The sequence below is a fragment of the Streptomyces sichuanensis genome, assembly GCF_020328095.1.
Classification (GTDB): domain Bacteria; phylum Actinomycetota; class Actinomycetes; order Streptomycetales; family Streptomycetaceae; genus Streptomyces; species Streptomyces cinnamoneus.
In genome coordinates this window covers 1-51683 of the sequence record NZ_JAIXMK010000007.1, presented here as the reverse complement: position 1 = coordinate 51683, position 51683 = coordinate 1, and the positions used below count along the sequence as shown (strand labels likewise).

The window sequence follows — 51683 nt, the reverse complement described above, 5'->3', positions numbered from 1 at the left end:
GCAGACAGTTCACACCCACCGCGTTCAGCTCCCCGTTCTGCCCGTCCGTGAGGACGGTCGGGACGGTGAGGACGCCGCGGAGGTTCTGGTTCGCGGGGGCCTTGAACACGCCGCGTTCGGCGTCGGTACGGGCCCACACGCCGGCGATGTGGCCGCACGGCGGCACGGTGCGGGCCGCTCCGTCGAGCCCGGGGACGGTGAGCCAGGGGTAGTACACGGTCGTGAACTCGGCGTCCTCGGTGTCGGGGGACGCCAGCGACTCTGCGAAGGCGGTGGCCTCGGAGGGCTTCTTGCCGGGCGGTGGTTCCACGATCGCCAGCCGGTTGCGCATCGTCGTGCAGTGCGCCACGACGGATTCGATGACCGGCCGGACGACCGTCGCGTCCTGGCTCTTCGTCCAGAGGTCCGGGACGGCGACCATGTGGACGTCCGGGACGGTCTTCAGCCCGGTCAGTCCGTCGCCGATCTCCGCCCCGAGGTCGCTCCCGGGGTCGAGCGGAACGACATAGCACTTGGTGCCGCCGTTGGCGAAGAAACCGTACACGGCCTCGGCGAGCGCGTACTTCCGCCCGTCCGTCAGCTTGCCCGTGAGGTCGGTGAGTTCGCGGTGGCGCGTGGCGACGGGCCACCACGGCTTGCCGGCCGTCTCCCAGGCCGCGTAGCCCCCGAGGTCCTTCACCCTCGTCTTGATTCCGTCGGCGAAGGTCTTGTCCTCGCCGGACACGTCACGGCCGGCCCCCAGGGCCTCCATCACCGTGCCGAAGCGCTGGTAGTCGTCTTCGGTGACTCCTGCTGCGACGGCCTCTCCCTTGAGGGTGCCGTCCGCGGTCGTGAACGTGGACCGGAGCTGCTCCAGGGGCTCCAACGCCTTCGCCGCCTGCTCCAGCGTGAGGGCGGAGCGGAAGTGGAAGGTGTCCACGAACTCGTTCCAGCTCCGCACGGGGTGCGGCGCTCCGGCGTCGGGCCGGGTGACCGGGTAGCCGAGGAACGCGGGCGTGGACGTGCCCGCTCCGGTGATGATCCGTAATCCGCTGGGGACTTCCTTGACGTAGACCCCTGGAGCTGAGCTTTCTAAGGCCATGCGGCTCCGCCCTTCGTGAGGTGTCGGATACACCTCCGAACAGCGATACCCAAACATGCGCACCACGCCACACAGTCATCCGAAGAAGACGGTAAACCACTCCTCAGCATGAAATCGTGACATGTTGATGCAGACTGTCTGCAGGGAGCCGGCCGAAGGCGGTCCGCCCCGGTTCACCCCGGTCGGCTCGCCGCCTCGGTCCGGTCAGCGGGCCTACAGCCCGTTCTGGGCCAGGCTGCCGCAGTTTGTCTTGTAACGGGCCACGACATAGCCGTCGATCTCGCCGCCCCAGTCGACGCACTTGCCCTTGGCGTCCAGGTAGACCGGCCCCGCGTACGAGGTGAAGAAGCCGTACTGCTCCTGCTTCGACTTCAGGTCCTTGTCGCGCTGGAGCCAGGAGCCCACCCACAGCCGCGAGCCGGTCGAGCTGTTCCGCTTGGTGACCACGCAGTTCTTGCCGGTGGCGGCGCTGTAGGCCAGATAGACCGTCCCACGGCCCGGGATCGGGATCTGGTTGACCTGCGCGTATCCGGCGCCGCACTCCTGGTTGTACGCGGCGGCGGCCGGAGCGGCGACGGACGTCCCGGCGCCCGCCACCAGCACCGTGGCGGTCGTGGCGGCGGCGAGCAGCGCAGCTCCCGCGACGCGGGTACGTACAGCACGCTTCACTGTGTCCTCCGTGGAAGTCGGATGGTGCCGGTTGATGAACGTACGCGGGACGGCCGTCTCCGTGCCCACAAAGACACACCACGCCCAAAGGAGGTTGCACGCCCCCTCACCCCCACGATGCAGAACCGGCCACACTGCTGCCGCTGCACGGCCCGGACGCGCCCGGACTATGTGTGGTCGGGCCAGGGGACGTCGGTGGCCACTGCGGCGGTGTAGTCGACGCCCGGCACGGAGAATCCGTACAGGCGTTGGACCTCGGCGCGGAACCAGTCGAGGTCGGCGAGGCCGGCGATGGTGTCGGTCGTGGCGGTCTCCCAGCGTTCGGCGACGGCCGCCTGGACCTCGTCGGTGAGTTCCCACGTGTCCAGGCGAATCCGGCCCTCGTCGTCCAGAGCGAGCGGGGCGGCACCGGTGAGCTGGTCCCACAGAGCGGCGAGCTGGTGGATCGGCGGGACCATCCCCTCTCCGAGGACGCCGCGCAGCAAGCCGGTGTACAGGGCGATGCCGGGGATGGCGGTGGAGGACTGGGTGACGGCGGCACCGTTGACGGAGGTCACGGCCCGCCCGCCCACCGTCTCGGCGAGCCGCTCGTTCAGGCTGCGGGCGGTGGCCTCCAGGTGGGCCTTGGCCGCGCCGATGGTGCCCTGCCGGTAGATCGCCGCCGTCATCGACGAGCCGATGTAGGACAGCGCGGCGGTGGCGAACCCGTCGGCGAGCAGCCCCCGCCCGGCGAGGTGGTCGATCCAGCGTTCCCAGTCCGCGCCGCCCATCACGGCCACGGTCTGCTCCACGTCGTCGCCCTCGGCCGGCCCGGTCTCGACCTCGCGGACCTCCGGAGCACCCTCGTCGTCGAAGACGAGGGTCCTGGTGCGGTTGGCCCGGCCGATCGGCTTGAGGACCGAGGCGTAGGTGGCGCCAGTGAGGGGGTCGGTACGCCGGGGTGCGGCCACCGAGTAGACGAGGTAGTCCAGCCGGCCGCCGAAACGCTGCTCGACGAGGTCGGCGACCTGGTCCTTCATCGAGTCGGAGAACGCGTCGCCGTTGAGGAAGACCAGGTCCCGCCCGGCGGTGCGGGCGATGTCGGCGGTGGCGGCGGTGCGGTACCAGCCCGCCGTAGCGGTGCGCCGTTCGGTGGGAGCCTTCTCGAAGGACACCGCGACACCGCGGATGCCGGCGCGCTTGAGTCCGGCGAGGGTGGCCGCGAGGCCGTATCCGGCGGAGGAGCCGATGATCAGCGCCACCGGCCCGTCGCCCTCCGGCACGCCGGCAGGAGCGGGGCAGGTCTGCCACATGTCGGCCACCAGCTGCCGACAGCCCGCCGGGTGGGAGTCGAGGAAGAGGAAGCCTCGGTTGCGGGGAGTGAGAACGCGCCGGTTCACGATGACAGTCCTTGGGTCGGCTGGGACAGGACACGGAGGCCAGCCGGGCCTCCGTGTGCTGCAAGTCTGCGACAGCACCGACACGGCCAGGGGCCACGTCGGGGCACAACGATCACAAGCCGATCTTGGAGTGTTCCGCCACTCCCGGCCCGGCAACGATCGACCCGGACGCGAGCTGAAGGCCATTCCGGAGCAGGTGCCGTGGCATGCGGTGTCGGTCATCTGTCGGGGCTGTCGGTCCGATGCCGTCGGCTTGTCGGTGGGGTCTGACACCTTCCCAGGGACGGCCGGCCGGAGCTCACCGGGCGGCCCCTATCCCGAGGAGCCACCATGCGTACCCCCGTCACGATCATCGGAGCCGGACTCGGCGGCCTGACGCTGGCCCGCGTTCTGCACGTCCACGGAATCCCGGTCACGGTCTACGAGGCCGAGTCCTCCCCCGCCGCGCGCACGCAGGGCGGAATGCTCGACATCCACGACTACAACGGGCAGCTCGCCCTCAAGGCCGCCGGCCTGATGGACGAGTTCCACGCCATCGTCCTGGAGGGCCGTCAGGCGATGCGGGTCCTCGGCACCGATGGGACCGTCCTGCTCGACAAGGCCGACGACGGTACGGGCGGACGCCCCGAGGTGCTGCGCGGCGAGCTGCGGCAGATACTGCTCGACTCGCTCCCGGCCGGCGCCGTCCGGTGGGGGCACAAGGTCAGCAGCAGCCGTACCCTCGGCGAGGGCCGCCACGAGGTGACGTTCGCCGACGGCAGCACCGTCGTCACGAGCCTGCTGGTCGGCGCGGACGGCGCGTGGTCACGGGTCCGGCCGCTGCTCTCCACCGCCACACCCGAGTACGCCGGCACGTCGTTCGTCGAGACCTACCTGTTCGATGCCGACACCCGGCACCCGGCCGCCGCGAAAGCGGTCGGCGGCGGGATGCTCATCGCGCCCTCCCCGGGCAAGGACATCTTCGCCCACCGGGAAAGGGGCGACACCCTGCACGCCTACGTGGGGCTGACCAAGCCGCAGGAGTGGTTCGCCGCCATCGACTTCACCGATGCCGCCGCGGCCACAGCGCGGATCGCGCAGGAGTTCGACGGCTGGGCGCCGGAGCTCACCGCGCTGATCACCGACGGCGACACGGCACCGGTCCTGCGCTCCACCTACGGTCTGCCGACCGGGCACCGGTGGGACCGGGTGCCCGGAGTGACCCTGCTCGGCGACGCCGCCCACCTCGCGCCCCCGAACGGCGAAGGCGCCAACCTGGCCATGCTCGACGGCGCCGAACTCGGCCAGGCCCTCGCCGCGCACCCCGACGACATCGAGGCCGCGCTCACCGAGTACGAACAGGCCATGTTCCCCCGCAGCACCGAAGTCACCGCTTTCGAAGGTGTCGAGGTCCAGGGGATCGACTCCGAGGACAACACGGCCCACGGCCTGATCAAGGTGATCGAGAAGGGCCGATGAGCCACTCGGGCCCCGAAAGAAGCGTCAGCTGCTGGGGCGCCCGCGTGGCCGGGCGGGCGCCGCGTCAGGCTTGGGCGTCTCCGGTGGCCGTGCGTCGGGTGCCGAGCCATGCCCTGATGGCCTCCGCCGTCGTGTGCGCGTGTTCCTCGGCCATGCTCCAGTGGTTGCCGGGGACGTCCACGGTGGTGTGGGGCAGCGGCCAGGACGCCCGCTGCTCCCCCGACCGCGTCGCGGGCCCGCCGTGGGCCGGTGGCTTCGGCAGCGGTTCGGTGGCGCGCACCAGCAGCGTGGGAACGTCTGCCGGTTCCGGCTGCCAGCCGCGGGCGATACGGGTGTAGGCGCCGAGGGCGGCCATGGACATGTCGTCCACGGCGGTGTCGAAACGCTCGCCCAGCTGCCAGGGGATACGGGCGGGCAGGGCGAGCAGCCACGGATCGTTCTCCCTGTCCGGGGTGACGTGGTAGGTGTCGACGAGGACGAGACCGAGCGGTGGTGTGCCGGTGGCCGCGAGGCGTGCGGCCACCGCATGTGCGGGACAACCGCCCATCGAGGAGCCGAGGACGGCGTACGGGCGGTCGCCGAGGTGGTTGCGTACGGTGTCGGCGTGCAGGTCCACGAGGGTCTGCCAGTCCTGGGGCACGGCGTGCCCGTGGTGGACACCGGGGTGCTGGATCTCCAGGACGTCCCGTTCGCCGCCGAAGGCGGAGGCCAGGGTGGCATGCCAGGGTCTGCCGAGAGCGGGGAAGAAGCCGGGAAAGCACACGAGCGCGGGACGCGCAGTGCCTTCGGCCAGGTGGAGGGGCGCGAGCGCGTGCCGGGCGCTGTCGGAGGGGGCGAAGGCGGGCAGGGCGAGCGAGGCGGTCACCAGCATGTGCATCGCCGACACGACGTCGCCGGTCTCGCACACGCGCCGGTAGAGGGAGGCCAGGGTCTGCGACGGCCGTGCCGTTCCGGGCGGGGCGGCGGGGCCGGTGGCGGGGACGTCTTCGTGCGGGCCGTCGCCCAACTCCTGGTGCAGATAGCCGGCCAGCTCTGCGGCGCTGGGCCGGTCGAACACCACGGTGGCGGGCAGCTGCAGGCCGGTGAGTGCGCCGAGGCGGTTGCGCAGCAGGACCCCGGTCAGGGAGTCGAAGCCCAGCTCGGTGAAGGGGCGGCCCGGGGCCACGGCGTCCGCGCCGGCATGGCCGAGCACGGTCGCGACTTCCTCGCGGACGAGGTCGAGCAGGGCCGGTGCCCGGTCGGGTACGGCCAGCGCGGCGAGGCGGTCGCGCCAGGCCCCGGCCGCGGGCCCGGGGTCGTCGGACGCCCCGGCCGTGGCTCCGGCCGACGGGCGGGCCGTGCGCAGCAGTCCGCGCAGCGGCGGTGGCACCGGCTGCCCGTTGGTGCCCGCCCGCCGGGAGCGGTCCAGCAGCAGCGGGGCGAGCACCGGTTCGCCGCTGCCCAGTGCGGCGTCGAACATCGCCAGGCCCTGCGCGGGAGAGACGGCGCGTAACACGTCGTCCATGGCGCGGTCGGAGGCGGCGGTACGTGCCGCCATTCCCTCTCCGCCCGCCCAGGGGCCCCAGGCGAGCGAGAGGGCCGGCAGGCCGAGAGCGGCGCGGTGGTGCGCGAGCGCGTCCAGGAAGGTGTTCGCGGCGGCGTAGTTGGCCTGCCCGGCCGTGCCCAGCACTCCGGCCGCCGAGGAGAACAGGACGAAGTGCGAGAGGGGCAGATCCTTCGTCAGCTCGTGCAGATTCCAGGCCGCGTCCACCTTCGGTCGCAGCACCGCGGCCAGCCGCCCGGGTGTCAGGGCCTCCAGCACGCCGTCGTCCAGGACCCCCGCGGCATGCACGACAGCGCTCAGCTCGTGCGCGTACCGCTGCACGACGGCGGCCAACCGGGTGCGGTCGGCGGCATCGCACGCGATCACGTCCACGCCGGCGCCGGACTCCTGGAGCTCTGCTCGCAGCCGCCGCGCGGCAGGTGACCGGAGGCCGTGGCGGCTGACGAGGACGAGGTGGCGGACCTTGTGCCGGGTGACCAGGTGCCGGGCCAGCAGGCCGCCGAGGGCTCCGGTGCCGCCCGTCACCAGTGCCGTGCCCTCGACCGGAGAACCGCCCCGCGGGGTGTCGGTGCCGGCCAGCCGGGGGACGCGCACGGCGCCTTCGACGAGCGCGAGCTGGGGTTCGCCGGTGGCGACGGCGGCCGGCAGCAGGCGCAGGGACTCGGGCCGGCCGTCGGTGTCCACGAGCGTGAGACGCCCGGGGTACTCCGCCTGTGCGGAACGCACCAGGCCCCACACTGCGGCGGCCGGCAGGTCCGGCACGGCGGCGGTGGCGCCGCGGGTCACCACGACGAGCCGCGCACCCGGGGCGGCCGTGGCGGACACGTGGGTCTGCAGCACGGCCAGGGCACGCGCGGCCAGGGAATGGGCGTCCTCGGCCGGGGCGGCGCCGGAGGAGGAGGACAGGGAGACCACCGCCGCCCCGGGGCCGTCGTTTCCTCTTCCGCCCGACGGCCCTGAGAGCGCGGGGCGCAGGCCGAGGTCGTCGGGTTCCGCGACGGACAGGAGCAGCCCGTCGCCGTCGACCGGAACGCCGGTCCACCGCAGTCCGTACAGGCCCCCGGCAGCGCTCACTTCGGTGGCCGCGGCACCGAGGGATTCCGGTACGGGCCGGGTGGTCAAGGAATCCACCCGGGCCACCGGCCTGCCCGCGGGGTCGGTGAGGTCCACGGCGACCGTGTCGGGGCCGGTGGTGCGTATGCGTACGCGCAGGGCCGTGGCACCGGCGGCGTACAGGCGCATGCCGCGCCAGGCGAAGGGCATGCGGACGCAGCCGGCGGTCGGGGCGGCGAGCAGTGACGCGTGCAGCGCGGCGTCCAGCAGAGCGGGGTGAAGGCCGTACCGGCCGGCGTCGGCGCTTGTCGCCCCGGGCAGGCGCACTTCGGCGAACACCTCCTCGTCCCGCCCTCGCCAGGCGGCCGTGACCCCCCGGAAGGCAGGACCGTATGCGTGACCGGCGTCGGCCAGGCGCTCGTAGGCGCCCGCGAGGTCCACGGGCTGAGCACCCGGAGGCGGCCACGCGGAGGTGACGCAGTCCTGGCCTCCGTGTCCGGTGGCCGGGCCGAGCCGTCCGGTCGCGTGGTGCGTCCAGGTGCCCAGCGGGCCCGACTCCCGCGGGCGGGAGTGGACGTCGACGGTGCGGCGGCCGGCGGTGTCCGCCTCACCGAGGACCACCTGCACCTGGACCCCGTCGCCGGAGCCGGAGGGCGCCGACGGCAGTGGCAGCGGGGCCAGCTGCACCAGGTCCTCGACGACCTCCAGCCCGCACGCGTCGCCCGCGTGGACCACCATCTCGGCGAACGCGGCGGCAGCTACGAGCACCTCCCCGGCGATGACGTGGTCGCGCAGCCAGGGCTGGGCGGCGGTGGAGAGGTGGCCGGTGCACAGCAGGCGTTCCGTGCCGGGCACCGTGGTCGTCGTGCCGGTCAGCAGAGGATGGTCGTTGCCGGCCGGTGCGGGGGCTCCGGTGTCCTCCAGCCAGTAGCGCTGCCGCTGGAAGGGGTAGGTCGGCAGGTCCACCCGCCGGGCGCCGCTGCCCGCGTACACCCGGCGCCAGTCCACCGGCAGGCCGTGCACGTGCAGCCGGCCGAGCGCGGCCAGGACCGTCTGCGCTTCCCGCGCCCCGGCCCGTGCGGTGGCCGTGCACATCAGCCCCTCGCGCTCCCCCGCGACGCCGGCGAGGGCGGCCGCCGTGAGGTGTGCGTCCGGTCCCACCTCCGCACAGGCCGTCACCCGCTCGTCGTTCACGAGACGTTGCACCGCGTCCCCGAACCGTACGGTTGCGCGGGCGTGGCGCACCCAGTACGCCGCGGAGCGCAGATCGTCTTCGCCGGCCCGGCGCCCGGTCACCGTCGACATCACCGTGATGCGCGGTCTTCCGTACGTCATGCCCGAGGCGATGCGGCCGAACTCGGCGAGCATCGGCTCCACCAGCGGTGAGTGGAAGGCATGGCCGGCCCGCAGCCGCGTGGTGCGGCGTCCGCGCACGGTGAACCGGGCGGCGACGGTGCGTACGGCTTGCTCCTCGCCGGAGACGACGACCGACCGCGGACCGTTGACCGCTGCGATCGCCACGCGCTGCGCCAGGCCCGCCCGGTCCGCCGCATCCGCCAGCTCGTGCGCCGCCTCGTCCTCGGTGGCCTCCAGGACCACCATGGCGCCGCGCCCGGGCAGTTGCCGCATCAGTCGCCCGCGGGCCGCGACCAGCTCCACCGCTTCCGGCTCCGACAGGATGCCCGCGACGTGAGCGGCTGCCAGCTCGCCGACGGAGTGCCCGGCCACGGCGTCCGGCCGCACTCCCCAGGACTCCAGCTGCCGGAACAGCGCCACTTCGTGGACGAACAGGCCCGCCTGAGCGAAGTCGGCCCTGTCGAGCAGAGCGGCGTCGCCGGTGTTCCCGTCCGCCCACAGCACGGTGCGCAGGGGCCGCTCCAGACAGCCCGTGCCGTCAAAGCGTGCGCACAGGGCGTCGAAGGCGGCCGCGAAGGCGGGGAACGTGGCGTGCAGTTCACGACCCATGCCCGGCCGTTGCGCGCCCTGGCCGGAGAACAGCAGCGCCAGCCGCCCGGCGGGCGCGCCCGGCCTCACCCCGGTGCCTCCGGTTCCGTCACCGGTCGCCGCCAGCGCGTCGAGAGCGTGCAGCAGCGCCTCGCGGTCCCCCGCCGTCACGGCCGCCCGGTGGGCGAGTGCCGCCCGGGTCGTGGCCAGGGAGAACGCGACGTCCAGCGGGGACAGCCGGGGCTGCTCCCGCAGCAGGGTCGCCACCTGCCCGGCCTGCGCGCGCAGAGCCTGCGGGTCCGCGGCCGACAGCAGCAGCGGTGGCCCCGTCCTCCACGCATCGGGGGCCGTCGCCCTTGCCGGGACGGTCTCCGCAGCGGGCTCCTCAAGCGCCTCTTCCAGAATGACGTGGGCGTTGGTCCCGCCGATGCCGAACGCGGACACCCCGGCCCGGCGCGGACCGCCGGGCCGGGCCGGTCGCCACTCCTCCTCCCGCGCCGGGAGCCGTACGGTGCCCGCCGACCAGTCCACGCGCGGTGACGGCTCTGCGCAGTGCAGGATGCGCGGCAGCCGTCCGTGGCGCATCGCCAGGACCGTCTTGATGACACCGCCGACGCCGGCCGCGGCCTGGGTGTGCCCGATGTTCGACTTGAGCGCCCCGAGCCACAGCGGCCGGTCGCGGGGCCGTTCCCGCCCGTAGGCGGCCTGCAGCGCCCGGGCCTCGACGGGGTCGCCGAGCGCGGTACCGGTGCCGTGCGCCTCGACCATGTCGATGTCGGCCGGGGACAGCCCGGCGGCGGCCAGGGCCTGACGGATCACTTCCTGCTGGGCCGGGCCGCTCGGCGCGGTCAGGCCGTTGGACGCGCCGTCGGACCCGACGGCCGAGCCCCGGAGCACGGCCAGCACCGGGTGGCCGTTGTGCCGGGCGTCGGACAGCCGCTCCAGCAGGACCACTCCGGCGCCCTCGGCCCAGCCCGTGCCGTCGGACGCTGCCGAGAACGGTTTGCACCGGCCGTCCGGCGCCAGGCCGCGCAACCTGCTGAACGCGACGAACGGCGCCGCCGTGGCCATCACCGTGACGCCACCGGCCACGGCCAGCGAGCACTCTCCGGAGCGCAGCGCCTGGGCCGCCGCATGCATCGCCACCAGCGACGACGAGCAGGCGGTGTCCACGGTCACGGCGGGCCCGCGCAGGTCCAGGGCGTACGCGAGGCGGCCCGAGGCCACGCTGCCCGCCGAGCCCAGGGCGAGATGGGCCTCCAGCTCGTGCGGGCCGCGGTGCAGGAGACGGCCGGCGTAGTCGTCGTGCATCACGCCGACGAAGACACCGGTGCCGCTGCCGCGCAGCGCCGTCGGGTCCAGGCCGGCCCGCTCCAGGACCTCCCAGGTGGTCTCCAGCAGGATCCGCTGCTGCGGGTCGGTGGCGAGTGCCTCCCGCGGGGACATTCCGAAGAAGGCCGCGTCGAAGTCGGCCGCTCCGCGCAGGAAGCCGCCGCGGCGGGTGACGGACGAGCCGAGCCGGTCGGGGTCGGAGTCGAAGAGACCGGGCAGGTCCCAGCCACGGTCGTCGGGGGCGTCGGAGGTCGCGTCGGTCCCGTTCGCGACCAGCTGCCACAGGTCCTCCGGCGAGGCAACGCCGCCCGGATAGCGGCAGGCCATCGCGACGATGGCCACCGGCTCGGCCACGGGCCTTCCCGCCCCGCCGCTGCCCGGACGGCCGTCGGGGGCCGGGCCACCGAGGAGCTCGGCCTGCAGGAAATCCGCCACGGCGGCGGGCGTCGGGTGGTCGAACACCAAGGTGGCGGGCAGCGCCAGGCCGGTGACCGTGCCGAGCCGGTCACGCAGCAGTACGCCCCCCAGTGACGTGAGCCCGAAGGCGGTGAAGGGGCGGCCCGGTTCCAGATCCCGCTCCGGCACGCCGCTCGCGTGCGCCGTCGCGGCGAGGACGAGACGCAGCATGTCGTCGTACCGTCCGGAGGGGGTCAGTGCCGCCAGGCGTCGTCGCCGGGCGGACGCGGTGGTCTCGCGCGCCGGCCCGAGCCGCTCGGCCAGGTGCCGGGCCAGCGCGGGACGGTCGGTCTTGCCGGAGGGGGTACGGGGCACGGAGTCGGTCTCGTACACCTCGTCGGGCACCTTGAAGCCCGACAGCCGCTCCCGGCACCGGGCGCGTACCCGGTCGGTGTCGACGCCGACCTGCGGGTCGGCGACCACGAACGCGACCGGCACCTCGCCCAGCACGTCGTGCGGCCTGCCGACGACGGCCGCATCCGCGACGCCGGGGCAGGCGAGCAACACGTGTTCGACCTCCACCGGGTTGACGTTCTCACCGCCCCGGATGATGAGTTCCTTGACGCGGCCGGTGACGCGCAGACCGCCGTGCGGAAGGCGGCGGCCGAGATCCCCCGTGCGGTACCAGCCGTCCTGGAGTGCCCGTGCGGTGTCGTCCGGACGGTCGTGATATCCGAGCATCAGGTTCGGACCGCGGACGCGGATCTCCCCCTCGTCCCCGTCGGCGACGTCGTCGCCACCGGACGGATCGGTCAGCCGCACCTCGACGCCCGGCACCGGCATTCCGCCGGGGCCGGCGCTCCCGGAGCCGTCGAGCCGGTCGACCGTGATCTTCCCGCATGTCTCGGTGCTGCCGTAGCCGTCGAGCAGCGGTGCACCGAGCAGCTCTTCGACGTCGGCCCGCAGCTCCGGGGGGCACGGCGCGCCCGCGGTGACGCACAGACGGATGCCGGCCGGTGGCCGGGAGGCTTCGCGGACCGCGCTCGTGAGCAGGCGGTAGGTGGCGGGCACGCCGGCGACGATGGTGAACCTCTGCTCGGTGAGGGCCTGCGCGACGCTCGCCCCCCGGTCGAGGAGGTACGCGCTCGCGCCCACGGCCACCACACCCAGCAGGCACAACGAGTGGGCGTAGGCGTGGAACATGGGCAGCGGCCACAGCAGCCGGTCCCGCGGTTCCAGGCCCCACAACGGGACGTAGGCCGCCGCCACGGACCACAGTGCGGTGCGCTGGCTGGAGACCACGCCCTTGCTGCGCCCGGTGGTGCCGGAGGTGTAGAGGATCCAGGCCGCCTCGTCCAGGCCGAGGTCGTCCCGGGGTGCGCATCCCGGGTCCGTCGTGACGAGCCGTTCGACGACGTGCGTGCCCGGGGCCGCTCCGTCCGGCACGGCGTCCCTGCCCGTGCCCGTGCCCGTCACCAGGATCCGCGACCGTAATCGTGGCCGTACGGCCGCCAACCGCGAGACCCGTGGCAGCAGCGTGTCCTCGGTGACCACCGCGACCGCCCCGCTGTCGTCGAGGAAGTAGGCGAGCTCGGCGTCCGCGGCTCCGGGATCGAGCGGAACACCCACTGCCCCGGCCCGCAGCACCGCGAGGAAACTCTCCACCGCCTCCACCCGGTTGCCCAGCAGGAGCGCCACCCGGTCGCCCCTGCATATCCCCAGCCGCACCAGATGGCCCGCCAGACGACAGGTCCGCTCCTCCAGCTCCCGGTACGTGACGCCCCGGCGCGCGTCCTGGAAGGCGGTCTTTCCTCCCGCCCGTGCCGCGTGAGCCTTCAGCACACCCGGCACCGCACGGATCAACTCATCGCGAATCTCCGCCATCCCCACCCCTTCGGTGACGCCACTCCCCACCGCCGCACTACTAGTGGATAACGCCGCTCTTGTCGACGGTGAACTTCCCGCTCGACGCCCCGTTGACCGTGCCGCGTTGCCCACCGGGAGCTCGCGGATCACCTCTACGCCGCATCCTTCGCCGGGCGCGCGGTCCTCGCCACGCGGGTTGGGCTGGACGAGGACCCCGAAAACCCTTCGCGCCTGCCCGCCTCGCCCGGTACGGTCTCGCGCGTGTTCCCACTGCGGGGAGCCCGAAGGGCTCCGCGCGCGACCAGCCCCGGCAGTTCCCACGCTGAGAGTAGGTTTCCTCCATGGCATGTCGTATCAGTGAGCTCGTGCTCGGTTGCCGCGAGCCCGAAGTGCTGGCGCGGTTCTGGTGCGAGGTCCTGGACTTCGTCGTGCTCGATCGCGAAGAGGACGGCACCCTTGAGATCGGGCCGCGCGAAGGGTTCGGCGGCCCGCAGCCGACGATCATCCTCAGCCGCAGGGACGACCCGGAGCAGGGGAAGCCCCGCCTGCACATCGACGTCAACGCCACCGACCGCGATCAGGACGCCGAGCTCGAACGCCTCCTGAAGCTCGGGGCGCGCCCGGCCGACATCGGCCAGACCGGCGAGGAGCCCTGGCACGTTCTCGCCGACCCCGAGGGCAATGAGTTCTGCCTGCTCAAGGCCCGCATCAAGCCGCTCTGACGACTCTGTGTCCTGGGTGCGGCCCCAGGGCGCGTCGCCGGTTCGGGCCCGACGTGAGAGAAGTCGGGATCGGTGTGAGACTGGGTACGGAAGGGGTGATCCCGTGCCGGACCCACCGCATGCGGCCGCCGGCCCCGACACCGCCGTCGACGAGAACCGGTTGGAAGAGCTGATCGTCGAGGCGCAGACAACCCTGCCGTTCGAACTGCCCGGCCTGGCGAGCCGGTGCGCCTCGGCCCTTGGTCTGGGCACCGCGCTGATCTACCTCGTCGACCTGCAACAAGAGCTGCTCGTCCCGCTCGACGAGACGATGGAGCCGCTGCTGGTGGAACGCTCGCTGGCCGGCTGGGCGTACCGCACGGTCACTCCGCGAGTGGCCGACGTCGGCGACGACGTGATCGTCTGGATGCCGCTGGTCGACGGTGCGGAGCGGCTGGGCGTGCTGGCGGTGCGCACCGCCTCGCTCGACGGGGTGCGCATGCGCCGCAGCCGCATGCTGGCCTATCTGTTCGCCATGCTGATCACTTCCAAGCGCGCGTACAGCGACTGGCTCGCCGCCCGCGCCCGCACCTCGACCATGCGGCTGCCCACGGAGATGCTGCGGGCCTTCCTGCCGTCCCACAACATCGGCAGCAGCAGGTGCGTATCGACGGCGGTCCTGGAACCGGCGTACGACGTCGCCGGTGACGCCTTCGACCACTCGGTCGTCAAGGACATACTGCACACCATGATCCTCGACTCCATGGGTCACGATCTGAACTCCGGCCTGACCACGTCGGTCGCCATGGCGGCGGCGCGGAACGCCCGCCGCGGCGGTGGCGACCTGGCCGACGTCGTCGGCTCCGTCGACCAGGCGCTCGCCGAGTGGCTGCCCGACCACTTCTGCACCGGCGTCCTGTGCCGGCTCGACGCGGTCACCGGGGTGCTGCGCTGGGTCAACTGCGGTCACCCGCCGCCGCTGCTGATCCGTGCCGAGCGGGTGCTCGACGGGGTGCTGGACAGTCCCCCGCAGCCGCCGATCGGCCTGGCGGGCCAACTCACCCCGGCGGCCCGCAAGGTCCACGAGACGGCGCTGGAACCGGGCGACTGCGTCCTGCTCTACACCGACGGTGTCGTGGAAGCGCGCGACGCGGACGGGGCGGAGTTCGGCCTCGACCGGTTCACCGACTTCATCATCCGCTCCTCCGCTGCCGGCCAGCGCCCGGCCGAGGTCCTGCGGCTGCTCATCCACGCCATCCTCGACTACCAGCGCAACCAACTGCGGGACGACGCGACCATCCTGCTCTTCGAATGGCGCCCGCAGTACCAGTGACGCGGCAGGGCGCCGAGCCCCACCGAGCGTCCGCCGTCTTGAAGTCGATCAGCCTTTCAGGCTGTAGAAGTGGATCGGTGTGTTCGGCTTGAACCCGATGCGCGGGTACACGGGGGCTCCGGCGGCGGTGGCGTGCAGCGTGGCGCGGGTCAGCCCGGTGGCCCGCGCACCTTCGTACAGCGCCTTGCGCGTGACCGCCTCGCCATAGCCCTTGCGCTGCCACTGCGGGTCCGTGGCGACGAATGCGACGAACAGGCGGCCTTGTGCCTCGATCGTGGCGGCGCAGGCCACCGGTTCGTCTCCCCGCACGGCGAGGTAGGCGTGGATCTCGTTCTTCCAGAGCGCGGATCCGACCAGGCCGTCGCGGCCCTCCTCCAAGGGGAACCCGTAGGCGCGCGATTGGATATCGGCGTAGGCGCGCAACTGCTCGTCGGTGCTCACGCGGGCGAACGTCAGGTCGGGGTGGACCGGCTCGGGGACGGGGAGCACGTCTCCGGCCATGCCCGTACCGGGGAAGGCGTACTGGAGGCCGGCCTGCTCGGCTGTCGTCTCCAGCGCGGAGCGGGCCTCGTTGTCGAGAAGGTCTTCGAAGAGCCACACGAAGCCTGGGTGCTTCTTTGTCCGCATGATGTCCGCGGCCTGGTTCAGACGGTGCCTGAGGAGCTCTGCTCCCGCTCCGGCCTCGGTCAAGGTGATGCAGTTCCAGAACCCGAACCGGCTGTCGGCCCAGCGAACAGTGAGGCCCGGAAGCTCGCGCACGTCCGCGTCTGCGTCGCGGTCGAGCACCATGGTCCGCCAGACCATGGTGAGCTGCTGTAGCGATTCGATGGACTCGGCGGAAACGGTCACGGTGCCTCCATGATGTGGTGTGCCTGGTCGTGGGCGTTCGCCGTACTGGAGCGGGGCACGCCGTAGGAACGGTGTCCGACGCGCCACCAGAGGGCGGCCATGACGAGGGCCACCAGCAAGGCGACGGGCGTGTAGTTGAAGGTCGCGGCGGTGACCGGTCCGGACTGCGGCAGCAGGAACAGCACGGTTGCCCCGGCTGCCCAGAGCACTGCCACCCAGCCGATCGGCCGGCTCCAGCGGCCCAGGTGCCAGGGCCCGGGGGTGAACCGGTCCCGGTGGCGCAGGCGCAGCAGTACCGGGATGGCGTAGGCCGGGGTGAAGCCCACGACGGAGATCGCGGTCACCGCCGAGAACGCCGTGGCGGAATACAGGGACGGCAGGGCAAGCACGAAGGCGACACCGGCCGCGAGCCAGACGGCGTTGGCCGGGATGGCCGTCCGGCGACCGACCTTCCGCCAGCGCGCCGAGCCGGGCAGGGCGCCGTCCCGGGCGAAGGCGTAGATCATGCGGCTGGTGGCGGCGGTTACGGTGTAGCCGCACAGGAACTGCGCAACAATGATCACCAGCAGGAGCGTCTTCGCCGTCGCCACGCCGAGAGCGTCCAGGAAGATCTGCGCCACCGGCACCCCGGTCCGGCTGCCCAGTGTCGTGGCGTAGTCCTGGACGGCGAACAGCAAGGCGCCCAACAGGATTCCGCCGGCGATCCAGGACACCGCCACCGAGCGGACGATCCCGCGCGCCGCGGCCACGGAGGCGCCACTGGTCTCCTCGCTCAGGTGGGCCGAGGTGTCGTAGCCGGCCAGGGCGAAGCACGGCAGCAGCGTGCCCAGCAGGACGACGTACACGGGGCTCGACCAGCCGGTGTTGTTGGTGAACTCGGAGAACACGAAGCCGGCCGGCTGGTGGTGGGAGGGGACGAGGGTCAGGGCGCCGGTGATGACGACGGCCCCGGCCAGGTGCCACCACGCGCTCAGGGAGGTCAGGACGTTCATCAGCCGGGTGCCGAGGAGATTCAAGGCCGCGTGCAGCGCGAGGACGACCGCGTACAGGATCAGCAGGGATCCTGGCGTCGGCACGTGGCCGAACTGGAGGTTCGCCCAGGCGGCGGTGAAGGTCGCGATGCCGTAGCCCTGGGCCGCGATCCCGCCGAGCAGACCGAGAAGGTTGAGCCAGCCGGTGTACCAGCTCCACCGCTCACCGCCGAGCTGGCGGGCCATGTAGTACAGGCCACCGCTGGTGGGGTAGCGGGAGGTGATCTCGGCCAGCGCCGCGGCCAGGCACAGCACCGGCGGCCCCACGGCCAGCCACCCCCACACCACCACTGCGGGTCCACCGCTGTTCAGGCCGTAGCCGAGAAGGAGCAGTGTCCCGGACATGATGGAGATGGCCGACAGGGACGCGGAGAAGGTGCCGAACGCTCCCATGCGCCGGTGCAGTTGCTGGGTGTAGCCGAGCTCTTCGAGTGTGCGTTCGTCGTCGTCCAGCGGCTCGGACCGCTGCCGTCGTGCACGCGCTGATCCAGGCATCGGGATCCTCCGCACAGAGGAGAGCGGAAACGGACAGGGCCAGGGGGAACGGGGACACGGGTGCCGTGACGCGGCTGCCGCGCGGCAGCCGCTGACGACGTGGGGCACCGTAGCAGTGCAGCACACGGTCAAAGAAGCGAATCACCTTGCTCTCCACGCAGTTGGGAGCGTCCACGGGGCGGTGATCGCCGGGTCCGGGCCACCACCCGGGAAAAGACTGGGCAATGAACTACCGGCGAGTATTGTTACCAGGCGGTACTAGTGGTATTAGCAGTCTCCTCGCTTCTTCCTTGAGGGACCTCCGCGGACCTGGTTATACAGAGAGCTCCCCTCTGGAAATGGATGACGTGAGCTCCGTGCCTGAAACAAGCCGATCACCCGTGTCCCTGTCCGCCTTGCTCGCTCGCCGCAGCCGCGAGACGCCGGACGCCCTCGCCTACGTTTACCTGCGCAATGGAGAAGACCCCGCAGAACGGGTGACCTATCGCGAACTGCACCGGCAATCCTTGGTCCGGGCTGCCCACCTCCAGGAGCGGGGAGCACGGGGACGCAGTGCCGTTCTTCTGTATCCGACCGGAATCGAATTCGTGCGCACGTGGCTGGGCTGCGCGGCAGCCGGGGTCATGGGGGCTCCCGTGCAGGTGCCGCGGAACAGCCAGGGACTGCGCAGGCTGCACTCCGTCGCCCGGGACTCGGGCACCGGCCTGGTGCTCACCACCGCAGAGGTCCGCGACCGTCTCCTCGCCGACTTCCCGTCGGCTCCCGAACTGCGCGGCCTTGAGTTCCTGGCCACCGACGAGCTGCCGGAGCTTCCGGATCTGCCGGATCTGCCGGATGCCGGGGGCCGAGCCCCTGAGCCCGGCCTCGATGACGTCGCTCTGCTCCAGTACACGTCGGGTTCCACCGGAACGCCCAAGGGCGTCATGGTGACCCATCGCAATTTCTGGCACAACGCCGCCGAAACCGACGCGCTGTGGCCCTGTGAGGGCGGCACCGCGGTCTCCTGGCTGCCGCTCTTCCACGACATGGGACTTCTCTTCGGTGTCGCGTTGCCGCTGTGGGCCGGAATTCCCTCCTATTTGATGGGCCCGGAGGCATTCATACGCCGCCCGGCCCGCTGGCTGGAGGCCATCTCACGGTTTCGCGGCACGCATGCCGCCGCCCCCAATTTCGCCTACGACCTCTGCGTCCGCGAAGCGCGGCCGGCCGCGGGCACCGACCTCTCTTCTTGGCGGGCCGCCGTCAACGGGGCCGAACCCGTCCGGCTGCACACCGTCCGTACGTTCACCCGCGAGTTCGCGGAGTACGGCCTCGACCCCCGGGCCGTCTCCCCCGGCTACGGCCTGGCCGAACACACGCTGAAGATCTGCGGCAGCCCGCCGGACCGGGAGCCCTCCGCCCTGACGCTTTCGGCACAGGCGCTGGGGGCGGGCCGGGTGACCGTGACCGCGGAGTCCGGAGCCCTGCCCGTGGTCAGCTGCGGCCGCACGGTGGGTGAGACCCGGGTGCGCATCGTGGATCCGCTGACCCTGCAGGCAGTCGGGCCGGACCGGGTCGGCGAGATCTGGGCCTCCGGACCGTGCGTGGCCCGCGGCTACATCGGTCGCGAGCAGGAAAGCACCGAGACGTTCCAGGCCCGCATCAAGGGCGAGGAGGAAGCCGGGGAGTTCCTCCGGACGGGAGACGTCGGTTTCATGCGCGACGGCGAGGTGTACATCACCGGCCGGCTGAAGGATCTGCTCGTCGTCAAGGGACGCAATCACTACCCCCAGGACCTCGAGTACTCGGCGGAGCGCAGTCATCCCGCGCTGCGCCCGGCTTCCGCCGCGGCCTTCTCCGTGGACACGGGGGACAAGGAAGCCCTCGTGGTGGTGATCGAGGCCGACGGCCGTGCGCTGCGCACGGCGGGCAGCGAGGCCCTGGCCACGGCCGTCCGCCGGCGCATCCGGGAGGACCACCGCCTGGATGCCGAGGACGTCGTCGTCATCAGACGGGGCACACTTCCCCGGACCACGAGCGGCAAGGTCCGTCGCAGCACCTGCCGTCAGCAGTACGCCGAGGGGAACCTCGCCCGGGTGGAGGGAGCATGACCATGGCGAGCGCAGGAGGCCGGGCCGCGACGGGCCCGGGTGCGAGGATCATGAGCGTCGGCGCGTACCGCCCGTCACGCGTCGTGCACAACGACGAGCTGTGCGAGCGGCTGGACTCCTCGGACGACTGGATCCGCAGACGCTCCGGCATCGTCAGCCGCCGGTGGGCCGGCGACGAGGAAACCGTGATCGCCATGGCCGCGGCGGCCGCCGGCAAGGCCCTGGCCCATGCGGGCGTCACCCCCGCGGAGGTGGACGTCGTCCTGCTCGCCTCGATGTCCTATCTGCAGCAGAGTCCCGCCGCGGCCCCACAGGTGGCCGCGGCCGTCGGCGCCCGTGCAGCGGCGGCGTTCGACATCCACGCGGCCTGCGCCGGCTTCTGCTACGGGCTTGCCGTGGCCGACGGGCTGGTACGCGCCGGTACCGCCCGCCACGTGCTGGTGGTCGGGGCGGAGCGCATGACCGACATCGTCGATCCCGACGACCGGGGCACGGCCTTCCTGTTCGCCGACGGTGCGGGTGCCGTGCTCGTCGGCCCGTCGGAGACTCCCGGCATCCTTTCGGTGAGCTGGGGATCCGACGGTGATCAGCACGGACTGATCTCCCATCAGGCTCCGTGGACGTCGACCCGGGGGGCAGCCGCCGAGTGGCCCTACATGCGGATGTCCGGTTCCGAGGTCTTCCGCTGGGCGATCAAAGAGGTCCCGCGCACGGCACGCCGAGCGCTCTGGGCCGCGGGTGTACGGCCGGAAGACCTGTCGGCGTTCATCCCGCACCAGGCCAACGCACGGATCACCGAGGCGGTGGTGAAGGCGTTGGGGCTTCCGGCGGACGTGGTCGTCGCGGATGACATCGAGACGGCGGGCAACACCTCCGCCGCCTCCGTCCCCCTCGCCATGGAGGCGCTGTCGGCACAGGGGAGGCTGATGCCGGGTGGTCTGGCCCTGCTCGCCGGCTTCGGCGCCGGACTGACACATGCCGCCCTCGTGGTCACCCTGCCGTGACGCCTCGCGTACTGTGGTCCGCCCACGGCACTGACGTCGGCAGCACACAGTCATTGATCACTTTGGTATCGCTCATACACCAACCTGTGAATCACCTGTCACAAACAGGCAGCAAGATGACACCCTGTGATCGATCCCCAGCAGCACCAGGCTCCGCAGCAGCCGTATGCTCCGCAGCACCCGTACCAGCACCCGTATCAGCAGCCTCACCAACAGGCGCAGCCGTATCAGCAAGGGCACCCGTACCAGCAGACGCAGGCATACCAGCATCCGTCCTCGCAGCCGCCTGCGTACTACCAGCGCCCCCCTCAGCCTCCCGCCGTTCCCCGGGAGGTCGGCGATCTGCGCCGCATCACCTTCGCCGGGATCGACGGGGCGATCACGTTCTTCGGCGGTTTCGGCCTCGCCGTGCGACTGTCGGAGGGCAAGGGCACGGGTGCCTACTGGACCTACGCCGTCATCTGCTTCTTCGCCATTTCCTTCGTCCACCATGTGCTCGGGGCCGTGCTGTTCCGTACCACGGTGGGCAAGTTCCTGCTCATGACGCGCGTGGTGCGCGCGGACGACGCGGGACGTCCGCGCTTCTGGCAGGCCGTGCGCCGCTGGCTCCTCGGTCTGACCTGGCTCCCGATGCAACCGATATGGTCGATCTTCGGAGACGACGGCGAGCCGTACGAGGATGGTTGCGGGCTGCGGTACGTGTGCAGCAAGGACCTGCGCCGCTAGTCAGTGGTGGAGTTCGGCCGCGCCGACGGCGGAGTCGGGCCCTAAGCCGTCGGCATGGCGGACTCCCGGGTCGCATAGATGTCCCGGAGCCGGGCGGACAAGGCTTCATACGCGGCGTTGGCCCGCGCGCCCAGGGCACCGGAGTCGACCGGCTCGTCGAGCAGGACGCCCGCCGCGGCCAACGTCAGGGCCTTCTCCGCGGCGTCGGCCAGCGCCCGGACGTCGTCGGCCAGGATGAAGCCGATCTGTGACCGCAAGGCGTCCAGAGCGGCGTCCGCCGCGTCGGACGCGTCCTGCATCGGCTGCCGGTGGGACTCCGGCGGCGCGGCGGGGTCCTCCCGCAGACGCGACCGGTAGTGCCGCCGGGCGGAACCGAAGGCGTGGAGCGACGTCATGGCGTTCCGCAGCAGGGTGTTCACCTCGACGAGCTGGGCCAGCTCGAACGTCTCACGGCGTTCCGCGGCCACCTTGTACCGCTCGGCCGCCCTGGCATGCGCTTCCCGCCTGGTCTGGGAGCGGTTGTTGAGGAAACCCATCGTCAGAACCGTGGCCTGGCCGATCAGGATCGACGCGACCGTCGTGAACCATCCCCAGCCCCCCGAAACCATGCCGGCAGTCTAGATATCCGGCGTGGGTCGGGAAAAGCACCGACCGCGCCCCTCCGGGGCATCACGGCCCGGAGGAGCGCCTGCCACGGCCCGCCGCGCGCCTCGGCCGCGCCACTGCCCCCGCCGGTCCGGCGGCATGCGCGGCGCCGGCCGGCCAGGGTCCGTCTTCAAAGATTGTTGAACAGACTCGATCGGTGGAGGGCCACACCCCGAGTTTGCTGGCCTTCCTGATGGTTGCCGGGTGTGATCAGATAGTCCGATCGGCCGCGCTCGCACGACCGTGAAAGTGCTCGATCCCGTACCAGGGCGGCGGTCCGCCGAGCTGCCAGTCAAAGTCGCCGTGGGAAGGGTCGAGCGAGCGGCGCGCGGCATTGACGAAGTTCATCTGTGCTTCCACAAGTCCGCTGTGCACCTTCTTGAGCTCTTCCAGACTCTTGGGTCGCCCGTCGAGAATGAGGGTGAACCGCTCGATGAGTTCGGCGATGCGTGCGGCGGCCGACCCTACGTCCCTGTCTGCGAGGAGGCTGACTGACACCAGGGCCCCGTTGAACTGTTCCCAGCGGGGGTTGGGTGTGCGGTCGTCCAAATATGCTTGCCGTAGTTCGATCTCGACTGCTGTGAACTCTCGCAGAAAAGTCTCGTACGCGACTGTTTTCTTGTCGCGTATCCACTGGCGGTCCTGGTTGCGTCGGCCGACGGCGGCCCCCATGTAGACGCCCAGGACGGTAGTACCGGCACCGATGGCGGTGGGTACGAGGGCTTCCCAGAAGGGTGCCATGTTTCTCCCTGCTCAGCGATACGGGTGAGGGGTTACGTCGACGCACCCGAACATGATCCCGCACTTCAGCGATCTTTGAAGACGGACCCTAGTACTTCAAGTACAGCAGCCACCTGTGGGGATTCGGCCCGTGCGGAGGCGTTGCGGCTGCTTCGCACTTCCACTGCTGGCCGGAGGCTCTTCCATCTGCAGCGCACCGGTCGGGAGTTTTGTAGAGACCGGCGAAATACCAGCCTTGCCTGGCGCTCGGATGGGTGTCTGAAAGAGGTTCTGCAGCAGCTGAACCTGCCGTGGCGATGCCGGCTCCGGACAACAGTGTGGCGGCTATTCCCGCAGCCAGAAGATGGTGCTTGATTCGTGACACCTTCATCCCTCAATCGATCGGTTCAGGGCATGACGCCCCTGCGTAGCGGTTCGGTCGGAACCGGATTTCAACGGCCCTTCAGGCCGCCTCCTGAATTCCATGGTGAAGGGAGACGATGACCTTCACAAGGATTCATTGATGCGGGTGAGCAAGCGATTGATACCGTTACCTGCATCGTCGACGAAGCAGCTGTCACGGGGTGTTCCACCAGCTCTTGTCGCTGGTGGGGTGGCGCACCTCGCCCGCGGTGCGCAGGTGCGATCGGAGCGCACCCAGAAGTGAGGTCAGGGCCTGGGAGGCAGGGCGGGAGGCCGGCCAGGCGAACAGCGCCGTGCACGGGGGCAGGTCGGTGACTGCGATGAATCGGACGCCGGGGCGGGGCATGAGGTCCCGGCCGCTTTCGGAGATGAAACGGATGCCGTGCCCCAGGCCGACGAGGGAGATGCAGGCTTCCAAGGTGGCGCCGGTCTGTTCTGTGTAGCGCACCGGAGTACCGTCGGGGCGTGGGTCGACGGCCCAGAAGTCGCGCCATTCCGTGCTCGCTTGAGGCGGGAAGCCGACGACGGGAAGGCCGGCCAGCTCCGCGAGGGTCACTGCCTCGCGGTCCGCCAGCGGATGGTTGTCGGGCAGGCAGACCAAGCGTGGTTCGGTCCCCAGCGGAAGCGTCCGGATGCCTTCGGGCATGGGTCCGTAGCAGATGACTGCGTCGGCATCGCCGTTCAGCAGTGCGCTCACCTGATCGACGGGTCCCACGGCGCGTAACTCGACCTCGGGGCACGAATGTTCTCTACGCAACCGGTCGAGAAGTATCCGCAGGGCGGGGAGGCCGGAGACGTAGGAACCGAGCACCACCCGGTCCTGACCCGGGCGCGCCTGCGCCTTCACGGCACCATGCAGGCCGTCGACGGCGTCCACGACGGCCCGCACGTGTGGCAGCAGAGCCTCCCCGGCCGGTGTGAGCTCCACCCGGCGCGTGGACCGCTTCAAGAGGGCCACTCCCAGGCGCTCCTCAAGGGTGCGGATCTGCCGGCTGAAGGCGGGCTGACTGATGAACAGCCTCTTGGCCGCACGTCCGAAGTGAAGTTCCTCCGCCAGCACCAGGAGCAGTCGCAACTGATGGGTGCTCGGATCCGCGGTCATGGGCCCTCCCCCTGGGGGCGGTCGGACGCCGGCCCCCGACTCAAGCAGATGATCAGGTATGCGGAGCGCACGGCCCGGTAGGCTCGCCCGCTATGGATCAGCAGCACGTGTACCCGGCACCACCAGCCACCGCACCGCCCACGGACGTCCCCGCAGCGACGGACGGAAGGGCCGGCCTGCGCCGGCCCCGGCGTCGCATACCCAAGCCGCAGCTCAGCAGGGTCTTCGACGACAAGGGTCTGCTGGTCGGCCTCCTGCTGCTCCCCTTGCTGGCGGTCGTAGCGTTCTTCGCCCAGTTCCTGGAGCTGCTCTACTACCTCTGCCTGCTGGTCTACGGGATCGTCATGAGCCCTTACTGGTGCATCCGCGCGCTGTGGCGGGCCTTCGGGCCGGCCGTGACGCCGGAGGAGCTGGGCCGCCGGGCGGAAGCACGAGAGACGGTGAAGACGACCGCCGGCTGCCTGGCCTGGATTGCGGGCCTTGTCATCGTGGTGCTCGGCGCGATGGTGGCGATCGGGCTGAACATGGACAGGTAAGACCCCGGAACGGATTCCTCCCGGTGTCAGTGCACGTTTCTCATCTCCCTTCGGGGATCTTTGTGAGTGGCTAGCCTGGGGGTGTGTCCGGGGTCGTCGGGCGAGCGTGTCAGCGGTTCTGTCCGGTGTGCGGATCGCTGCTGGAGGCGGGGCCGCGCCGGGGGGCGGTGTACTGCTCGGCGGCTTGTCGGGCCAGGCACGCCGCTGTCCGCCGCCTGATCCGCATGGCCGAGCACTACACCCACATCGCCAACACCGACCCCCGGCTCAACGACGCCCTCAACGCCGTCTGGGTCACCGGTCCGGGTTCCGCAGAACCCGGCTTCGTCCTCTCCGGCGGCGAACCGATGTCCCGAGAACGGGCCATGGCTCTGTCCATCGACCCCACCCGCCGCTCGACGCCAGCCGAGGGCGGCTTCTGCACCTTCCAGCCCGTCGTCAGCGGCGACTCCCGCCCCTGAAACCTGGACTGTCACAACTGCGACAAGCTTGCACTTTCCGGCGCCGACCTCGTCTACTGGCACCGCAAACGCGAGCAGTGGCGCATGCTCGCCGAACGAGCCCCCGACGACGCCACCCGCGACTACCTGCACGATGTCTTCGAACCCACCGCTCGCGCGATCGCCGGCCTGGAGAAAGCGCTCGCCGCCGTCGGCCTCCTCGACGAGGCCCTGGCCCTCGATCTGCGTCGGCCGCAGGACTACTTCGGCCGCATCTGGGCCACCGCCTTCCGGGCCCAGGAACTTGCCCGCCACGAGATCAGCGAAGACGTCGCATGAGGCCCGAGAACACTGCAGCCGCTATTGCCGCCCGTCGTCAGCAGTCCGAACAGAACGTCGCGGCGGTCGAGAAGGCCATCGGCCATCTCCGGCGAGAACGCAGCCGGCTGACCGTCCGCGCGATCGCTGAGCGGGCGGGTGTCTCGACCACGTTCCTCTACGAGAACACCGACGCCCGGGCCCTGGTGAAGAACGCGGTCGCCGACTGCCGCGGCCGCCACGACCGCCAGGGCCAGAGAACCTCGACATCACCATCAAGACGGTGCGGCGGCCGCGGACGCCAAGGGCTTCGTCGTTCTCCCGCGACGCTGGGTGGTCGAGCGCTCATGGTCGTGGATCATGCGAGCCCGTCGGCACTGCCGCGACCACGAACGCCTCCCGCAGCTGCCGGAGTCGCTGATCACCTGGGCCGCCATCACGTTGATGACGCGACGGCTCACCCGCCGCAAGGCATGTCCCGCCGAACGCCGCGACCTCGCCCACGGCTATGTGATGCCACAAGCCGCGTGATTAGCCCCCCGGCACCACCGACGCCTGGCCCGCAGGCCCGCCAGCACTGTAAAGCGTGCTTGACACCCGCCGAGGGGTGACAAGTAAGCTTTACATGTGCGAAACAGCGTCAGGGAACTGCGGTCATCACGAGGGCTCTCCCAGGGTCAGCTAGGCACGGCCCTCGGGGTCTCACGGCAAACGATCAACGCCATCGAAACCGAGCGGTACACGCCTTCCCTGCCGCTCGCCATGTCTATGGCCAAGTTCTTCAAGGTCAGCGTTGAGGAGATGTTTCATGTCGATGAGAGCCCAGCAGATGACCAGTAACACAGCCGGGTGGTCCGTCCCCGGCTTCTTCCTCGCCGTCGGATTAGGCTGCCTCGTAGCCGCGACTTTCGGCGGCCGCCTCGCTATCGGCCTGGTGACGTTCGGGATCCTGGCGGCCTGCAGCCTTGCCTTGGTGCTGCTGGGACGCCGGAGCGAGACCTATCAGGGCCTCACCGAGAAGGTTCCCGACGAGCGCTTCGCCCGGATCGGAGGGCGAGCCTGGGCCGGCACGGGCGTGGTGCTTACCGTAGGGAATCTCTGCGCCTTCATCGGTGAACTGGCATCCGGACGAAGCGGCGATCCTTACTTCTGGTTCGTGGCCACCGCCGCCATCGCCTACATCGCGTTCGTCGCCTTCTGGTCTCGGAACACCTGAGAAGCCATCGCCTCCAACGGCTCGCCACCGTATGCCCGACCAGGCAACGCGATCAACCTGCAACGACCGCTCCCCGAACGGCCAGTGGCGACAACCCGGCAATCTTCAGCCCTGCCATCGCCACTTACCGTGCCATTTACTTGTTCCTGGCTCAGCCACAGAGTCGCTTCTGGCGTGTGCGCATCACCAACAGCCTCTCACTGAGCGTTTGCGCCTGTTTCAGGGCAATGTGCGGTGGTTTTCCGGTCTCGATGTTCGGATGCCCGAGGGGATGGCGGGCCGTTGAGCCTGTGCTGTGGCAGGAGAGGGCTGTTTCGTTCCGGCATCTCCTGTGTCATCCCAAGGCGCCCCGGTCGGCGGTTGTTCGCCTGCTGGCCAGGTCGTCCACTGCGCAGTACATCGGGAACATGACTGTGCACCGTGGCTACCCCGGCGATCTGTCTGATGCCCGCTGGGCACTGATCGAGCCGGTGCTGACCGCCTGGCGGGCCGAGCGCCGCGGCCGCGGCCTGGACGTCGGCCGCCCACCCGAGCACGACCTGCGCTCCCTGATGAACGCCGTGCTCTACGTGGACCGCACCGGCATCCCCTGGCGCTACCTGCCGCACGACTTCCCGCACTGGCGGACCACCTACGGCTACTTCGCCGCCTGGCAGGAAGACGGCGTGTTCGAGCACCTCAGCAAGTTTCTGCGGCGTCTGGTCCGCGAGCGCGAGGGCCGCAGCACCGAACCGTCCGCCTGCGTCCTGGACTCCCAGACGGTCAAGAGACCTCCGCCAACGTGTACCTCGCAAGCCAGGGCACCGACGCCGGGAAACGGATTATCGGCCGCAAACGCCACCTGGGCACGGACACGGGCCTGCTGCTGACCGTCATGGTCACCGCCGCAAGTGTCTCCGACACCGCCGCCATCGACCACGGCGCCCGCCTGGGCATCGACGTCCACCCCGTCCAGCGACCCCGGGCACCCGCGGGTTCAAAGTCGCCAAGGCGCTGGACCATCGAGCACACCTTCGGCTGGTTCATGCACCACCGCCGCCTCGCCCGCGACTACGCAACCCACCCACACTGAGCCTCCGCCAACTTGAAGTCGCTGGTCAAAGGGGCTGGTGTGACCGGTTCTCGGAGTACTCGCGCTGGTCGTGGGCGGTTGTCTGAGGCGTAGATCATCCGTCAGCGGTCGGATTGCCAGTTGCTGAGGTATGTGTTGCCATCCCAACCAGGCACAGGGAAACGTGCTGGGGCGGCGAGGTACGGGGCCGCGTCATGCCGGCCCTCGCGGGAGGGCGGGTCCGCTCCTGGGATCATGAGCGCATGTCCGAGGAGTCGAACCTGATGTCAAGCCTGTGGCCGCTCGTGCCGTCCGGGGCCACCGACTGGCTGCTGGAGCTGTGCGGCGACGGCATCACCGGGTTCATGCCTCCGGCGCTGCCTGACGCGGTGTGGGTGCTCAACGCCATGTACGAGCACGAGCAGGGGCCGGCCGATGTGTCGTACCACGAGTACCACCAGGCACGTCTGGCAGACGGGAGCATCCCACCCCACATCGTCGCGGGCATGGACCTCGATGCCGTGAGCGTCGCCACGGGAGGAGGGCTGGGCCGCGCCCAGCACCCGGGCCCCGGCTGGCGACGGCTGCGCTGGGCCGAGCTCGCCCGGCGGACCGGCGACCCGGCCGTGCCCGACGGACTGATGCCCTCCTACCGCTGCTTTCCCTCGGCCAAGAAGGAAGGCAGCTGGCCGCTCGGCGTGATCCCGCCGACCGAGGGAAGCCTGGACCGTGAGACCTGGAACCGGCTGATCGCCATCCTCACCCAGTACAGTCCCGCGGGCCCGGACACCCGCTGCCTGGCCTACTACAACCCGCTCGTGCTCGGAGCCAACGACTTCGACAACCTCCACGTGCGTGCGGGCCGACTAGGCGACGCCGAGATCCTCTACGACCGGTCCGAGGCTGACTTCAGCCCGTCCAACCTCTGGGCGGATGACCGCTCATGGGTCCTGTGCACCGACTACGACCTGTGGGCCACCAAGGTGGCCGGGCCTCCAGCCCTCATCACCGCGCTGCTGAACGACTTTGAGATCGAGGCGGTGCGGCTTCCCTGGGCGCACTGACGACGAACTGCTCGGGACCCTTCCTCAAGCCCTGAAGCGCGAGCGCGTCCGTATATACGCCGGTACCGGTTCCTGCTCGCTGGGGCCGCGCGGCCTTCTACGATCCTGTGCATGCTGGATCCCGAGCTGCTGGAACGGATCACCGCGCGGCGTGCGGAACTGGACGAATTCGAAGAACAGCTGGCCAGGCAGTTGGCGGAGGTACGGGCCGAGCGGGACGAGCTCGCCGTCGCCGAACGCGTCCTCGAGCGGATGAGCGAACAGATCGCTGACGAGCGCGCCTCAGCCGCGCCGGTGCCTGGTCAGGTGGCGGCCAAGCCGTGATGCTGATCCCGCACCGCACGCCGGACGTGGAGGAGACCGCACTGCCGCCGGATTACCAGCGCATCCTCGCCGTCGTGCGGCAGGCGGCCGGGCCGGTCATGGCCCGGCAGGTCGGCGAAGTGCTGGGAGTGGATGTCAGCGTGCGGGGCAAGCTGGAGCCGCTGCGCGGGAAGCTGGTCAGACTGACCGACCGCGGCTGGCTGCGGAAACTTCCCGACGGCCGCTTCACCACCCGCCTGTGACCAGGGGCACTGCCACCCGGAGCGGTGCGGCACGAGCGTAACCGGGGTGCCCCCGGAGGCCGTTGGCGCGGTGTGACGAGAACCAAAGAGCACGCCGAGGACCCCTGCCCACCTGTCTACCAGTGCCGTCTGCCGCTGTCCACGCGCACCGTCAACCACCTCGCCGATCTGCTGCGACGCCATCTGAAGGCCATACGGTCCAGGTGGCGGATCCTGCCGCCCGGGAAGATCGCGGTGATCGTCCTGGCCGTGCTCCGTCACGACCAGCGCCTGGCCGACATGGCCGGCGGCAACAACGTGTCCGAGTCCACCGTCCGCCGCTGGCGCGACGAGCTGATCGCCCTGCTCACCGCGCAGGCACCGCGCCTGGACCGCGCCCTGAAGAAGGTCGCCAAACAGGGCGGAGAGGTGGTCCTGATCGACGGGACCCTCATCCGCACCCAACGCCGCACCGGAAGGGCTGACCGGCGGAACTACTCCGGCAAACATCACCATCACGGCCTGCACTTCCTCGCCCTGACCGACGAGAGGGGCCGGTTGATCTGGATATCCGCCGCCCGTCCCGGCCGCATCCACGACATCACCGCCGCCCGCCACGACCACGTCCTGGCCCACCTGCGCGCCGCCGGTCTCGGGGCGCTGGCGGACCTCGGCTTCCGCGGCCTGGACAACGACGTACGCGACCCCGTGATCGTCACCGGCTTCCACGCCAGCCGCACCCACAAGCTCACGCCCGGCCAAAAGACCGCCAACCGCGTCCTCGCCGTCGGACGGGCACCGGTCGAGCACGGCTTCGCCCACCTCAAGAACTGGCGGACACTCACCAAACTCCGCACCGATCCCGCCCGCGCCACCCCGCTCCTGCCCGCCCTGCTCGTCCTAACGAACCTTCGAAGTCAACCGCTGACGGTGGGCGGGCTCCTGGCTCGGTGCATCCGCGCATTGCGGCAGGCATCTGTCAAGAATCTAGCCACATCACTCAGATGGATGGGTTATGCGAAAAGCGACTCTGGGTCGTTAATGTCCCTGCTGTCCTGGATGTGCACGTCCATGGCTCCCCTACAGAGGGAAGGAGACCTCGTCATGCGTACACCGAGGCATATGAGCAGGATCGCGGCGACCGCCGGAGCAGCAGTGCTGATGCTGGTGGCCGGCATGGCCACCCCGTCGCAGGCCGCCGAAGGCACCTTCTTCTATACACGCGCCGATACCGGAGCGGAGACCTTCGTCGGCTCCACGCCCACCGGCCCGTGCATTGCCATCCCCGGCGGGGCACGTCTGGCGCACAATGACACCGACACCGACGCCCGGCTGTACACCAACAGCAGCTGCACCTCGTCCAGCAGGTTCCTCGGCTCCCGCCAGCAGGACGAGTACGCCGCGCCGTACCCGACGTACGTGAAGTTCGGATAGCGGCAGCACGAGCAACGCCCATTGCTGCGGCCCCGTGACCGGCAGAAGTCCGTCGAGATCGGGGCCGCAGCCCTCCCCGCCTGGGATGCCGCCCGGCAGGGCGGTGCAGCCAGCTTTGTCGGACGCGTTCACCAATCGATCCAAAATGCCGTGCGTAGTCCTCTCTGACAGATGCTGCTGCAAGCAGGTTCCATGCGTTCCTGGTGCACGTTCGGAAAACGGATGACGCATTATGATCACGGCCGCTGTCATGGCGGACGATCTACTCCTCAGACAGCCGCCCACCACCAGCGTGAGCACCACGGCAAACGGTCACACCAGCCCTTTGACCTGCGACTTCAAGTTGGCGGAGGCTCACTGATCCGAAGCCATGATCCACCTTGCGATGATCGACCTCATGACCCGTCGCCTCACCGACGAAACCACACCGAACTGGCCCGGAACCTAAGCCCGGGACCAAACACGAATCAGCGGACCAAACGCTCAGCCAGAGGGCCGGCCTACAGGTCGAGCTGGTACTCGTGGGCCGTGTGCGTCGGCAGGTAGCCGAGCTCATCGTTGACGCGCCGCATGTGCGGGTTGTTGTCGGCGGTGTCGGTCAGCAGGCCGTCGAGGTGGGGGTGGCGCGCGCGGGCCTGGACGATCGAGGCGGCCTTCATCCAGAGGGCGAGGCCGCGGCCGCGGTGCTCGGGCAGCACCGCCGTGCCGTAGTGCTGGGCATCGCCCGTCCCGCTGCCGGGGACGACGAGTTCGGTGAAGCCGGCGATGGAGCCGTCCGACCGGTCGACGGCCGCCACGGCGTGGAGGACGTCCCCGCGCGCGGCGACGGCCGAGGCCGCTGCCCGTACGCGGTCGAGGTCCCAGACGACCGTGCCGTAGTCGACGGCGCCCATCGGCATGTCGTCCATCGCGCGCCGCGATGCCACGAAGGTGTCGGCGAGCTCGTCGGGCACCGTCCCCTCCCACGCGGCCAGTCGGTAACCGGCGTGCGGCGTTTCAGCCGCGGCGGTGAGGGCGGGGTGATCCGCCGCGGCCAGGGACAGCCGGGCGTAGGTCAGGGCCAGTGCCGCGCGGAAGCCCGTCGCGATGAGGAAGGCGGCGCCGGGGGAACCACTCTCGGCCTGGGCGATGACGCTGCACCGGCCGTCCTGGCGGGCGGCGGCGACGGCCGCATCGAGCAGGAGGGAGCCCGCCCGCCGACGCCGTTCGGCCGGGTGGACCTGGATGTCCATTTCGGCGAGGTGGCGCTGGCCGTCCTTGGTGAACAGGCGCAGGAAGGCGTGCCCGACAGGGGTGCCGTCAGGGCCGGAGGCCAGCCAGGCCAGTCGACGACCGGCGGACGACTCTTCGGGGGCGGTCAGGGCGGTGAGGCGTATGGACAAGTTGTCTCCGTCAGGGGAAGGATCGCGAGGGCCGGAAAGGCCACCCGGCGGCGTCGGGATGCCCGCCGTGCTCCGGCGTCAGGACGGGTTGATCGCCTGCATGACGGCGTGCCAGGAGGTGGCGTCGAAGATCAGGCGAATGGTGTCGATCCGGCCGTTGGTGAGGTGGAAGTGTTCGGCGGTGCGCTGGCTTCCGATGGCCGGGAGCGAGGTGTGGACGTCGTAGACGAGGGTGGCTTCGCTCTCGCCGTACAGTTCGCTGATCAGGTCGACGCCGGTCACGACGGCCAGGAACGCGTCCAGGTCGCCGAGGTGATCGTGGGGGCTGTCGGAGGTCTGCAGGGGGCTTTGGAAGTGGAAGGGCTCGGCGAGAGTCCGGGCGGCGGCGGGGATGTCACCGCTGAACCGGGCCTGGTGGTAGGCACGGACGGTGGCGCGCGTCGGTGATGGTCGTGGCTGTGGTCATGCGGAGGTCGCCCCTTCGGTGGCAGCGAGGTGGGCGGCGATGCTCTGCTGGTTCTGCACCAGGCGGAGGCACAGGTGGCGGAGCTGGTGGAGCTCGGCATCGGTGAAGCCGTGGAACAGCGCCGCCATCGCCCGCTGCGCCGGAATCCGGAATTCGTCCAGCCACGCCAGTCCGGCGGGTGTGATGCGGGCGAGGACGGACCGGCGGTCGCTGGGGTCGGGATCGCGCCGGACCAGCCCTTCGCGTTCGAGTGTGTCGACCAGGCCGGTGGCGTTGCGGGCAGACATGCCCGCGGAGCGGGCGAGATCGCCCGGATTCGCACCGGCCTCGCCGACGGTGCGCAGCCGGATCAGGACGTCGAGGGCTCCCGCGCTGAGGCCGCGGCCTTCCGAGCCCTGAGCGCGCAGGCGCTCGACGGACTTGTGCGCGGCGCGCGCGGCGGCCGCCGCCTCCAGGCGGAGCGTGTCGCCCTCAGCCGCGAACTCGGCCATTGATGCGCGGACTTGGGGGTCATAGATCAGCCCGTCCGTGTCGCGGGCGAGCCCCTCGGAATTAGTTACGTACTTCATAATGAAGTATTACTTGATCTTGTTGAACGCCGTCAAGGTGATGGAGGCGTCCGCGGAGGCACCCGCGGCGGACCCATCGACCATCACGGACACCCCTCCCCCGGCCGGAACTCAGACGGAACGGCCCTTGGGCAGGCTCAAGGGCCCCAGGGCCTTCGCCGGCGGGCCGCCGATGGGCAGGCCCTGCCCGGTGGCCGACTTCGCCGTCTCGCCCACGAGCTCGCCCGCCGACCCCGCCGTGGTGCCCGTGACCCGCTGAACGGCGGAGACCGTCTCCTTCACCGCGGTGCCGCCGGTCCGGCCGGCCGTGGGCACCGACTTCTTGACCGCCTTGCTCCCGGTGTCGCCGGCCAGTCCTGTCGTCTTCCGAGCAGCCCTGTCCACCGCCGTGCTCAGGCCGGCGGGGTCGCCGACGCTCACGCCACTCAAGTCGGGGGCCTGCGGCAGGTCCGCCGCATGAGCGGTGGAACTCATTCCCATGGTGCTCGCGCTCAGGGCTGCCGCGGCGATGGCTGCCGCCGCGAGGGCTCGTCGCATCGGGACTCCTTCGGACGTCAGGGAGATGGACCGTCACGACGAGAACGAGCCGGGGACGCCTCCGGACACGTAGGCACCACCCCGCACGGTCCGCGCTGTGCGGCGGCCGAGCGCCGCGAACGCCCCGCCGCATCGAGTGGGGCCGCCGCGCGGCTGCAGCCCGCGATCGCTGTCACCCGGGTGGCCCACCTGGGTAGTCCCCGCTTCGGCCGCGTGGTCGCGTGGAGGAAGGCCAGCCTGCAACACGGAGGGCCGGTGCCGGCGGAGAGACGTGCCGACATTCCGTGCGTAACGTCGACAGGAGTCGTCATGTCCTTGCACCGGAGCCACCTCGCGGCGCTGAGCTGCGCCATAACTGTCATGGGCTTCGCCCTGTCCTGGACCGGCGCGGCGACGGGGGTCACTCCGAGCGTGCTGCCCGCTCCGCAGGTGAAGGTCAGCAAGGCGGAGGCGGATCTGTGTCCGACGCCGGCCGTCGCCAGAGCACTCGCCGACCAAGGGGTGATGCTCGGCGCCAGGAGCCCGGCGGTGATGGCCTACGTGGACGGGCGTCAGTGCGTGCGGCTGCCGATGACGCAGGGCGGGTTCGCGCTGGATCTCAGCGCGGGATCGGTACCGGCCGAGGGTGGCATCACCTTCAAGAAGTCCACGGGCCGGACTCTGACCTTCACGGACGTGGTGTTCGACTTCGGCACCCGCAGGGCCGACGGAACGGCCACCATCGAGGGCGCCGGGGCCGGCAGGGCGCGGCAGCAGTCGGTCACGCTGTTCACCCTGGAATTCCAGCTGGACAAAACCAGGGTCGACCTCACCAGGGGCACGGCGGAGGGCGCCGCGGCCCTGGGCATCGGCCAGGGCGGGGACAGCGCGCTCAAGGACGCGTTCGGCACCAGCCCGCTGCCTGCCCAGGGCACGGTGTTCGACGCCAGCGCCGGCGGTGACGTGACCCAGGCGGCGCAGGCGCTCTCCCGCGCCCTGCTGCCGTGACCGGCACGGTCGGTGGCGCTCCGGCCCGGGTGACCGGAAGCACACCCGGCGAACGCGTCGCGGACGCCATCCGGGTGGAGATTCCGCCACGCTACTGCCCCCTGCCCTACGCCGAGCACCCGGACGCCGGCCTGCTGAACGCCCGGGCGGCGGACTGGCTGAACGGCTACGGCCTGTGCCGGGAGGGAGCCCACCGCGTGCGGATGACCGGCAACGACTGCGGGGGTTTCTACGGGCGGATCATGCCCCGGGCGCCGGCCGGCCGGCTCCAGATCGCCGTGGACTGGTGCGTGCTGATGTTCGCCTTCGACGACCTGCACTGCGACGAGGGGCCCGCCAGCCTGCGGACGAGCGACTTCTCCGGCCTCGCCACGCGCCTGCTGCGCGTGCTCGAAGCGCCGGGAACGCAACCGGGCGCAGTCGTGGAGCCGTTCCTCGCGGCGACGGCGGACCTGGCGGCGCGCTGCCGCGCCGCAGGTACACCCGTGCAGACCCGGCGCATGGTGGAGGGGCACCGCGCCTGGTTCCTCGGCGTGCTGTGGGAGTTCGGCTGCCGCCTGCGAGGCCGTACGCCGTCGCTCGACGACTACGCCCGCATGCGGCAGCACTCCGCGGCCGGCGCGGCGACCTTCAGCTGGACGGAGATCGTCGACGGCGAGGAGATTCCGGAACGGGAACTGGTGTCGCCGGCGGTACGGGCGTTGCGGGAGCTGGCCTTCACCACGGCGGCTTTCGACGACGACCTGTTCTCCTACGGCAAGGAGCAGTGGCTGGCCGCGCACAGCGGGCACGGCAACGGGTGCCGACTGAATCTGGTGGACGTCCTGGTGGAGGAGCGGTCCCTGTCCCTGGCGGAGGCGATGGAGGAAGCGGTGGCGCTGAACAACCGCCTCACGGCCCGGTTCGTGCAGCTGCGCGACCGGGTGTTGCCGGGGGCGAGCCGGCCGGTGCGCCGCCACCTGGGTCATCTGTCGACGCTCATCAGGGGCAACCTGGAGTGGGGCCTGCACGCCGGCCGCTACACCGACCCCGACGGCCGCCATCCGGCCGCTGTGGTCACCACGGGCTCCTTCACCGAGGCGGTCCCGCCGGCAGGGCCGCCGGGGATTCCCTCCTTGTCGTGGTGGTGGGACCGGCTGTAGGACCGGGAGAGGCCGGTTGGCGGGCCGGCTTCAGCGGCGGCGAGGGGTGAGGGTGAGACCGACGGGGCTGCGGGGTGGCAGGGCCACGGCCAGGCGCGGGCGAGGACTGCCGGATACGTGCACGTCGTAGCGGCTCAGCACGGCGGCGAGAACGAGCACCGACTCCATGACGAAGAACGCCTGCCCCACGCACTGGTGGGCACCGTCCCCGAAGGGCAGGTAGGCCAGGGAGTGCCGCTCGCGTACGGCCTTCTTCCCGAACCGGCCGGGATCGAAGCGCAGAGGTTCGGGCCAGAACTCGGCCAGCCGGTGGGTGAGGTAAGGAGAGATGACCAGTGTGGTGCCGGCCGGCACGGGCACCCGGCCGACCATGTCGTCCTGCCGGGCGACCCGGGGAACGGCCCAGGCCATCGAGTACAGCCGCATCACCTCGGCCATCACCTGCCCCGTGAAGACCAGCTGCCGTACGTGCTCGGGCCGCGGTGGCCCGCCGGCCAGTACCTGGTCCGCCTCCTGGCGCACCCGGGCCGCGACGGCCGGATGCCGGGCCAGCATCGTCCAGGCCCAGGTGAGCGTGAGTGCGCTGGACTCCGAACCGGCCACGAACAAGGCCACCACATCCTGACCGACGTGCTCGTCACTCAGCGGCCGGCCATCGCAGTCTCGCGCCCGTAGCAAGCCGCTCAGCAGGTCCGCGCCGTCACCGCCCTGTCGGCGGGCCCGGTCGATGACAGGGAGCAGCATCCGGTTGACGGTGCGGGTCGCCTGCAGGAACGCGCGGTCCCCGGGCATCGGCACGCGGTTCGGCACGAAGGGCATTGCCATGCGCCACAACAGCGAGCCCAGCGCCGTGGTCACCTCCTGGCCCAGCCGGTCGCACTGTGCGGCGCTGATGCGGGAGCCGAAGAAGACGGGGTTGATGACACGGTGCACCAGCCGGGTCATCTCCACCACCGCGTCCACCGGCTGCCTATGCGCCCGGCCGGCCAGCTCCTGCACCGCCTGTTCGACCGAGGCGGCGATCCCCTCCCCCGTCCGCTGCAGACAGCCGCCCGACATCCCCTTGCGCAGGGTGTCGCGGCTGGCCAGCCATCCCGGCCCTTCCCCGGCGATGCCCTGACCGGTCAACCGCCCCAGCGCGTCCCACATTGCGGCTCCGCGCACGTAGTTCTCCGCCCCGTCCCGCAACACGTGCTGCAGGTGGTCGGGGTGCGTGACCAGCAGGGGCCGGAACGGCCCCAGCCCCAGCCGGACCACCGTCCCCTGCCCCCGCCGGCCGGCTTCCTCCACCAGCCTCAGCGGGCCTCCCCTCACCAAGTGCCCCAGGACACGGTGAAGGGGCACCGCGTGGACACGGTCGAGGACGGGTGGTGGGAGCATCGACGGACGCCTTTCATGAGGCTTTGAGGAATGTCCGGTTGCGGCTGAAGGCCGCGTGTCCGGGCGCCCGTCACCGCGGTGGCCGGGCGCTGCGACTCCTGCCGCACCACACTTACGTGTGCCTGCGGCACGGCGCCCGGACCGGCCCGCCCGGCATCGACCACCTGGCCGTCGCTCTCACCCGCGTCCCGGAGTTCCCCGGTGCCCGGCACCGCCGGCTGCTCGCTCAGGCCGCGCCCGGTCCGTACGGAGGTGTGGCGCGTGGCAACCGGGCTGTCACCGGGCAAGGTTCCCTTGGGAGCGGTCAGCGGGCGGCGCGTGCAGCCGGTGATCCGGACGGAGGTGTGGACGTGTCACGGCTTCTGGTGATGCAGAACGCCCCGGGCGCCGGTCCGGGCCGTCTCGGTGAGTGGCTGGCCGAGGACGGGCTGGACCTGGAGGTGATCGCGGCCTACGACGGGGCGGAGCCACCCGCGTGCCTGGGGCACCGGGGCCTCCTCGTCCTCGGTGGCGGGTACCTGCCGGACGAGGACGGACGTGCGCCCTGGCTCGCACCCACGCGCGCACTCGTGGCCCAGGCGCTGGAGACCGGGGCGCCGGCCCTGGGCATCTGTCTGGGCGGTCAGATGCTGGCCCATGTGGCCGGCGGCACGGTACGGGCGCGGCACGGGGCGCCCGAGATCGGCAGCACTCCCCTGGCCCTGCGGCCCGAAGCCGACGACGACCCTCTCTTCGCCGGGCTGCCCCGCCGTGTCACCGCCATGGAGCAGCACCGGGACGCCATCACGGCGCTTCCCCCGGGCGCGGTGTGGCTGGTGACCGGTGAGCACTGCCCGTATCAGGCGTTCCGCGTGGGCGAGCGGGCCTGGGGCGTGCAGTTCCACCCGGAGGCCGGCCCGGACACCGTCCGGCGGTGGGATCCGGGCACCCTGACGGCGCACGGCCTCGACCCCCAAGAGGTCTGGCGCCAGGCAACAGCCGACGAACCGGTGGCGGCGGCCATCTGGCGGCAGGTCTCCGGGCGTTTCGCGAGGGTCGTCCGTGCCACGGTGCCTTCGCCGTGAACCGGCGAGGGCCGCGGGCTCACGGACGGCTGCCCGGCCTGCCGCTGCAGCCCGTCGCCGGCGGTCGGTGTCACGACCGCTTCGAGCGCCGCGACGCGTAGGGGCGCCCCGTTCCTCGCGGTCACCGGGGTGCGTGCCTGGCCGTCATGGCCTGCTCGTAGGCATGGAAGCCGTCCTCGACGCCCAGGAAGACGTCGTCGAAGGTCAGGTAGCCCCCGGCGACGACCGGGGTGTCGCGCAGGGCTTCGATGAGGAAGTAGTAGGCCCCCAGATCCTGCGTCTCCAGCACGGCGAAGTCCGAGACGCGTCCATGGAATGCCTCGGCATCGAAGAAGCGGGCGCTGACCCGGTCCGCGTAGGCGGCGAAGACCGGCTCCAAGTACTGGGCGCGCATCGCGTTGCGCTGCTGGCGCGAGAGCGCCAGCCAGCGCGGCGTGACCGTGTACGTCAGGACGATGCCGTACGTCATGAGGATCCCCCGAAGAGATTTGCTAACACCGTTAACTTTCGGCGCCAGCTAAAGTTATAGGCGTTAACTTTGTCAAGGGAAGGTGGGTGTGCGGTCATGCCGAGCACATCGGGAACCAGCGCCACCGGCCGGCGTCACCGGGTCCGCGAAGAGGCACTGGCCGAGATCCTGCGCACCGGCCGCCGGCTCCTGGTCGAGGACGGGCCGTCCGCCGTCACGCTACGGGCGATCGCCCGTGAAATGGGCATGACCGCACCCGCCCTCTACCGCTACTACGCCAGCCATCGCGACCTCGTCCAGGCACTGACCTCGCACCTTTACGACGAGCTGACCGTCACGCTGACCGAGGCGCGCGCACGCCATCCCGCCGACGAGCCGGGCCGGCGCCTGCGGGAGGTGTGCCGGGAACTGCGCCGCTGGGCCCTGGCCCACCCCCGCGAATTCGGGCTGCTGTTCGCCAAACCGGTCACCGACGCCGACACCGCGCCGGGTTCGGCCGCGCACGACCCCAGCTGGCGCTTCGGTGCCGTCCTCCTCGACCTGATGGTCGAACTGTGGCGCCGCGGCGGCATCCGGCCGCCCACCGGCCTGGATCCTTCATGGCTGGTCCAGTTGGAGGAGGTGCGCGAGCACCTCGCGGGCGAGCCCGTCCCCCTGGAGATCATCTACGTCTTCGTCTCCTGCTGGGCCCGCCTGTACGGAGCCGTGGCCGTGGAAGTCTTCGGCCACCTCGACTTCGCCCTCACCGACCCCGAACCGCTCTTCGAACACACCCTGCGCGAGACTTTGGCCGCTTTGGGCGAACGTTAGCTGCCCCCGGGACACCGGACCGGCCGCCGCGTCCTCGGCATCGCCGGCGGACACCGCCTAGCGGAGGTGGGTGCGGTAGCAGTGGGTGACGTACGGCATGGTGATCCGGTCGGTACCGGCCAGCGCGGGATGGGTGTCGCAGAAGGCACGGACTTCGGAGAGGAGCGCTGTGCGATCGGCGGGAGGGAGGGCGATGACGGAGCTGCCGGAGGTGACCAGGTCGAGGAGCTCGGCGCGGGTGAGGCAGTGGCGCCATTCGACGGTGCGGTACTGAGGAGGTGCGAAGGGCGGCTGAATGGCGTCGATGCCGACACCGGCGCTGGAAGTCCGTGGTGTGCCGCGTGGGTGCAGAATCCGGTCGAGGCCGGAAACCCAGTCCTCGCGCTCGTCGGGGGTGTTCCACACGACGCTCAACGTACCGTGCGGAGTCAGCGTACGGGCGATTTCGGGCAGGGCCCGTTCGGTGTCCACCCAGTGCCAAACCTGCGCGGCGACCACGGTGTTCACACTGCCGTCGGGCAGGGGAACGGCCTCGGCGGAACCGGGTAGCGCGAGGACGTCGGGAAGCCGGCGGGTGAGTTCTGCGCGCATCTGCCCGTCGGGCTCGACCGCGATGGTCTCCAGCCCGCGTTCGTGGAGTTGGCGGGTCAGTTTGCCCGTGCCGGCACCGAGGTCGAGGACACGCCGGGTGGTTGCCGGGACCATCCAGTCGATCGCCTCAGCCGGATAGGGCGGGCGCCCGCGCTGGTAGGCGGCCGCGGCGACGCCGAAGGACAGGGCCTGCGCCCGGTGGTCGCTGGGGTCCATGGCCGTCTCCCTGGAGCCTCCTCCGGCATCGGCGGGTATCACGGCGCACTGCACCCAGCCCGGAGGCCCGCCTCGGACAACAACCACAACGTAGCCGTGCGCGATGCTCAGGCCGTGCACCGGCAGATCCGTGTCGCGGACACTGCATACGAGCGCGGCCGCCGGCCGTGTCGAGCTGTCGCGGTGGCGTGTCGCAGGTTGCGTACCAGCGGGACAGCCTCCCGGCCCCCGAGACTTGACCTTGCAAGCCCGCCACCGGCGGCCACGGCGCGGCTCCCGCTCGCACGACCGAGAACGTCCCCCGTTCCCGCCTGCGGAAGGGACGAGATGAGACGACAGGGAGCGTGCACACCGTGGACCAGGAGAACGTGAGCGCCACCCTGGCTGTCGCCGTGCCCGCCGTGAGGGTGTTCGCGGTGCTGGCGGACCCGACGGCCCATTCTGCGATCGACGGCACCGGCTGGGTCCAGGAAGCCGTCGACCGGGCGCCGCTGACCGAGGTGGGGCAGGTTTTTCGGATGAACATGTATCACCCCAACCATCCGAACGGTGACTACCAGGTGGCCAACAAGGTCCAGGTGTTCGACCCGCCGCGCGCCATCGGCTGGCTGACGGGGCAGGACAAGGGCGATGGGCGTCTGGAGTTCGGCGGCTGGATCTGGCGTTACGACCTGGCGCCGCTCGGTCCGTCCGAGACCGAGGTCACGCTCACCTACGACTGGTCGGCGGTGCCGCAGTCCATCCGGGAGTATCTGCAGTTCCCGCCGTTCGGCCCTGAGCATCTCACCAACTCGCTGCACCACCTGGCCGACCTTGTCTCCGGGTAGGTGACGTCGTCGACCAGATGAGCCATCCGGGGGGCGGCACGAGCGCACCGCCCCGTGCCGGATGGGCGACTGATCGTTTTGTTACTGCTCGTCACGCACGGCGCGCCGTGTGGCGGTCTCGGTCTTGACCGTCTCGTGCAGCTCGTCCGACGTGAAGCCGAGGCTGCGCAGGATCTGCGCGGCCGGGCTCTCCTCGGCGCGGATCAGGCCCAGCAGCGTGTGTTCCGTGCCGACCCAGTCGTGGCCGAGGTCGGCCGACACGCGGCGTGCCTGCTCAATGGCCTCCTTGCTCTCCGGCCGGAAGGCGATGTGGCCCCGCAGCGCCTTCTCCCCGGCCGGCGGCATCGCTTCCTCGATCGCGTTGCGGATGCGTTGCTCCGACTCGGCTTTCGCCACCAGCACCTCGTACGCCAGGCCCCGCGGTTCGCCGAGCAGGCCGAGCAGCATGTGTTCGGTACCGATGAAGTCGTGCTTGTGCGTTCGGGCGGCCTCCTGGGCCAGCACGATGCTGTGCCGGTTCAGCTCGGTGAACCGCTCGAACGCGGAGGGCGCGTGGCGTTGCTGGGCGGCCTGTTTGGACACTCCGATGGCGTCACCGATCTGGGTCCAGGACGCGCCGTTCTGCTTGGCCTTGCCGACGTAGTGGTCGATGAGCTGGTCACCGAGGTCGGACAGCGTCTGGGCGCGAAGTCGCGCCTCACTGATGCGGGCGAGTTCGCTGGCTTCGGGAAGTTCCTCGTCGAGCTTGGCGATCAGGTCGGCGAGACTGATGTCGAGTGGGCTCATGCGTCAACTTTAAGTTGACGACTATTCAGCGTCAAGTAGTAGTTGACGACTACGAGTCGGGTGCCGGACAGCAACTCCCTCAACCGGTTGCAGGCCGCACAGCGCACGTCGAGGAGGGCGAGGGCCGGGCCGCCCGCCTTCCTCGACCGGGTTCATCGGTGCGCGGCCAGCGGATTGGGGACGGGCAGGTAGCGGGGTGCCGTGCCGTCCGCGCCGATCCAGCGGGAGAGGAGGTTGGCCTTGCCCGGGACGGTGGACGCGGCGAGGAGGGCGGCGGTCTCGGGCAATCCGCGTTCTTTGTCGTACCGCTCGAACTCCGCCCGCGCGGCCGGCCAGAGTGCGCCCGCAGCCCCGGGAAAACGGTGGGCGAGGGCGTCGGCGATCTCGCTGAGGTTGTTGACGACGAGGCAGTAGACCAGGCGCTGCCAGGCCGCCTCGCGCGGCATCTCGGGGATGGCTTTGGCGCCCTCGGTGTCACGGAAGACGGCCTGAACGGGTAGGTCATCCATGTCCACGGCGATCAGGGTGTTCTGCAGGTGGCACTCGACCGCCACGCCGTGCCGGACGTACGCCTCCAGCACGGGCGGGACGACGTTGCCCAGGTAGGCCGACCACCAGCGCAGAGGGTCGATGGGACGATCGAGGGGGTTCCCGTCGAAGCCCTCGGTGAGCGCGGCGGCCAGCACCGCGGTGGTAGCCGGCAGCAGGTGGCCGTCCAGGCCGTCGCGGACCAGGACCGGGAAGGTCTCCTCAAGACCGTGAGCCGTGCGGTACCCCGGTTCGCTCAACCAGGCCGCGGGCCCTTCCATGGCTGCGAAGGCAGCGGTGACCAGCGGGTCGGTGCGGCGCCCCTGGCGCAGTTCGTGCCGCCGCATCCGCCGGACGTCGTTGGTGATCTGCACCTCCAGGCTGAACTTCAGGAAGAGGTCGGCCGATCCAGGGCGCTCGGGGTTCCCGGAGATGTGGACCGTACGTACCGAGGACGTCGCCCGGGCCTGCCAGGGTGTGGTGCCCAGCCGGACGAGCCGGCCTTCGGCGAAGGCGGTGCGCACGGCCGGCAGGTGGTGGGTGAGGGCGAACTGCCAGGGGTGGGCGGGCAGCAGACGGTAGCCGGGCGGGGCCTGGCCCAGGGCGTCGAGGGCACGGGTGTCTCCGTCGTCGATCACTGTGTCTTCCCGGACGCCGAGCAGGAGCAGCGGGAAGCGGGCGTACGCCTCGGGGGCGTAGCGCAGCCAGGCGGCGGGCGGGCCGCCGCCGCTGCGGGCCTTGGGGGCCGGGTGGAAGGGGTGGCCCATGACGAGGGCCTGTTCGGAGCGCAGCCACCGGTCATGGGGCGGGGTGGCGCGGGCCCGGGTGGTGAGGATGGCCTCCAGGGCCTCGCGGCTGGCGGTCATCTCGGCGACCAGGGCGGGGTTGGAACGTGCGGTGCGGGCGCGCATCTCCTGGGCGGTGAGGTCGACGAGGTCGGCGTGATGCAGTGGGTGCCAGTCCGCACCGGTCCACAGTTCGGGCGAGGAGGGCCGGTGGCCCGTGCGTACGCGAAGCAGCAGGCCACTGGCGCGCAGGCGGTGGACGGCGTGGTCGGCGGGCGGGGTCCGGACCGGTTCGGCCGCCTCGCGGAGCAGACAGTTGAGCAGAGGCGTTATGGACAGTTGCTCGGCTACTCGGGCGAAGTCATGCATCGGGCATCAGTATGTATCGGGCATGAGTGTGCGTGGAACGTCCTGGCATATGGAGGGGGATCGTGTGTGCGATACCGCCGCCGGGCGGAAGCTGGCAGAGCAATTGGATGCGTTTCGCCCGGAGTTGGTGGACGTCTACCGTGCCGGCCTGCCCGGGGCGCGGGCCGCAGTGCTGGCGCGGCTGTGGCGGGGGCTCGTTCACGAGCCGTTGCCCTGGGTCGTCAGCCGCGTCGCCGGGCCTGACGGCGTTCGGTTGCGGCTGGCGGACGGGCGGTACCTGCACGGTCCGCCGTCGGATCCCTGGGCAACGGGGACGTCGGTCGCCTGCGTCGAGCTGGACGGCCGCCCGTTCGACCATCCGGCCCGGTTGCTGACGGCCCTCGCTGTGCCCGGCGGCGAGCGCTTCGCCGCCGAGCTCGACCACAGCGCCGCCTCCATGGCGCTCTCCCGCACCGCCCCTCGTCCCACGGGTCCGCCGGTGGCACCGTGGGAGTGGGAGCAGCGGTCGCCGGACGGACATCCCTACCACCCCACCTGCCGTTCCCGCCCCGGCTTCTCGGCCGCGGACCAGCTGGCGTACGCGCCGGAGCACCGGCCGGTGGTGGGACTGCGACTCGCGCCGGTGGCCGGGGCCGCGGTGCGCGGACCGTGGCCGGCCGAGCTGCGCGACGGCCGGCTCACGCTGATCCCGGTGCACCCCTGGCAGGCCGAGCACACCCTGACCGGCCGGGCCCTGCTGCCCGGGCCGGAGGCCCATCCGCTGCTGTCCCTGCGGACGCTCGACCTCGGCCGGAACGTGCACGTCAAGACCGCATTGAGTACGCAGCTCACCTCTGCGGTGCGGGACATCTCCGCCTATTCGGTGGTGAACGCCCTGATCACCTCCGACGTCGTCGAACGTGTCGCCGAACGCCTCGGCGGCCGGCTGCACATCGCCCGGACCCTGGCGGCGGCGGGTGCGGGCATACCGGATCTGGCGGCGGTGATACGGGAGTCTCCGTACGTGTACGCCGGGACGAGGGAGCAGGTGGTGCCGGTGGCGGAACTGCCCGCGTACTTCGCGCCGCTGACGCCCGGTGAGCGCCAGAAGCGGGTCATCGAGTTCGCGCACCTGGCCGTGGGGGTGTGCCTGGACCTGCTCGACCTGGGGGTGGCCCTGGAGGCACACGGTCAAAACCTCCTCGCCGTCCTCGACGAGGAGGGCCGGGCCCGGCGACTGGTCTACCGCGACCTCGCCGACATCCGCATCAGCCCCGTCCGGCTGGCCCGGCACGGGCTCCCGCCGCCACCGCTGACCGGGCGGCTGCTCAACGACGATCCCACCAGTCTCCGCCGCAAGGTCTTCGGCTGCCTGGTGACGGGCGCACTGGGCCCCCTGGCCGGAGACGCCCCGGCCCTGGGCGCGATCCTCCGGGCAGCCACCCAGGGCCTGGCCCCGACCCCCGACCTACGGGCCCTCATGACGGAGCGACTGCCGGTGAAGGCGCTCACCTGGATGCGGCTGGCTCCGGGAGGTGACCAATGGGCGCTGCTGCCCAACCCGGCCCTGCTGTGCTGACTACCCGGCGAAACGGCTCCGGCTGGGGCGGTCCCTTCCCGGGGGGCGGGCCGCCCTGCGGCGTCGGCGTGCCGTGGCACGTACCGGCGCGTCAGCCGGCCGGCTCGTCAGGACCCGGTCGCGGACCTCCTCGGGGGTCTCGACGCGGGGGTTCGACCTCGCCGACACTGACGAGGACGGCGCCCTGGACCTGCCGGAGTTCACGGTGTCCGCCCCGAACTCCCGTTGATCCTCCGCATCGTGTACGAATGTGCCAATGGACGTGCCAAGAGGGGCGGTGTGTCGCGGCCGGGAGACTGAGGCCACAGGAGCGAAGCTTCACACAGTCGTCCCGGAAGGATGTGGCGGATGCTGGTGCTCGGACGCTCGCAGGTCGAGGGCCTCCTGGAAACGGACGCGCTGATCGATGCCCTGGCCGTCGCGATGGCCGACCTGAGCGCGGACCGCGCCTCGGCACCCGACCGCGTCGCCGCGCTCGTGCCCGAGCGGGAGGGCCTCCTGGCCGCCATGCCCGGCTATGTGCCCTCGGCCGCGGTGCTCATGAGCAAGCTGGTGTCCCTCTTCCCGCAGAACGCCGGGACGCCGTTGCCGACCCACCAGGCCGTCATCATGGTGTTCGACCCGGACACCGGCGAGCCCACGGCACTGCTGGACGGTACGGCCATCACTGCCGCGAGGACCGCCGCCTGCTCGGCGCTGTCCGCGCGGCTGCTGGCTCGCGAAAACTCCACCGTGTTGGCGGTCCTGGGCACGGGCGCACAGGCCCGCTCCCACGCCCACGCGATCAGCCGGGTCCGGCCGATCCGGCAGATCCGTGTGGCCGGCCGGGACCCGGCCAAGGCCGCCGCCCTCGCCGGGGAACTGTCCGAGGCCCTGGAGGCGGACGTACGGGCGGCCCCCACGTACGCCGCGGCGCTCGACGGCGCGGACATCGCCGCCGCGACCACCCACTGCCTCGAACCCGTCATCCGCCGCCCCTGGCTCACCCCCGGAGTGCACGTCACTTCGGTCGGCTACAACCCGGACGGCCGCGAGATCGACGACGCCACCGTCGCCCAGGCCCTGGTCTGCGTCGAGTCGCGGCAGGCCGCGCTCGCCCCCTTCCCCGCCGGCAGCAACGACCTGCTCATCCCGATCCGCGACGGCCTCATCACGGCCGACCACGTGCACGCCGAACTGGGCGAACTCATCTCCGGCACGAAGCCCGGCCGCACCTCACCCGGGCAGATCACCCTCTACAAGTCGGTCGGCGTGGCCGTCCAGGACGCCGCGGCCGCGGCCCTGGTCGTCGCCGCCGCCCGCGAGCGGACGGTCGGCGAGGACATCACGTTGCGGTGACCGGGTGCACGGCCCCGTACGCTCGCGTCATGCGTGAGGCAGAAGAGCCGTTGCGGAAATCCCATGGACGTGACGGCCCCGGTCATGGCAAGCTGATCTTGTCATCACCGAAGGGGTGTAGCTCAGCCCGGCCAGAGCAGCGGACTCCAAACCCGCTAGTCGCAGGTTCAAATCCTGTCACCCCTGCTGACGGTCAGTCAGGCAAACTGCCTCTGACAAGCGGAAATATGCAACGCGGGGCTGCCACATCACTTGTGGCAGCCCCGCCGTTTTTCTCGCCCTCCGCATTTGGGAACACCGTGGGAACACGGCTGGGCTCCCTGAGCCCTATCGTCACTGCATGGCGAGCATCACAGAAAGCGTCCGAGAGCGGACGGGCTAACCACCTGTCAAGTGCGCTGGCATGAGGGCCTCGTTGACGCCCACAAGCAGCACTGGCCGCCCGGCTGGGTACGCGGGAAGGTTTTCGTGGAGGAGTCAGCCGTCCCCAGTGATCGCCCCTTGGTCGATTGAGCCTTGAGATATGTCAGCCGCCTCACTGGCATTGCGAACGCACACGGGATGACTACCAGCGTAAAATCCACCCACTCCTCTCATTAAGTTCTGATTCTTTCTTTGACGCGCACTGCAACTCGCTGGTGCTACAAACGCATCCTCAAACTGGCGCCGCAGGAGGCGGCGTTAGCCATAGATGTCGGAATCGTCCGCCCAGTAGGTAATCGTGCACCGCAGATCCGCGCGGTCACGCAAGCCCGGCTCGGGGCCAGCGAAATCCCACCGTTTTATCGGGCGGGTTCTCGGCGTGCGACAGGTATCGCCCACCATGGGTCTTGTCGAGCATCAGGCCGCAGACCCGCTGGAGGGTCAACTTCACCGATATCAGCTTTGTCAGCGTGGAGCCGCAAGCCTGTAGTGGTCGCTATGGAGTTCGTGTCCAATGTGGAAATTGACCACTATCGGCTTCAGCTCGAAGCCGTCGTGGGCGTTGGCTGCAGAGACTCCGACGAGTAAGGGCAGTCCGTTCGCGCCGGGACAGGATGTTGAAACGTCCATACACAGTGCCAGGGGCCGGATAGGCTGAGTTGCCGCCCCCGCACGCCGGCCCTACCGTGGATTGAGCAGTGGCCCACAACACTCTGGCACGTCACGCTGATGAGACGCCACCACAGACCACAAACGTCATCCGGCACGGCGAGACAACTCACCCGACCCCTCAACGGTAACGCCTGCATGCGACCGGGGGGTGGGACGGAGCCATCATGAACGTCTGCGCGCAGGCCGCACGTCTTCGCAAGTGCATCCCCATGACAGTCGCCCTGGTTCTCGGCGCCACTATGGGCATCGTACCGGCTTCAGCGACGACCCAGGGCCGCCTTGGCATGCCTACCAGCGTGTGTCAGCCCAACGGTACCGGATGCACCAAGGCCGGTTCCTATTACACCTATCAGCAAATCTATAAAGGCAACCCCGGCGGCCCCGGCGGCTCAATTCCGGGCGGGCCCCTTGAGGTCACCTGGACCTCGACTTACGTCTACCCGTACACGTCGGGAGTCCCACTCTACTGGAGAGTCGGGGTCACCTACCATAACGACGGTGACACGGTTCTCTACTTTGGCTGCTACGGCGGCTGGCCGACTGCCGGGTATGTCCAGGAGCACATGGTTGGGGGCAGCGGTAACAACGGCACCGTCAGTGCCGAATCGACCCTTTGCAGCCAGAACCCGAACTGGGTAGCAACGCTCGGCCCTGGCCGTGAGTTCACCCTGTGGGCGATCTTCCATAACGTGCCCTGGCCCGGCAGCAAGGTAGCGATCACGTGGGGCAACTACGGAAGCTCCCCCTATATTGACCCGTTCGTCAGCCCGCTGGCGACAGCCGGGTGAGTAGGTGGTCGGTGACGGTCCCGGACGGACCAGCGCAAAGTAGGTGCGTCTCCCGCTGGTGCTCGCTGATCGGCAGTCCGAGCTCCTCGGCTCGGGCTGTTCCGGCGAGTGCCCGGGAGCGACAGTGAGCACGTGGAGCAGGACTTAGAGACCGAGAACCCCGAGCCTGTGATGCCAGCCCCGTCCGATAGAGACCACGGCTCGCGCCCCACATAGGCCGCCGGTCCAACCCACCGCCCCTTCAACCTTTCAGCCCCCGTGCCTGCTGACTCGGGGGCTTTCCCGTGACACCGCGCCGGGAGAGCCGTGTGCGCCAGCGGAAAGTGAGACGACCGGCCATCCGACCATCCTCGACGGCTGGAGTCCAGCCGTCGAGCCGGCGGCCAAAACCGACGAGCCAGTGCCCCCGGCCCAAGTTGCGAGCCACTGGGGCCATGCCCCGCACGGTTCCGAAGTCAGCTTCGGTCACTCCCGGCCAGTTCATCACCGACGCCCTGTGGAACGCGCAGGTCAAAGCCCTCAACGACTACTCACCGCCACCGCCGCTGGCGCCTACCTCGTCATCGGCAACCGCCAGCTGGAACAGCAACGCAACCGGCTACCGGCGCTGCCGCATCACCCTCAACGGCTCCGCCCTCCCTGGAGCTGCCGTCGGTGCTGATGCCACCAACAGCGTGCTGTGCGGGCAGCGTGTCTCCACGATCGTCGCGATGAACGGCACCACCGACTACGCCGAAGTCCAAGGAGCCCAGTCCTCTGGCAACGCCCTGGCCGCCTACAGCCAGGACTTCGCGCCCAGCATGCGCGTCTACTGGCTCAGCCGCTGGCCACCTCCGCGCGCTTCCCCAGCCGGCGCTGCCGCAACGCTTGTCGGATGCGAACCGTTGTACGACGCTGTCTCGACACTGACCGAGTCGACCACGCGCTCGCCATCTCCTTCCACACGTGGCTCACTGCAAAGGGGCTCTGATCAATGGGCATCTACGGTCAGGACTGGGCCTCGTACCAGTCATCGACCCCCGACACCACGGGGCTCAGTTTCGCCTTCGTCAAGATCACCGAAGGGCTCTCCTACATCAACCCGAAATGGGTGAGCCAGCGGGACCACGCCAAGGCCCATGGACTGGTGTGGGGCGCCTACCACTACCCCCACATGGCCAACGCTCCTCGCGAGGAAGCCGACTACTTCCTCACCCAAGCGGCCTGGAAGCCGGGAGATGTCATCGTCCTCGACTGGGAGGGCTACGACCCCGCCAACCGGGACGTGCCCCGCAGGACCCAGGCCGCCTACAAGGAGGAATGGCTCCGCTACGTAAAACGCCGGATGCCGTACAACCCGGTCGGCATGTACGCGAACCTCGACTACTGGCGAAACGTCGACACGACGTCGTACTACGCGGACTTCCTGTGGATCGCCACGGCCGGCCGCGTCGCAGGCGATCCCGGCATCCAGGCGAACTGGCTCTTCCACCAGTATTCCGAGTCGGGGGGCGTCGACCGCGACTACTGCCACCTCAGCAGCCGGACAGCGCTGAGGGACTGGGCCCTGTCATTCCAGCCCACGCCGCCCACACCACCTGCTCCTGCCGCCCGCTACACGGAGGACGACATGCTCGCCTACCTGCCGCCCATCCCGGCCAATCAGGCCATCGACGTGCCCGTCGAGCCCGCAGGGACGCTGACCTCCCCGCAGGGCGGCGCCCGCAACGGCCCCCTCTGGCTCGTCCTGGCCGCGCAGGCAACCGATGCCCAGGTCACCATCACCTTCCACCACGAGGGCGGTACCTGGGACGCGCCCGCTGAGCCCGTTCCGGTGACGGTGGCCGGCAGCAAGTACGTCCTGGCCCTCCCGGCCAGTGCCAACGTCGACAAGGTCCGCATCCGGTCGACTGCACCGCTTGCCGGCTACCTCACCGGCCGCCAGGTCGCCTGAGCAGCCCCGCCCACTCCTTCCCACCGTGCCGCTGGCCCCGCCAGCGGCACCGTCTATTTGGAGCCAGCATGACCACCACAGCCTTCTGGACAGCCCCCTTCGAGCGCATGCTCCGCACCTTCGCTCAGGCGCTCCTCGGTGTCCTCGGCGTCCTCGGCGCCAACGCCACCGGTGTCCGTGACGCCGACTGGGCTGGCGCGCTCTCGACCGCCAGCCTCGCCACCGTCCTCGCTCTGCTGGCTGCGATCGCCACCTCTGGCGGCACTCACGGGCCGGGGATCACGGAGACGGTGGCACGCCGGTGCCCCTGCCGGATCAAGCCGGTGTCGTCGTCGAGCTGGAGCGGCTCCGCGGGGCGGTCGACACCGGCTTCGCCACCCTCAACGGCAGGCTCGACGTCTCGTTACAACTTTCTGGAAGCGCGGGAAAAGATCCTGCCCCGTGTATAGGACCATCCTCAGCTGAAGTTCGACTACCGCCGGGCTCCCGTCGCCCTCGGCACGAGCGGCCCAGGTTGCCGGGGCGGCATACGTCATGGTCGTGACGTGCTGGCGAGGGCCCTGGCCTCAAGCGGCCACGGTCCTTCTCGCGTTGGCTGAAGCAAGGCGTCCTGGAGTCGCGCCCACCTGCGCTCTGGCGGCGGACGGACGTCGCAGGTATTGAGAGCCGCGTGTGCGACGGGTGCCAGCGGAAGCCTCACGAGGGCCTGAGCTTCGGGTGGGGCCGCTCCCCCTCGGCCGGCGCCAACGTCATCCGGCACAGTGACCGGCCCGTTGTGAACCAGCCCATCGTCTGAGCTTGCGTCATGCCCAGACACTAGGAACGCCGCCACGCCATTCGATCAGGGCCGGATCGTCCAATCGGACATCATGCGGATCCGCCCCCGCACGACGCAGGCGCTCGTTCTGTGCCCCGCAGAATCATGCGAAATGGGGCTGCCGCGTTCATCGCGGCAGCCCCATCGCCGTTCTCAGACCAGTTCGGGTTGCGGTTCCGGTTGCCGCACCGGTGTGGCTTTCGGGGGCTTCGGTTCCCACCGTCCGGTGGTCCGTACGTAGCCGTAGATCACTGAGGCCATCGCCAGAATGAGAAGGGGTCCGGACACCCACGGGTGCTCGGCCATCTCCATCGGCAGATAGCGATACGACAGCAAGAGCGCGGCGAAGAGCGCTGTGCCGTAGGCGACCAGCAGCATTCCCGACCGGTCCCAGCCGCGGTCGAGCAGGCGCAGAGCCGTCTCGACCGTGAGCGCGAACACCACACCGGCGACGAGATCCACGCCATAGTGGTAGCCGAAGCCCAGGGTTGCGCTGAGCGTGGCGATCAGCCAGAACGCCCCCGCGTAGCGCAGCATCCGTGAGCCCTTGCGGGTGTGGATGAAGATCGCGGTGGCCCAGGCCGTGTGCAGGCTGGGCATGCAGTTGCGGGGGGTGATGCCGTCGTACAGCACCGGGTGCGGGGTAGTGACCGGCGGCGGCGTGTGAGGCCACAGGTTGACCACCGCCCACTGCACGCCACCGGTGCCGGAGGCGCCCGGGCCGTAGGCGAAGACCGGTCCGACCACCGGGAAGATCATGTAGATGGCCGGGCCGAGGAGGCCGATCACCAGGAACGTGCGG

General features: G+C 70.5%; 44 protein-coding genes, 1 tRNA gene and 4 pseudogenes. 30 read left to right on the top strand and 19 right to left on the bottom strand.

Annotated elements, in window-relative coordinates:
- The 3 genes from LE181_RS04575 to fabV all read right to left on the bottom strand — a co-directional run.
- A partial coding sequence (locus LE181_RS04575) for a phage tail sheath subtilisin-like domain-containing protein (RefSeq protein ID WP_225659753.1) occupies window positions 1–1081 on the bottom strand: 1081 nt, incomplete at its 3' end.
- 213 nt (window positions 1082–1294) lie between these two features.
- Window positions 1295–1750, bottom strand: a complete 456-nt coding sequence (locus LE181_RS04570) for a spore-associated protein A (RefSeq protein WP_225659752.1) — start codon at window positions 1748–1750, stop codon at window positions 1295–1297.
- Between the two features lie 167 nt (window positions 1751–1917).
- On the bottom strand, window positions 1918–3129 hold the full coding sequence (gene fabV / locus LE181_RS04565; RefSeq protein ID WP_225659751.1) for an enoyl-[acyl-carrier-protein] reductase FabV: 1212 nt from the start codon (window positions 3127–3129) through the stop codon (window positions 1918–1920).
- Window positions 3130–3459: 330 nt separating this feature from the next.
- On the opposite strand from fabV, the gene LE181_RS04560 reads away from it, so the two are divergent.
- Window positions 3460–4587 carry an FAD-dependent oxidoreductase gene (locus LE181_RS04560; RefSeq protein WP_225659750.1) on the top strand — a complete coding sequence of 376 codons (1128 nt, stop codon included), beginning with the start codon at window positions 3460–3462 and terminating at the stop codon, window positions 4585–4587.
- A 64-nt stretch (window positions 4588–4651) separates the two neighbouring features.
- Here the strand turns inward: LE181_RS04560 and LE181_RS04555 are convergent, their stop codons facing one another.
- Window positions 4652–12739, bottom strand: a complete 8088-nt coding sequence (locus LE181_RS04555) for a type I polyketide synthase (RefSeq protein WP_225659749.1) — start codon at window positions 12737–12739, stop codon at window positions 4652–4654.
- Between the two features lie 323 nt (window positions 12740–13062).
- On the opposite strand from LE181_RS04555, the gene LE181_RS04550 reads away from it, so the two are divergent.
- Window positions 13063–13443, top strand: a complete 381-nt coding sequence (locus LE181_RS04550) for a VOC family protein (protein WP_225659748.1) — start codon at window positions 13063–13065, stop codon at window positions 13441–13443.
- Between the two features lie 103 nt (window positions 13444–13546).
- A complete protein-coding gene (locus tag LE181_RS04545; RefSeq protein ID WP_225659746.1) occupies window positions 13547–14755 on the top strand; it encodes a PP2C family protein-serine/threonine phosphatase in 1209 nt (402 codons plus the stop codon).
- Window positions 14756–14803: 48 nt separating this feature from the next.
- Here LE181_RS04545 and LE181_RS04540 read toward each other — a convergent pair whose 3' ends face one another.
- Together LE181_RS04540 and LE181_RS04535 are read right to left on the bottom strand one after the other, a co-directional pair.
- Entirely contained in the window at window positions 14804–15604 is an 801-nt protein-coding gene (locus LE181_RS04540) for a GNAT family N-acetyltransferase (RefSeq protein ID WP_225659744.1), read from the bottom strand.
- Window positions 15601–17130, bottom strand: a complete 1530-nt coding sequence (locus LE181_RS04535) for an amino acid permease (RefSeq protein ID WP_225659742.1) — start codon at window positions 17128–17130, stop codon at window positions 15601–15603. Before LE181_RS04535 ends, LE181_RS04540 begins: the two co-directional genes overlap by 4 nt.
- A 338-nt stretch (window positions 17131–17468) precedes the next feature.
- Here LE181_RS04535 and LE181_RS04530 point away from each other — a divergent pair, with 338 nt between their 5' ends.
- The 3 genes from LE181_RS04530 (at window position 17469) to LE181_RS32405 (ending at window position 20950) form a co-directional block, all read left to right on the top strand.
- Window positions 17469–19220, top strand: a complete 1752-nt coding sequence (locus tag LE181_RS04530; RefSeq protein ID WP_225659741.1) for a fatty acyl-AMP ligase — start codon at window positions 17469–17471, stop codon at window positions 19218–19220.
- Between the two features lie 2 nt (window positions 19221–19222).
- On the top strand, window positions 19223–20224 hold the full coding sequence (locus tag LE181_RS04525; RefSeq protein ID WP_225659739.1) for a beta-ketoacyl-ACP synthase 3: 1002 nt from the start codon (window positions 19223–19225) through the stop codon (window positions 20222–20224).
- A 126-nt stretch (window positions 20225–20350) separates the two neighbouring features.
- Window positions 20351–20950: an RDD family protein gene (locus LE181_RS32405; protein ID WP_225659737.1), complete on the top strand. Its 600-nt coding sequence runs from the start codon at window positions 20351–20353 to the stop codon at window positions 20948–20950.
- A gap of 41 nt (window positions 20951–20991) precedes the next feature.
- On the opposite strand, the gene LE181_RS04515 is transcribed toward LE181_RS32405, so the two are convergent.
- The 3 genes from LE181_RS04515 to LE181_RS04505 form a co-directional block, all read right to left on the bottom strand.
- A complete protein-coding gene (locus LE181_RS04515) occupies window positions 20992–21558 on the bottom strand; it encodes a hypothetical protein (RefSeq protein WP_225659736.1) in 567 nt (188 codons plus the stop codon).
- 247 nt (window positions 21559–21805) lie between these two features.
- Window positions 21806–22336 (bottom strand): hypothetical protein, encoded by a 531-nt coding sequence (locus LE181_RS04510; RefSeq protein ID WP_225659735.1) that lies wholly within the window; start codon window positions 22334–22336, stop codon window positions 21806–21808.
- A 556-nt stretch (window positions 22337–22892) separates the two neighbouring features.
- Window positions 22893–23840: a LysR family transcriptional regulator gene (locus LE181_RS04505; RefSeq protein ID WP_225659734.1), complete on the bottom strand. Its 948-nt coding sequence runs from the start codon at window positions 23838–23840 to the stop codon at window positions 22893–22895.
- Between the two features lie 92 nt (window positions 23841–23932).
- Between LE181_RS04505 and LE181_RS04500 the strand changes: the two genes are divergently transcribed.
- From LE181_RS04500 to LE181_RS32400, 13 genes and pseudogenes are all read left to right on the top strand, one after another.
- Entirely contained in the window at window positions 23933–24376 is a 444-nt protein-coding gene (locus tag LE181_RS04500; protein WP_225659732.1) for a hypothetical protein, read from the top strand.
- A 224-nt stretch (window positions 24377–24600) separates the two neighbouring features.
- Entirely contained in the window at window positions 24601–24837 is a 237-nt protein-coding gene (locus LE181_RS04495; protein ID WP_225659730.1) for a hypothetical protein, read from the top strand.
- A gap of 84 nt (window positions 24838–24921) precedes the next feature.
- On the top strand, window positions 24922–25155 hold the full coding sequence (locus tag LE181_RS04490; RefSeq protein ID WP_225659728.1) for a hypothetical protein: 234 nt from the start codon (window positions 24922–24924) through the stop codon (window positions 25153–25155).
- Window positions 25152–25349 (top strand): annotated as a pseudogene (locus LE181_RS04485) (DUF6262 family protein); the annotation flags it as partial. The gene LE181_RS04490 and the pseudogene LE181_RS04485, both read left to right, overlap by 4 nt.
- 41 nt (window positions 25350–25390) lie before the next feature.
- Window positions 25391–25599, top strand: a pseudogene (locus LE181_RS32590) (IS5-like element IS4811 family transposase); the annotation flags it as partial.
- Window positions 25600–25761: 162 nt separating this feature from the next.
- A complete protein-coding gene (locus tag LE181_RS04475; protein ID WP_189447094.1) occupies window positions 25762–25974 on the top strand; it encodes a helix-turn-helix transcriptional regulator in 213 nt (70 codons plus the stop codon).
- Window positions 25943–26350, top strand: coding sequence for a hypothetical protein (locus LE181_RS04470; RefSeq protein ID WP_225659726.1), 408 nt, complete (start codon window positions 25943–25945; stop codon window positions 26348–26350). Before LE181_RS04475 ends, LE181_RS04470 begins: the two co-directional genes overlap by 32 nt.
- A 407-nt stretch (window positions 26351–26757) precedes the next feature.
- A pseudogene (locus LE181_RS04465) lies at window positions 26758–27419 on the top strand (IS5 family transposase); the annotation flags it as partial.
- A gap of 245 nt (window positions 27420–27664) precedes the next feature.
- On the top strand, window positions 27665–28465 hold the full coding sequence (locus LE181_RS04460) for a hypothetical protein (protein ID WP_225659724.1): 801 nt from the start codon (window positions 27665–27667) through the stop codon (window positions 28463–28465).
- 111 nt (window positions 28466–28576) lie between these two features.
- Entirely contained in the window at window positions 28577–28789 is a 213-nt protein-coding gene (locus LE181_RS04455; RefSeq protein WP_225659723.1) for a hypothetical protein, read from the top strand.
- Window positions 28789–29031, top strand: coding sequence for a hypothetical protein (locus tag LE181_RS04450; protein ID WP_225659721.1), 243 nt, complete (start codon window positions 28789–28791; stop codon window positions 29029–29031). Before LE181_RS04455 ends, LE181_RS04450 begins: the two co-directional genes overlap by 1 nt.
- 72 nt (window positions 29032–29103) lie before the next feature.
- Window positions 29104–30444 carry a transposase family protein gene (locus LE181_RS04445; protein ID WP_225659719.1) on the top strand — a complete coding sequence of 447 codons (1341 nt, stop codon included), beginning with the start codon at window positions 29104–29106 and terminating at the stop codon, window positions 30442–30444.
- A gap of 361 nt (window positions 30445–30805) precedes the next feature.
- Window positions 30806–30892: pseudogene (locus LE181_RS32400) on the top strand (IS5 family transposase); the annotation flags it as partial.
- A 52-nt stretch (window positions 30893–30944) separates the two neighbouring features.
- On the opposite strand, the gene LE181_RS04440 reads toward LE181_RS32400, so the two are convergent.
- The 4 genes from LE181_RS04440 to LE181_RS04425 all read right to left on the bottom strand — a co-directional run bounded on the left by LE181_RS04440 (window position 30945) and on the right by LE181_RS04425 (window position 33398).
- Window positions 30945–31826: a GNAT family N-acetyltransferase gene (locus LE181_RS04440; protein WP_225659717.1), complete on the bottom strand. Its 882-nt coding sequence runs from the start codon at window positions 31824–31826 to the stop codon at window positions 30945–30947.
- A 78-nt stretch (window positions 31827–31904) separates the two neighbouring features.
- A complete protein-coding gene (locus LE181_RS04435) occupies window positions 31905–32108 on the bottom strand; it encodes a hypothetical protein (protein ID WP_225659716.1) in 204 nt (67 codons plus the stop codon).
- 180 nt (window positions 32109–32288) lie between these two features.
- Window positions 32289–32861 carry a MarR family winged helix-turn-helix transcriptional regulator gene (locus tag LE181_RS04430; protein WP_225659714.1) on the bottom strand — a complete coding sequence of 191 codons (573 nt, stop codon included), beginning with the start codon at window positions 32859–32861 and terminating at the stop codon, window positions 32289–32291.
- A gap of 111 nt (window positions 32862–32972) precedes the next feature.
- Window positions 32973–33398 (bottom strand): ATP-binding protein, encoded by a 426-nt coding sequence (locus LE181_RS04425; protein WP_225659713.1) that lies wholly within the window; start codon window positions 33396–33398, stop codon window positions 32973–32975.
- 309 nt (window positions 33399–33707) lie between these two features.
- Between LE181_RS04425 and LE181_RS04420 the strand changes: the two genes are divergently transcribed.
- Window positions 33708–34385, top strand: a complete 678-nt coding sequence (locus LE181_RS04420; protein WP_225659712.1) for a hypothetical protein — start codon at window positions 33708–33710, stop codon at window positions 34383–34385.
- Window positions 34382–35527 (top strand): terpene synthase family protein, encoded by a 1146-nt coding sequence (locus tag LE181_RS04415; protein ID WP_225659711.1) that lies wholly within the window; start codon window positions 34382–34384, stop codon window positions 35525–35527. The genes LE181_RS04420 and LE181_RS04415 overlap by 4 nt, the downstream gene beginning before the upstream one ends.
- Before the next feature lie 30 nt (window positions 35528–35557).
- Here the strand turns inward: LE181_RS04415 and LE181_RS04410 are convergent, their stop codons facing one another.
- On the bottom strand, window positions 35558–36841 hold the full coding sequence (locus tag LE181_RS04410; RefSeq protein WP_225659755.1) for a cytochrome P450: 1284 nt from the start codon (window positions 36839–36841) through the stop codon (window positions 35558–35560).
- A 416-nt stretch (window positions 36842–37257) separates the two neighbouring features.
- Here LE181_RS04410 and LE181_RS04405 point away from each other — a divergent pair, with 416 nt between their 5' ends.
- Window positions 37258–37971: a type 1 glutamine amidotransferase gene (locus LE181_RS04405; RefSeq protein WP_225659710.1), complete on the top strand. Its 714-nt coding sequence runs from the start codon at window positions 37258–37260 to the stop codon at window positions 37969–37971.
- A gap of 121 nt (window positions 37972–38092) precedes the next feature.
- On the opposite strand, the gene LE181_RS04400 is transcribed toward LE181_RS04405, so the two are convergent.
- Window positions 38093–38440, bottom strand: a complete 348-nt coding sequence (locus tag LE181_RS04400; protein ID WP_225659709.1) for a darcynin family protein — start codon at window positions 38438–38440, stop codon at window positions 38093–38095.
- Between the two features lie 96 nt (window positions 38441–38536).
- Between LE181_RS04400 and LE181_RS04395 the strand changes: the two genes are divergently transcribed.
- Window positions 38537–39250 (top strand): TetR/AcrR family transcriptional regulator, encoded by a 714-nt coding sequence (locus tag LE181_RS04395; RefSeq protein ID WP_225659708.1) that lies wholly within the window; start codon window positions 38537–38539, stop codon window positions 39248–39250.
- Window positions 39251–39307: 57 nt separating this feature from the next.
- Here the strand turns inward: LE181_RS04395 and LE181_RS04390 are convergent, their stop codons facing one another.
- Window positions 39308–40057 carry a class I SAM-dependent methyltransferase gene (locus LE181_RS04390; RefSeq protein WP_225659707.1) on the bottom strand — a complete coding sequence of 250 codons (750 nt, stop codon included), beginning with the start codon at window positions 40055–40057 and terminating at the stop codon, window positions 39308–39310.
- Window positions 40058–40410: 353 nt separating this feature from the next.
- Between LE181_RS04390 and LE181_RS04385 the strand changes: the two genes are divergently transcribed.
- Window positions 40411–40884 carry an SRPBCC family protein gene (locus LE181_RS04385; protein WP_225659705.1) on the top strand — a complete coding sequence of 158 codons (474 nt, stop codon included), beginning with the start codon at window positions 40411–40413 and terminating at the stop codon, window positions 40882–40884.
- Between the two features lie 81 nt (window positions 40885–40965).
- On the opposite strand, the gene LE181_RS04380 is transcribed toward LE181_RS04385, so the two are convergent.
- Together LE181_RS04380 and LE181_RS04375 are read right to left on the bottom strand one after the other, a co-directional pair.
- Window positions 40966–41670: a Clp protease N-terminal domain-containing protein gene (locus tag LE181_RS04380; RefSeq protein WP_225659703.1), complete on the bottom strand. Its 705-nt coding sequence runs from the start codon at window positions 41668–41670 to the stop codon at window positions 40966–40968.
- Between the two features lie 152 nt (window positions 41671–41822).
- A complete protein-coding gene (locus LE181_RS04375) occupies window positions 41823–43352 on the bottom strand; it encodes an IucA/IucC family protein (protein WP_225659701.1) in 1530 nt (509 codons plus the stop codon).
- Between the two features lie 49 nt (window positions 43353–43401).
- Here LE181_RS04375 and LE181_RS04370 point away from each other — a divergent pair, with 49 nt between their 5' ends.
- The 6 genes from LE181_RS04370 to LE181_RS04340 all read left to right on the top strand — a co-directional run bounded on the left by LE181_RS04370 (window position 43402) and on the right by LE181_RS04340 (window position 50513).
- Window positions 43402–44910: an IucA/IucC family protein gene (locus LE181_RS04370; RefSeq protein ID WP_225659754.1), complete on the top strand. Its 1509-nt coding sequence runs from the start codon at window positions 43402–43404 to the stop codon at window positions 44908–44910.
- A 348-nt stretch (window positions 44911–45258) separates the two neighbouring features.
- A complete protein-coding gene (locus LE181_RS04365; protein WP_225659700.1) occupies window positions 45259–46248 on the top strand; it encodes an ornithine cyclodeaminase family protein in 990 nt (329 codons plus the stop codon).
- A 111-nt stretch (window positions 46249–46359) separates the two neighbouring features.
- Window positions 46360–46434: transfer RNA gene (locus LE181_RS04360), tRNA-Trp, on the top strand.
- 1073 nt (window positions 46435–47507) lie between these two features.
- Complete coding sequence (locus LE181_RS04350; RefSeq protein ID WP_225659698.1) at window positions 47508–48131, top strand: hypothetical protein; 624 nt, start codon at window positions 47508–47510, stop codon at window positions 48129–48131.
- A 973-nt stretch (window positions 48132–49104) separates the two neighbouring features.
- A complete protein-coding gene (locus LE181_RS04345) occupies window positions 49105–50064 on the top strand; it encodes a glycoside hydrolase family 25 protein (protein ID WP_225659696.1) in 960 nt (319 codons plus the stop codon).
- A gap of 68 nt (window positions 50065–50132) precedes the next feature.
- A complete protein-coding gene (locus LE181_RS04340) occupies window positions 50133–50513 on the top strand; it encodes a holin (RefSeq protein WP_225659694.1) in 381 nt (126 codons plus the stop codon).
- A 521-nt stretch (window positions 50514–51034) separates the two neighbouring features.
- Here LE181_RS04340 and LE181_RS04335 read toward each other — a convergent pair.
- Window positions 51035–51683 (bottom strand): phosphatase PAP2 family protein (locus tag LE181_RS04335; protein WP_225659692.1); only part of this gene is annotated, 649 nt, incomplete at its 5' end.

Coding starts and splice junctions, on each gene's coding strand:
- LE181_RS04560 (WP_225659750.1), top strand. CDS start 3,460: ATGCGTACCCCCGTCACGATCATCGGAGCCGGACTCGGCGGCCTGACG.
- LE181_RS04555 (WP_225659749.1), bottom strand. CDS start 12,739: ATGGCGGAGATTCGCGATGAGTTGATCCGTGCGGTGCCGGGTGTGCTG.
- LE181_RS04550 (WP_225659748.1), top strand. CDS start 13,063: ATGGCATGTCGTATCAGTGAGCTCGTGCTCGGTTGCCGCGAGCCCGAA.
- LE181_RS04535 (WP_225659742.1), bottom strand. CDS start 17,130: ATGCCTGGATCAGCGCGTGCACGACGGCAGCGGTCCGAGCCGCTGGAC.
- LE181_RS04530 (WP_225659741.1), top strand. CDS start 17,469: ATGGATGACGTGAGCTCCGTGCCTGAAACAAGCCGATCACCCGTGTCC.
- LE181_RS04525 (WP_225659739.1), top strand. CDS start 19,223: ATGGCGAGCGCAGGAGGCCGGGCCGCGACGGGCCCGGGTGCGAGGATC.
- LE181_RS04515 (WP_225659736.1), bottom strand. CDS start 21,558: ATGGTTTCGGGGGGCTGGGGATGGTTCACGACGGTCGCGTCGATCCTG.
- LE181_RS04510 (WP_225659735.1), bottom strand. CDS start 22,336: ATGGCACCCTTCTGGGAAGCCCTCGTACCCACCGCCATCGGTGCCGGT.
- LE181_RS04505 (WP_225659734.1), bottom strand. CDS start 23,840: ATGACCGCGGATCCGAGCACCCATCAGTTGCGACTGCTCCTGGTGCTG.
- LE181_RS04500 (WP_225659732.1), top strand. CDS start 23,933: ATGGATCAGCAGCACGTGTACCCGGCACCACCAGCCACCGCACCGCCC.
- LE181_RS04495 (WP_225659730.1), top strand. CDS start 24,601: ATGGCCGAGCACTACACCCACATCGCCAACACCGACCCCCGGCTCAAC.
- LE181_RS04490 (WP_225659728.1), top strand. CDS start 24,922: ATGCTCGCCGAACGAGCCCCCGACGACGCCACCCGCGACTACCTGCAC.
- LE181_RS04470 (WP_225659726.1), top strand. CDS start 25,943: ATGTCGATGAGAGCCCAGCAGATGACCAGTAACACAGCCGGGTGGTCC.
- LE181_RS04460 (WP_225659724.1), top strand. CDS start 27,665: ATGTCCGAGGAGTCGAACCTGATGTCAAGCCTGTGGCCGCTCGTGCCG.
- LE181_RS04455 (WP_225659723.1), top strand. CDS start 28,577: ATGCTGGATCCCGAGCTGCTGGAACGGATCACCGCGCGGCGTGCGGAA.
- LE181_RS04450 (WP_225659721.1), top strand. CDS start 28,789: ATGCTGATCCCGCACCGCACGCCGGACGTGGAGGAGACCGCACTGCCG.
- LE181_RS04430 (WP_225659714.1), bottom strand. CDS start 32,861: ATGAAGTACGTAACTAATTCCGAGGGGCTCGCCCGCGACACGGACGGG.
- LE181_RS04425 (WP_225659713.1), bottom strand. CDS start 33,398: ATGCGACGAGCCCTCGCGGCGGCAGCCATCGCCGCGGCAGCCCTGAGC.
- LE181_RS04420 (WP_225659712.1), top strand. CDS start 33,708: ATGTCCTTGCACCGGAGCCACCTCGCGGCGCTGAGCTGCGCCATAACT.
- LE181_RS04400 (WP_225659709.1), bottom strand. CDS start 38,440: ATGACGTACGGCATCGTCCTGACGTACACGGTCACGCCGCGCTGGCTG.
- LE181_RS04395 (WP_225659708.1), top strand. CDS start 38,537: ATGCCGAGCACATCGGGAACCAGCGCCACCGGCCGGCGTCACCGGGTC.
- LE181_RS04390 (WP_225659707.1), bottom strand. CDS start 40,057: ATGGACCCCAGCGACCACCGGGCGCAGGCCCTGTCCTTCGGCGTCGCC.
- LE181_RS04380 (WP_225659703.1), bottom strand. CDS start 41,670: ATGAGCCCACTCGACATCAGTCTCGCCGACCTGATCGCCAAGCTCGAC.
- LE181_RS04375 (WP_225659701.1), bottom strand. CDS start 43,352: ATGCATGACTTCGCCCGAGTAGCCGAGCAACTGTCCATAACGCCTCTG.
- LE181_RS04370 (WP_225659754.1), top strand. CDS start 43,402: ATGGAGGGGGATCGTGTGTGCGATACCGCCGCCGGGCGGAAGCTGGCA.
- LE181_RS04365 (WP_225659700.1), top strand. CDS start 45,259: ATGCTGGTGCTCGGACGCTCGCAGGTCGAGGGCCTCCTGGAAACGGAC.
- LE181_RS04350 (WP_225659698.1), top strand. CDS start 47,508: ATGAACGTCTGCGCGCAGGCCGCACGTCTTCGCAAGTGCATCCCCATG.
- LE181_RS04345 (WP_225659696.1), top strand. CDS start 49,105: ATGGGCATCTACGGTCAGGACTGGGCCTCGTACCAGTCATCGACCCCC.
- LE181_RS04340 (WP_225659694.1), top strand. CDS start 50,133: ATGACCACCACAGCCTTCTGGACAGCCCCCTTCGAGCGCATGCTCCGC.